Consider the following 57671-nt stretch of genomic DNA (forward strand, 5'->3'; position numbering starts at 1 on the left):
TATCGCGCCCGCCGCGCATTGGACTATCTCGTCGGCTTCACGCTGTCGCCGGTGCTGTGGCGCAAGCTGCCCGGCGCCAAGTCGGCGGGCCGCGTCCAGTCCGTCGCGCTGCGGCTGATCGTCGGCCGCGAGCGCGAGATCGAGGCGTTCAAGGCACAGGAATATTGGTCGGTCACCGCGCAGATGGAGCAGGACGGCACGCCCTTCGTCGCGCGCCTCGTCCAGTGGGACGGCAGGAAGCTCGACCGCCTGTCGATCGGCACCGAGGGCGACGCGCTCAAGGCCAAGACCGCGGTCGAGGAGGGCCGCTTCTCGGTCCAGACCGTCGAGACCAAGCCGGCGACGCGCAACCCGCCGCCGCCCTTCACCACCTCGACGCTCCAGCAGGAGGCGGCGCGCAAGCTCGGCTTCTCCGCCGACCATACGATGCGGATCGCGCAGGGTCTCTACGAGGATGGCGCGATCACCTATATGCGCACCGACGGCGTGCAGATGGACGGCAGCGCCATCTCCGCTGCGCGCCTCGCCATCGCCAACCGCTATGACGCGAGCTACGTCCCCGATTCGCCACGCCAGTATCAGACCAAGGCGAAGAACGCGCAGGAAGCGCACGAAGCGATCCGCCCGACCGACTTCACCAAGGACCGCGCCGGATCGGGCGACCACAACCGCCTGTACGAGCTTATCTGGAAGCGCGCGCTCGCCAGCCAGATGGCCTCGGCCCGGATGGAGCGCACCACCGTCGAGATGGCGGACGGCACCGGCCGCAACGTACTGCGCGCGACCGGCCAGGTCGTGCTCTTCCCCGGCTTCCTCGCGCTCTACGAAGAGGGGTCGGACGATACGCAGGACGAGGAGGCGCGCCGCCTGCCCCGCCTGCGCGAGGGCGACGCGCCGGCGAAGAAGGCCGTCGACGCCGAACAGCATTTCACCCAGCCGCCGCCGCGCTTCTCCGAGGCGAGCCTCGTCAAGCGGATGGAGGAACTCGGCATCGGCCGCCCGTCGACCTATGCCTCGATCATCAAGACGCTGAAGGACCGCGCCTATGTGCGCGTCGAGAAGAACCGCTTCTTCGCCGAGGAGAGCGGCCGTCTCGTCACCGCCTTCCTCGAGCGCTTCTTCGAGAAATACGTCGGCTTCGACTATACCGCGGAGCTGGAGGAGGAGCTCGACGACGTCTCGGGCGGTCGCGCGCAATGGCAGGCGGTGCTCGAAGCCTTCTGGCGCGACTTCAAGCCGCGCACCAACGAGGTGATGGAGCAGCAGCCCAGCGCGATCACCGCCGAGCTCGACGTCTTCCTCGCGCCCTATCTGTTCCCCGACAAGGCGGACGGATCGGACCCGCGGCTGTGCCCCAAATGCGAGGAGGGCAAGCTGGCGCTGCGCGGCGGCAAGTTCGGCGCGTTCATCGCCTGCTCCAATTATCCCGAGTGCAAATACACCCGCCGCTTCGCCCAGCCCGGCGGCGAGGAGGGCGACAGCGGCCCCGAGGGGCTCGGCAAGGACCCAGCGACGGGGCTGGAGGTCGAGCGCAAATCGGGGCGGTTCGGCCCGTATATCCAGCTCGGCGAGGGCAAGGAGGCCAGGCGCGCCTCGATCCCCAAGGACCTGCCCGGCGAGCTCGACCTCGAATGGGCACTCAAGCTGCTCAGCCTGCCGCGGACGATCGGCAACCACCCGGAGACGGGCGAGCCGATCACCGCGTCGATCGGCCGCTACGGGCCGTATCTGGCGCACAGCGGCAAATATGCGCGGCTGCAATCGACCGTCGACGTGTTCGAGACCGGCATGAACGCCGCGGTGGTCAAGCTCGCCGAGGCGGCGGCGGGCGGCGGCCGTCCGGCACGCGGCGCCGCGCGCGCGCCGCTCAAGGAGCTCGGCAAGCACCCGCGCACCGAGGCGGAGATCAAGCTGATGGAGGGGCGCTATGGCCCCTATGTCACCGACGGCGAGACCAACGCGACCCTGCCCAAGTCGATCACCCCCGAGGCGCTGACGCTGGAAGAGGCGGCGCAGCTGATCGACGACCGCGCGGCGGCGGCACCGGCGAAGAAGAAGAAGGCGCCCGCCAAGAAGCCCGCGGCGAAGAAGCCGGCGGCCAAGGCGGCGGGGACGAAGACGACGGCGAAGCCCGCGGCGGCCAAGAAGGCGCCGGCGAAGAAGCCCGCGGCGAAGAAAGCCGCGGCGGAGTGATGCGCGGGGGATCGGGGGGCTGCCCCGATCCCGTCACGCCTAGAGCTTGACGCTGGCGTTCAACCTGACCGTCCGGGGCTCACCCACGAAAACATAGCCCGACCCGAGATAGCCCCAATGGTGGAGGTTCGCGACGTTGTCGACTTCGGCCCGAAGCGTCACGGCATGGGCGGCGGAGCCGATGTCATAACCGGCGCGCAGATTGATCAACGTCGTCGAGGGAACGCGGAAACTGTTGACCGCATTGCCCCACAATCTGGCGGTATAGGATAGTTCGGTGGTGGCGCTGAAACCGGGCAGACCGGTTGGCCGCTCGGTGACCTGCACGGTGTCCTTGAATCGCGGAACGCCCTCGACCTGTCGCCCTTGCAGATCCCGTTCCGACTTCAGATAGGTTGCCTCCTCGATCGCGACACTGTTGGCGACGAACAGATCGAGCGGTAGCCCGACGCGTCCATTGGCCTCGACGCCCTCATAGCGTTGCGTGCCGTCGGACACGTAGACGTTGGCGGCATTGGCATATTGGGCGCCCCGATCGATGCGATACAATGCCGTCGAAAGGAACCACGTCGGTCGTTCGACCTTGGCGCCGACCTCGATCTGGTCGGACATCACCGGTGGCAGCGTCTCGCGGGCATTCGCGAAGCTATCGGGGACCGTTATCCCGCTTTCGAGCGCCTGAACGTAGCTGACGTAGACGGTGGCGCCCTGCAAGGGATGGTACAGGATCGCGGCGACGGGCGTCACCGGCGTCTTGGCATAGGTCTTGGCGACGCCGAGTTTGCTGTATTGATGCTCGACGTAGCGCGTGACACGCAGACCGCCGATCACCGACACGTCGCCGAGGCTGATCGTGTCGCTGGCGAACGCGCCTTCCTGTATCGAATGATAGCTGCGGTAGATCGCATCGTTGAATGCGCTGGGATAGTTCACCGGCGTCACCGGTCGATACAGGTTCTGCGACCCGATGACCGTGTTCAGTCGATCGCGCGGCAGATAGCGCTTGAGGTCCTGCCACGTCGCGCCGAGCGTCAGCTGATGGGCCAGCGGTCCGGTGGTGAAATATCCGTCGAGCGTGACCTGTGCCTGATTGTAGCGCGACCATGACCGGGGATTGGTGTTCAATTTCACCCCATAGTCGCCATCGCGGTTGATCAGCGGCATCCATTCCGCCTTGTAGGTCCGCCAGTCCAGGCTGTTGCTATAGTCGGCCTTGACCGTCCAGTGCGGGTCGGCGGTCCAGTGCAGGCCGGTGGCGCCGTAGAAGACGTGGCTGTTGAAGAACAGGTCGGGATAGGCGGCGAGATTGGTGGTGCCGCTGATCGGTCGCGGCAAGGCGTTCGCGCCATAAGCGACGGGATCGTCGATGAAGAAATCCTGCGTTCCACCCTTGATGCGGCGATCCTGATAGATCAGGTCGCCGGTCCACAGCAGCGTGTCGGTGAGATGCGCATCGAGACCGAGCGACCCCGAATAGCGCAGGACGTGCGACACGCTGTAGGTGCCGCCCTGTTCGTGCGTCAGGTTGAGACGATAGCCGAGGCCTGCGGCGATGGGGCCGCCGGTGTCGATATGCTGCAGGAAGACCGTGTTCGACGAATATCCCAGATCCGCGGCGACGAAAGCGTCCGGCGTGGGTCGCTTCGTCTGATAGTTGACCAGTCCTCCCGGCGCGTTGAAGCCATAGAGGAAGCCGGAGGCGCCCTTCAGCAACTGCACCGCCTGAAACGATTCGAGGGGCAGCTCCACCGTCGTCATGTAAAACGGGTCGCCGTTGATCCGGTAGCCGTAAAGGTCGTCGAGCGGGATGCCGCGGACCGTCTGCGAATAGCTGTTGAACGTATAGGTGTCGCCGTTGGCGACGACCGACGCATCCTGGCTGAATACCCGTGCCAGCGACCGGACCTGACGTTCCTCGATCTCGTCCGCGGTCACCACGCGTGCGGAGAACGGCGTATCGAGGTCGGACCGCACGCCCAAGGCTCCCCCCGTCACGGCATCGTGATGTGCCGTCCCGGTAACGACGATGGTCTGTGACGCGGCATTGTCCTCGCTCGTCGCCGCCGCGGTGCGGGATGCCTTGGCCTCCGCATTTGCCCCCACCTTCGATTTGCGATCGGGTGTCTTTTTCTCGACCTGCTCCGCGCCGGCCGGCGAAGCCATTGCAATCGAAACAGAAAGTACAAATGCCCATTTTGCAATTATCACGGCTACATACACCAGTTGACTAGGATTTAACCCGCCTACCTATTCTGCACACGATCTATGCCATTACTTTTTATGGGCTGATCTAAACATTAGATTATATTAGCGGTAACAGGGATAAAAAAGCCTTTAGCTGCCATTACTTACCCGCGTGCCGTCGCGGTTAAAGGCCGAATTGCCGTGTGCGGGAGCGTGCGAATGTGTCCGACGGGCGCGCCAGCAGGGGCCGTGTTCCTCCGCCCATGACTGCCGACACCCTGACCCCACAAAAACGTCAGCCTTCCCCACCAATTGCCCGCCCCCTCTTGCACCGCACGCCCGACCCTGCGACGGAAGCTCCAAAGCCGACCAAAGCGGCACGAAGGAGCGAGGATGCGTACCATCGATCATCTCATCGTCGGATCGGCCGGCGGTGATGCCACGCGCTACGGCGACGTGTTCGATCCCAACAGCGGCGAGATCCAGGCGCGCGTGCCGCTCGGCACCGCGGCCGATCTCGACCGCGCCGTCGCCGCGGCGCAGGCCGCGCAGCCCGGCTGGGCCGCCACCAATCCACAGCGCCGCGCCCGCGTCATGTTCCGCTTCAAGGAACTGGTCGAGGCGAACATGGACGCGCTCGCGCATCTGCTCTCCTCCGAACACGGCAAGGTGATCGCCGATTCGAAGGGCGACATCCAGCGCGGGCTGGAGGTGATCGAATTCTGCTGCGGCATCCCGCACATCCTGAAGGGCGAATATACGCAGGGCGCCGGCCCCGGCATCGACGTCTATTCGATGCGCCAGCCGCTTGGGATCGGCGCGGGGATCACCCCGTTCAACTTCCCGGCGATGATCCCGATGTGGATGTTCGGCGTCGCCATCGCCACCGGCAACGCCTTCCTGCTCAAGCCCTCCGAGCGCGATCCGTCGGTGCCGGTGCGGCTCGCCGAGCTGATGCGGGAGGCGGGCGCGCCCGAGGGCATTTTGCAGGTCGTCCATGGCGACAAGGCGATGGTCGACGCGATCCTCGATCATCCCGCGATCAGCGCGGTCAGCTTCGTCGGGTCGAGCGACATCGCGCATTACGTCTACCGCCGCGGCGTCGAGGCGGGCAAGCGCGTGCAGGCGATGGGCGGCGCCAAGAACCACGGCATCGTCATGCCCGACGCCGATCTCGACCAGGTCGTCGCCGATCTGTCGGGCGCGGCCTTCGGCTCGGCGGGCGAGCGCTGCATGGCGCTGCCCGTGGTGGTGCCGGTCGGCGACAAGACCGCCGATGCGCTGCGCGAGAAACTGATCCCGGCGATCGCGGCGCTGCGCGTCGGCGTGTCGACCGATGCGCAGGCGCATTACGGCCCGGTGGTCAACGCCGCGCACAAGCAGCGCGTCGAAAACTGGATCCAGACCGGCGTCGACGAGGGCGCCGAGCTGGTCGTCGACGGCCGCGGCTTCACGCTGCAGGGGCATGAGAAGGGCTTCTTCGTCGGCCCGACCTTGTTCGACCGCGTCACGCCCGACATGTCGGCATACAAGGAGGAGATCTTCGGCCCCGTCCTCCAGATCGTCCGCGCGCCCGATTTCGAGACCGCGGTGCGGCTGCCGAGCGAGCATCAGTACGGCAACGGCGTCGCGATCTTCACCCGCAACGGCCATGCCGCGCGCGAGTTCGCGGCGCGGGTCAATGTCGGGATGGTCGGGATCAACGTGCCGATCCCGGTGCCGGTCGCCTATCACAGCTTCGGCGGCTGGAAGCGCAGCGCGTTCGGCGACACCAACCAGCACGGCATGGAAGGCGTCAAATTCTGGACCAAGGTCAAGACGGTGACGCAGCGCTGGCCCGACGGCTCGGCGCTCCCCGGCGGCAGCGAGGACGGCGGCCCGAGCCGCATCCAGGATGCCTTCGTCATCCCGACGATGGGCTGACCGGCATGCGCAGCACGATCCTCCTCGCCGCCGCGCTCGGCCTCGCCGCCTGTTCGGGCGGCGAATCGGCCAACAACGAATCGTCGGGCGGCAGCGCCGCGGTCGAGCCGACGCCAAACGACCTCACCGTCGATCCGCAGAACAGCGTCGTACCGATCCCCGCGGTCAGCCCCTCGCCGATCGCCGCGATCCCCGGCGGCTTCCAGGGCCATTGGGGCATGGTGTCGGGCGATTGCGACCCGGCGAGCGGCGCCGACAAGGGCACGCTGACCATCGCCGGCAACCGCCTGTCCTTCTTCGAATCGCGCGGCACCGCCGCCACGATCCGCCAGACCCGCCCGGACCAGATCGCCTTCGACCTGCCGATGAGCGGCGAGGGCATGACCTGGTCCGAACCGACCACGCTCACCCTGCTCGACGACGGCAAGACGCTGGTGCGCGAGGCCAAAGGCGACGCCAATCGCGCCGGCTCGTTCCGCTACAGCCGCTGCCCGGCCTGAGGATATCATGGAAAACCAGTTCGACCTGACCCCCCAATTTGATCTCACGGGCGACCAGCGCGAGATCCAGGAGCTCGCGCGCCGCTTCACCGCCGACCGGATCACGCCCCATGCGGCGGAATGGGACGAGAAGCACATCTTCCCGCGCGACACGATCAAGGCGGCGGCCGAACTCGGCTTCGCCGCGATCTACGTGTCGGAGGAGAGCGGCGGCATTGCGCTCGGCCGGCTCGAGGCGGCGCTCATCATGGAGGCGATGGCCTATGGCTGCCCGTCGACCAGCGCGTTCATCTCGATCCACAATATGGCGAGCTGGATGATCGACCGCTTCGGGTCGCAGACGGTGAAGGACAAATATCTCCCCAGCCTCGTCACCATGGACCGGCTCGGCAGCTATTGCCTCACCGAACCCGGCTCGGGCAGCGACGCCGCCGCGCTGAAGACCAAGGCGGTCCGCGACGGCGATCATTATGTCGTCACCGGCTCGAAACAGTTCATCTCCGGCGCCGGCGAGAACGAGGTCTACGTGACGATGGTCCGCACCGGCGAGGAGGGGCCCAAGGGCATCTCGGCGCTGGTGATCGAGAAGGACATGGCCGGCGTGTCGTTCGGCGCCAACGAGCGCAAGCTCGGCTGGCATTCGCAGCCGACGCGGCAGGTGACGTTCGACAACGTCCGCGTGCCGGTGGAAAATCGCGTCGGCGCCGAGGGCGAGGGCTTCCGCATCGCGATGATGGGGCTCGACGGCGGCCGGCTCAACATCGGCGCGTGCAGCCTCGGCGGCGCGCAGCGCTGCCTCGACGAGGCGATCCGCTATACCAAGGACCGCAAGCAGTTCGGTACGGCGATCGCCGACTTCCAGAACACCCAATTCACCCTCGCCGACATGGCGACCGAACTGGAGGCGGCGCGTGCGCTGCTCTACATGGCGGCGGCGAAGGTGACCGCCAATGCCCCCGACAAGACGCGCTTCGCGGCGATGGCCAAGCGGCTCGCCACCGATACCGGCAGCAGCGTCGTCGACCGCGCGCTGCAATTGCACGGCGGCTACGGCTATCTGATGGATTACCCGATCGAGCGTTTCTGGCGCGACCTGCGCGTCCATTCGATCCTCGAGGGCACCAACCAGGTGATGCGGATGATCGTCGGCCGCGACCTGATCCGGCAGTAGGAGAGAGAGACATGGCACGCGTCGCCTTCATCGGCCTCGGCAACATGGGCGGCGGCATGGCCGCCAACCTCGCGAAGCACGGCCATGACGTCCGCGCCTTCGACCTCAGCGCCGCGGCGCTCGACAAGGCGCAGGCGGCCGGCTGCCTGCCCGTCGCCGGCGCCGCCGAGGCGGTCGCGGGTGCCGAGGCGATCGTCACCATGCTGCCCGCCGGCGCGCATGTCGAAAGCGTCTATGCCGATGCGGTATTCGGCCACGCCGAGCCGTCCGCGATCCTGATCGACTGTTCGACGATCGACGTCGCCACCGCGCGCCGCGTCGCCGAGGCCGCGGCGGCCAAGGGCCTCGCCGCGGTCGACGCGCCGGTGTCGGGCGGGATCGGCGCCGCCAATGCCGGCACGCTCACCTTCATGGTCGGCGGTCCCGAGGATGCGTTCGAGCGCGCGCGCCCGTTCCTCGCCGACATGGGCAAGGCGGTGATCCACGCCGGCGCGAGCGGCGCCGGGCAAGCCGCCAAGATGGCCAACAACATGCTGCTCGGCGCGACGATGATCGCGACCTGCGAGGCGTTCCGGCTCGCCGAACGGCTGGGGCTCGATGCGCAGACCTTCTACGACATCTCGTCGGTCAGCTCGGGCCAGAGCTGGTCGATGACGAGCTATTGCCCCCTGCCCGGCGTCGGCCCGGAGACGCCCGCCGACCACGACTATCAGGGCGGATTCGCCGCCGCGCTGATGCTCAAGGACCTGCGGCTGGCGATGCAGGCGGCCGAAGGCGCGGGCGCGACGACCCCGCTCGGCGCGCATGCGACCGCCTTGTACGAGGCGTTCGTCGCCGCCGGGAACGGCGGAACGGATTTCTCGGGGATCATCCGGACGCTGTGATGCGCGGAGAGGCGGCGCCGCCCGCCAAACACCCCCTCACTGTCATCCCCGCGAAGGCGGGGATCCATACACGCTGCCGTCGCGGCTCAAGCGAAGACCCGCGCGTCTGGATCCCCGCCTCCGCGGGGATGACGGTGGAGGGGCGCGCACCCCCGCACCCCCCATCGTCATCCCGGCGAAAGCCGGGACCCATGGACACGCGCGGCGGATGGCAGCACGCACCACTGGCCGCACCGTAACCATGGGTCCCGGCCTGCGCCGGGATGACGAAGGGGGCTACCCCCCAAACCTCAACCCTCGCCTCGCCCACGCCGCCCGCGCCGTACCGCGCCCACCGCGGCGGACCACAGCAAGGTCTCGCCGCCCGCATAGCCCAGCCCGAGGTGCGCCGGCCGCGCCGCCAGCACGTCGCGCAGCCGCACCGCGCCCGAGCGCAGCCCCGCCCGCCCGATCCGCGCCCAGCGCCGCGCCGTCTCCCAGCGGATCAGCTTGCGGCTCTCCGCATCGGGCCGCTCCTGCGCGAGGAACGCCGCCTGCAACGTCGCGATTCCCGCGCCCAGCCGCTGCAGCGTCGCGCGGTCGGGCACCGGCACGCCGCCCATATTGTGCAGCACCAGCAGCCGCGCCATCGCCGCCGCCTCATCGACGCCGAGCACCCCCGCATGCCGCTCGGCCAGCACCCGCATCGCCGAATCGCGCATCGTGTCGGTGAACCGTTTCGAGGCGCCGCCGGCATGCTGGCGATAGCGCAGCAGCGGCACGTCGATCCGCGCGATCCGTCCGAATGCGCCGACGCGGTGATACAGGTCGAAATCCTCGGCATAGAGGATCTCGGGCCGGGTGAACGGATCGAGCGTCCGCGCCACCTCGGCACGCACCATCACCGTCGACCAGACCAGCGGATTCTCGATCCAGCTCAGCCACGCGATCAGCTCGGGCGTGGTATGCGGCGCATAGTGCATCGCCGAGACCTTGCCGTCGCGCAATTGCTCCGCCTGCGTGCCGACCAGCACCACGTCGGGATGCGCGTCGAGATAGGCGACCTGCCGCGCCAGCCGCTCGGGCAAACAGAGGTCGTCCTGGTCGAGCCCGGCGATGAACCGCCCGCGCGCCGCGGCGACGCCGCGGTTGCGGGTGCGCACCGGCCCGCCGTTGACCTCGTTCTCGATCAGCCGCACGCGCGGATCGGGCCAGCCGCGTACCAATTCGCGGGTGCCGTCGCTCGAGCAATCGTCGACGACGATCGCCTCCCACGCCGCCAGCGTCTGCGCGGCGAGCGACTCCAGCGTCGCGCCGATGAACGCCTCGCCGTTATAGCCGGGGATGACGACCGAGACGACCGGCGTGGTCATGCCGCCTCTTGCGCCTCCCGATCGAGCAGCTGGTCGACGATCATCTGGCCGACGTCGTTCTGCCAAAGCCACAGGCCGTTGGCCTGGCCGCGGAAGCTCGCCTCGCCGCCCAGCCGGCCCCATGGCACGAAGCCCGCCGACAGGCCGATGCCATAGGCGCCCGGCACCGGCCGGTCCTGCGCGTCGAGGATGCGGCAATGGCGATCGACCATCGGCCGGCCGGCATGATGCGCCAGCGCCAGCGGCGCGCCGTCGACGCCGAGCAGCGGCACCGCGCGCGGCCGGTAGCCGAGCGCGCCGATCACCAGATCCGCCTCCGCGATGACCGCCCGCGCCGCCGCATCCTCGTCGCCGGCGATACGGTGCGAGGCGACGCGCGGATCGGGCGTGCGCCCGCCGAGCGACAGCATGCGCAGCACCAGTTCGCGCGATTCGAGCCGCAGCCCGGCGAGCCGCAGCACGAAGCCGCTGACCGGGCAGATGTCGTTGTCGTCGAAATCGTGGAAGCCGTCGGCATGCGCCGCGGCGACGTTGGGATAGAAGGGCTTGAGCGGCTGGCGATGCAGCAGCGTCACCGCCCCCGCCCCGAAGGCGAAGCCCGGCTGGCTCTTGAGCAGCAGCACCGCCGCGGCAATCGCGCTGGTCGAGGCGCCGATGATCGCGACCCGCGGCGACGGGATGTCGCGCAGCCGCTCGTGCACCTGCTCGACCCCGCCGAGCCGCAGCACCGTATCGGAGCGGATCAGCCGTTCGCCCGCCAGCGCGCCGAGCGCGACGCCGGCGACGCGCTTGGCGGCGACCTGTTCGTCGGTCTGCACCCCGCCGGTCGCGACCACGACGTTGCGCGACACCAGCGCGCGCGTGACGCCCGCACCGTCGCTGACCGTCGTCTGCCAGCGACCATCGGCAGTGCGCTGCACGCGCTGCGCCGCATGGCCGGTCAGCACCGCGCCGCCGTGCCGCACGACGATGTCGCGCAGCCGGTCCGCGGTCGCCGACAGCAGCGGCGCGGTATCGACCAATGGCGCGCCGAGTTCGGCGACGTAGCGGCCCATCAATTGCCCGGCGGGGTGATGCTCCAGCTCGGCGAGTTCGGGATGCGGATTGTTCTTCACCGCCGATAGGAAGGTCTCGGCGGTGGTGTCCGAGCGGATCGCATAGGAGCCGAGCTCGCCGGCACCCATCCGCGCCCTCTGCTCGACGATCGCGAACCCCGCCTCGACCAGCGGCGCCAATTTGCCCAGTTTGCTCGCCGAGGTCAGCATCGCGGTGCCGGCGGGGCCGCCGCCGATCACCACCGTCGTCAAATCCTGCATCGCCGTCCCCATCTGCCGCGTCGCGCCGGCCGCGGTCACCCGCGCGACCGCGCCCGCCAGCCGCGCGGCGATCACCGGCGCGTCGGCGGGGGTCATCGCATCGGTGATCGGCAGGCTCAGCATACGCCCGCCGATCGCGTCGGCGACCGGCGTCGGCTCGATCAGCGCGGTGTCGCGGAACAGCGGCTGTTCGCCGAGATGCGGGCTGAAATACTGGCCGACGCCGACGCCGTCCGCGGCGAGCGCCGCGACGATCGCGTCGCGCTCTCCCGCCAGCTCAGGCGGCAGCAGCACCGGCATGAACTGCGTCGCCTGCCGCCGCCCCGACGGCCGCTGCATCGCGAAGCCGGGCAGCGCGGCGCGATAGGCGGCGTCGATCGCGGCGCGATGGTCGCACACCGCATCGATCTCGGCCAGCTTGGCGCGCGCCATCAGCGCGATCACCTCGGGCAATTTGGCGTTGATGCCGGGCAGCGTCGCGCTGCGCCCCCGTTCGAAACCGAAATTGATCATGCCGCGCAACTGGTCGATCCGGGCGACGTCGCCGCTGTGGATCAGCCCTCCCTCCGCGACCGAGAAGGTCTTGGTGGCATGCATCGAATAGACGAGCGTGAACGGCGCGCCGCTGCCGAACCCGCGCCCGTCGCCGTCGCGCGTGCCGAGCGACGCCGCCGCATCGATCACCACGCCGACGCCGTGACGGTCGGCGAGCCAGGCATAGCGGTCGAGGTCGATCGCGGTGCCGAACGTCGCATAGGGTACGATGACGCCGATCCGCGCGCCGTACCGCGCGAGCAGCGCCTCTTCCTGCCGCGGATCGGCGGTCCAGCCGTCGGCCTCGATGTCGCAGATCAGCGGCGTCAGTCCCGCCCAGAGCGCCGCCTGCGCGGTCGCCGCGAAGGTCAGCGCCGGCATCAACGCCAGCGTCCCCGGTCGCAGCTGCATCCCCGCGGCCTGCCGCAACGCGACGATCAGCCCCAGCGTGGCATTGCCGACCGCGAGGCAGGCGCCGGTGCCGCCGAACAGCCGCTCGGTCGCCTCCGCCTCGAACGCGCGCACCTCGGGCCCGTTGTTGCTGAACACGCCCGACGCCTCGATGCGGCGCAGGCCCTCGGTAAGCTCGCTCAGCCGCGGCGGCCGCGGCGCGATCAACGGAAATTCCATGAGATGCCGTCCTGACAATCGAACCGCGGAGGTACCCCACCCCCCCTAAGAACCGGTTAGCGCGCGTCATTCTCTACGCAGGACGCAGTCGCGACCGACGATGGAATATCGTTCGGAGAAACACTTCGCAACATTCGATTGACTGCCGAAGCAACCATTGCCATGGCAACGACATGGACTATTATTCCGAGTCGAACTTCACTCCGGAAAACTCGATCGGCTATCTCCTGCGCCGTTCGGAGCAGCTCGGCGCGGCCGTGCTCGAACCGATCTTCGTCGCCGCCGGCATCACCAAGACGCAGTGGAGCGCGCTCGCCGCCCTCCACTTCAACCGCGCGTCGACCTGCGCCGAGATCGCGCGCGACCTCTGTCACGACAAGGGTGCCACCACCCGGCTGGTCGACACGCTGGAGGAGCGCGGCTGGGTGATGCGCGACCGCGACGGCGGCGAGGATCGCCGCGTCGTCCGGCTTACCCTGACGCCTGCCGGCGAACACATCGCCGGCACCGTCCGCGATGCCGTCATCCGCGTCTGGAACCACTGGCTAAGTGATTGGGAGGAAAGGGATATTACGGACCTGATCCGCCTCCTCCAGCGGCTCCGCGACACCGTCCAACAGACCCCCGACGAAGGCGTCTTTGCGTGAAGATAGCGAATTTATCCCCCGCCGCGCTGCTGCTGCTCGGCGCCTGCGCCATCCCGGCCAGCCCCCCCGCGGTCGCGCCCGTCGCGCCCCCGACGCTCGGCCTCACCGGCGCCGCGACCCCGGCGATCGCCGACGATTGGTGGACCGGCTTCGGCGATCCGCAGCTCGACCGGCTCGTCGCCGATGCGACCGCGGGCAATCCGACGCTCGACGCCGCGCTCGCCCGCATCGCCCAGGCGCAGGCGGTGCTCTCCAGCCGCCGCGCCGACACCGGCCCCGACGTGACGCTGGATGCCAACGAGCAGCTCCAGCGCCTGTCCGGCCGCTACATCATCCCGCCGCCCTACGGCGGCTCGGTCCGCTTCGTCGGGCAGGTGCAGGCCAATCTCACCTGGAACCTCGACCTGTTCGGGCGGCAGAAGGCGGCGATCACCGGCGCCCGCGCCTCGGCCCGCGCCGCCGCGCTCGACCTCGCCGCCGCGCGCCTCGCGATCGCCGGCTCGGTCGCGCAGACCTATATCGACCTCGCCCGCGCCGAGGCGGAGGCGACGATCGCCCGCCGCACGATCGCGACGCGGCAGGACTCGCTGCGCCTCGTCAACATCCGCATCCGCAACCGCCTCGCCAGCAATCTGCAGGCGACCGCAGCGCAGACGCTGCTGGCGCAGGCGCAGACCGCTTTGGTCCGCGCCGACGGCGCCCGCGCGCTCGCGACCAATGCGCTCGCCGCGCTCGCCGGGCGTGGCCCCGATTATGCCGCGGCGATCCGCCCGGCGACGCTGCGCCTCGACGCGGCGCTGCCGCTGCCCGCGCAGGTCCCCGCCGACCTGCTCGCCCGCCGCCCGGACATCGCCGCGGCGCAGGCGCGGATCGAGGCCGCCGCCGCCGGCCGCCAGGTCGCCCGCCGCGCCTTCTATCCCAACGTCAACCTCACCGCGCTCGCCGGCTTCCAGGCGATCGGGCTCGGCAATCTGGTCAGCCTCGATGCCGGCACCGCCGGCGCCGGGCCTGCCATCCACCTGCCCTTGTTCGACAATGGCCGGTTGAAGGCCGACCTCGCCGGCGCAACCGCGGTGCTCGATCTCGCCACCGCCGACTATAACGACCGCGTCATCGGCGCGGTGCGCGACGCGGCGGACGCGATCGCGCTCGTTGCCAATCTCGGCGAGCAGCGCGCCCGCACCGCAGAGGTCGTCCGCGGCTTCGGCGAGACCAACCGCCTTAACGCGATCCGCGTCTCGAGCGGGCTCGATAGCAAGCTCGACCTCGTCGACAACGACGTCCGCCTGCTCGATGCCGAACTGACGCAAGCCAATCTCGTCGCCGATGCGGCCCGCCAGCGCGTCGCGCTGGTGCTGGCGCTCGGCGGCGGCTTCTCCTCCTCCCAGGAACCCCGCCGATGACCGACACGCAAGCCCCAACGCCCCAACCCGCGAGCGCCGGCGGCAAGCCACGCACGCGTCGCCGCGGCTTCCTGATCCTCGCCGTGATCGTCGTGATCGCGCTGATCGTCTGGGCGGTCTTCCACTTCCTGCTCGCCAAGCCCGAACAGGAGACCGACGACGCCTATGTCGCCGGCGACGTCGTCGCGATCACCGCGCGCGATCCCGGCCAGATCACCGCGATCCATGCCGACAATACGCAGACGGTGAAGGCCGGCGCGCCGCTGCTCGACCTCGATCCCGCCACCGCCGACGTCGCGCTCGCGTCTGCCGAGGCGGAACTCGCCCGCGCCGTCCGCTCGACTCGCGCCGACATCAGCAAGGTCAGCGAGAGCGGCGCCGCCGTCGTTCAGGCGCAGGCCCAGCTCTCCGCCGCCACCGCCGATTACGCCCGCCGACAGGGCGCCGCGGCGCAGGGCGCGATCTCGGGCGAGGAACTCGCGCATGCCGCCGACGCGGTGAAGGTCGCGCGCGCCAACCTCAATCTCGCGCGCAGCCAGCAGGCGCAGTCGCGCTCGACGGTACAGGGCACCGACACCACCACCAACCCGGCGGTGCTCGCCGCCGCCGCCGCCTATCGCCGCGCCGCGATCACGCGCAGCCACATGCATATCGTCGCGCCGATCGACGGCGTCGTCGCGCAGCGCACCGTGCAGATCGGCCAGCAGGTCGCCGCCGGCACGCCGCTGATGGCGGTGGTGCCGCTCGCCAAGGTGTGGGTCGACGCCAATTTCCGCGAGACGCAGCTCAAGGACCTCCGCATCGGCCAGCCGGCGACGGTGACCGCCGACATGTACGGCGACGACGTGGTCTTCCACGGTCATGTCATCGGCGTCGGCGCCGGGTCGGGCAACGCCTTCGCGCTGCTGCCGCCGCAGAACGCCAGCGGCAACTGGATCAAGATCGTCCAGCGCGTGCCGGTGCGCATCGGCCTCGACCCGCGCGAGCTGACCCGCAATCCGCTGCGCGTCGGCCTGTCGGTCAACACGACGGTGGACACCGCCAACCGCTCGGGCGCGCTGCTCGGCAAGCCCGCGGCGCAGGCCTATGCCGGCGGCGGCGGCGATGGCCGCGACCCCGCGGTCGAGGCGCGCATCCGCCAGATCATCGCCGCCAATCGTTGACGCCCGCGTCGTCCTCACCCCTCGCCGCCTGCGGCGGAGGGTGAGGGCGAACCGATATCCCGGAAGATACGCTGATGGCCGCCCCCACCCAAGCCCAAGGCCCCGCCCCGCTCGTCGGCGGCCAGCGCGCGCTGATCGCCTTCGCGCTCGCGCTCGGCACGTTCATGATGGTGCTCGACAGCACGATCGCCAACGTGTCGCTGCCGACGATCGCGGGCAATCTCGGCGTCTCGTCCGACAATTCGACCTGGGTGATCACCGCCTTCGCGGTCGCCAACGGCGTCGCGGTGCCGCTGACCGGCTGGCTGATGGGCCGGTTCGGCGTCGTGCGCACCTTCTGCACCGCGGTGGCGGCGTTCACCGTCGCCTCCTTCCTGTGCGGGATCGCCTGGGACCTGCCCTCGCTGATCGTCTTCCGCATCCTGCAAGGCGCCTGTTCGGGGCCGATGATGCCGGGCAGCCAGGCGCTGCTCATCTCGATCTTCCCGCCCGACAAGCGCTCCACCGCGCTCGGCGTGTGGTCGATGACGACGCTGGTCGGGCCGGTGATGGGGCCGATCCTCGGCGGCTATATCAGCGACAATTACCATTGGAGCTGGATCTTCCTGATCAACATCCCCTTCGGCATCTTCACGACGCTGATCTGCTGGAACGGATTGAAGAGCCGCGAGACGCCGACGCGCAAGCTGCCGATCGACACCGTCGGGCTGCTGCTGCTCGTCGTCTGGGTCGGCTCGCTGCAGATCATGCTCGATCTCGGCAAGAACGCCGACTGGTTCAACGACCCGGCGATCTGCGTGCTCGCCGTCGTGGCGGCGGTCGGCTTCGTCGCGTGGATCATCTGGGAATTGACCGACGCCAATCCGGCGGTCGACCTGTCGCTGTTCGCCAACCGCAATTTCGCGATCGGCACGCTCGCCTTCTGCCTCGGCTATGCGGTGTTCTTCGCCAACACGCTGATCCTGCCGCTCTGGCTGCAGACGCAGCTCGGCTATACCGCGACCTGGGCGGGGCTGATCGCGGCGCCGAGCGGGGTGGTGGCGGTGCTCATCTCGCCGCTTGCCGCGCGCCTGTCGGGCAAGGTCGATGCGCGCATCCTCGCGACGATCTCCTTCCTCGCCTTCGCCGTCTCCTATTGGATGCGCTCCAACCTCGTCACCGGCGCGACGGTGTTCGACTTCATGGCGCCGCTGCTGGTGCAGGGGATCGCGATGAGCATCTTCTTCCTCGCGATGGTGACGATCCTGCTCGACGGCATCGCGCCGCCGCGCATCCCCTCGGCGACCGGCATCTCGAACTTCGCGCGGATCGTCGCCGGCTCGTTCGCCGCGTCGATCATCACCACCGCCTGGGACCGGCGCGAGGCGATCCACCAGAGCCGCCTCGCCGAGGCGATCGGGCAGGGCATGCCCTACCAGATGGCGAGCGAGGGCATCCAGAAGCTCGGCGCCACCTCGACGCAGGCGGCGGCGGCGATCACGCGGCAGATGGTGGGGCAGGCGTATCTGCTCGCCTCGACCGACCTGTTCCGCGTCTCGGCGTGGCTGTGCGCGGCGATGGTGGTGATCGTCTGGTTCACGCGGCGTCCCAAGGGCGGCCACGGGCCGGTCGCGGCGGACTGATCGGCCGGGCCGCGGTTGACCGCCCCGGCCGCCTTGCCTACCTCTCGGGCCATGACCGCCCCCACCATCCTCCTGGTCGAGGACGATCCCGCCCTCCGCACCCTGACCACCAGAGCCTTGCAGGAAAACGGTTATCTCGTCCGTCCCGCCTCCGCCGCGCCCGAAATGTGGCTCGCGCTGGAAGCCGGGCCGGTCGATCTGATCCTGCTCGACATCATGCTCCCCGGCACCAGCGGCATCGACCTGTGCCGCGCGCTGCGCCAGAAGAGCGAGGTCCCGATCATCTTCATCAGCGCCAAGGGCAGCGAGACCGACCGCGTCGTTGGGCTCGAGCTCGGCGCCGACGATTATATCGCCAAGCCGTTCGGCAGCCGCGAGCTGATCGCGCGTATCCGCGCGGTGCTGCGCCGCGGCCAGCTCGAACGCCGCCCCGGCGAGCGCGAGGAGGGCGTGCTGACCTTCGACGGCTGGCAGGTGACGCTGCCGCGGCGCGAGCTGACCTCGCCGACCGGCGCGGTGGTCGACCTGACCGGCGCGGAATTCGACCTGCTCGTCAGCCTCGCCGAACATGCCGGCCGCGTTATCGCGCGCGAGCGGCTGATCGAGCTGTCGCGCACCCGGCTCGGCGACAGTTCGGACCGCAGCATCGACGTGCTGATCAGCCGGCTGCGCCGCAAATTGTCGAGCGCCGGCAAGGACGCGCCGATCATCACCGTGCGCGGCGTCGGCTATATGCTCAACACCGAGGTGACGCGCCGGTGACGGCTGGCGCCGCCATCTCCCATCTCTCCCCGTTCGCCCTGAGCCTGTCGAAGGGCTGGTCGCCCCAAACCCGGTCATCGCCTGCGGATCCCCGTGCTTTGACAGGCTCAGCACGAACGGGGAAGAGGGACAGGGCGCCTCGCCCATGAGGCGCTTCGTCCGCCCCTCGATCGGCCTGATCGGCCAGATCGTCGCGATCCTGCTGCTGACGATGGTGATCGAATTCGGCGTCAGCACGATCCTCTACGAGCGTGCCAGCCAGTTCGCGGTGCGCGACGACGAGGCACGCCGCCTGGCGGAACATCTCGTCATCGCGCGCCGCCTCGTCGCCGAGCAGCCGCCCGAGCGGCGCGACGCGATGGCGGAGGATCTCACCACCGAACGCTACGCGCTTCATTGGCAGCGCAACCTGCCGCCGCCGCCGCCGATCGCGCCGGCGCTCGACGGCATGCGCCATCAGGTGATCGAATGGGAACCGTCGCTTGCCGCCAGCGACCTGCGGCTGAAGCTCACTTCGCCGGGGCGCAGCTCGGTGGTCACCGGCGGGCTGCGGCTGCCCGACAATAGCTGGCTCTATTTCCGCACGCTCGAACCGCTGCACAATCTCGAACTCGCCACCGAACGCATCCTGCTCGCGCTGATCCCGGCGCTGGCGCTGATGGTGATCGGCGGGCTGCTGATCCGCCGCGCGCTCAGGCCGATGCGCCAGCTCGCGATCGCCGCCGACACGCTCGGCGACGCCGAACACGATCCGATCCCCGAGGCGGGGCCGGGCGAAGTGCGCCGCGTCGTCGCCGCGTTCAACCGGATGGCGGCGCGCATCCAGCGGCTGATCGTCGACCGCACGCAGGCGCTCGCCGCGGTCGGCCACGATCTGCGCACGCCGCTGCACCGGCTGAAACTGCGCGCGGACGCGGTCGAGGACGAGACGACCCGCGCGGCGATCCAGCGCGATATCGGCGAGATGGAGGCGATGGTGAATTCGCTGCTCGCCTTCCTCGGCGGCGGCAGCGATCCCGAGGCCCCGGTGCTGACCGACGTCGCGGTGCTCTGCGCGACGCTGATCGACGATGTCGAGGACCGCGGCCTGCCCGGCGTCTACGACGGTCCGTCGCATTGCGAGGTCACCGTCCGTCCGGTCGCGCTGAAACGCGCGCTGGGCAATCTGATCGAGAATGCGCTTCATTATGCCGGCAACGTCGTGCTGCGTCTGGAAAGCGAACCCGCCGGCGTGACGATGATCGTCGAGGACGACGGCGCCGGCATTCCGGAAGACCAGCTGCGCCGCGTGCTCGAACCCTTTGTCCGGCTCGATACGTCGCGACCGCGCGACACGGTCGGTTTCGGCCTCGGCCTGCCGATCGTCGGCCGCATCGTCGAGGCGGAGGGCGGCGTGCTGACGCTCGCGAACCGCCCCGAAGGCGGCCTGCACGCCGCGATCTTCCTGCCGCGGTGATCCCAACCGTTTCATCATCCTGACGTGAGCCGGGATGAAGGTTTGCGAAAGTGTTCCCCGGCAACACTTTAAAACACGCGCGCCGCGCCCCGGCAAATTCGTTTCGGTACTGTTTCCGATGGTCCGGCTTCCGCCGCGACCGGGAGGATAGCCCCGTGAATGAGCTGCTCGGACGCGTCGTGAGTTTCGGCAAGACGGTCTTCCACGGCCAGCATGCGCTCTATTCGACGCTGGCGCAGGGGCAGAGCCCCAAGGCGCTGATGATCTCCTGTGCCGATTCACGGATCGTGCCGGAGCATATCATGCAGGCGCAGCCGGGCGACCTGTTCGTCTGCCGCAACGCCGGCAACATCGTTCCGCCGTTCGCGCTGCAGACGGGCGGCGTCTCCGCCACGGTCGAATATGCGGTCGCGGTGCTCGGCGTCCACGACATCATCGTCTGCGGTCATTCCGATTGCGGCGCGATGAAAGGCCTTGCCGGCGATCCCGCCGCGCTCGCCGCGATTCCAACCGTCGCCAACTGGCTCAAACACGGCGCCGCCGCGCGCCAGATCGTCGACCAGACCTATCCCGACCTCACCGATGCCGAGCGCATCCGCGCGCTCAGCCTCGAAAATGTCGTCGCGCAGCTCGCGCATCTGCGCACCCACCCCTCGGTCGCCGCGGGCATCGCACAGGGCAAGATCGCGCTGCACGGCTGGTTCATCGACATTCACGACGGCACGGTGCTGGCGCTCGACGGCATCACCGGCCGCTTCCGACCGCTCGACGAAGGCGGCGATTTCCCCGTTGCCCAGCCCGCCGCGCCGCGCCAGGCCTCCGACGTCGAATTCCTGGCAGCCGCGGAATGAGCAACCTCCGCGCCCTGCTGCCGAGCGGCCCGGTCATCACGCGTGACCTCACCGCCTCGATCGTCGTCTTCCTCGTCGCGATGCCGTTGTGCATGGGAATCGCGGTCGCCTCCGGCGTGCCGGCGGAAAAGGGCCTCATCACCGGCATCATCGGCGGCATCGTCGTCGGTGCGCTCGCCGGTTCGCCGTTGCAGGTCAGCGGCCCCGCCGCCGGCCTCGCCGTCGTCGTGTTCGAGCTGGTCCGCGATCAGGGCCTGTCGGCGCTCGGCCCGATTCTCGTCCTCGCCGGGCTGATCCAGGTCGTCGCCGGCATCGCCCGCCTCGGCGGCTGGTTCCGCGCCATCTCGCCCGCGGTCGTCCACGGCATGCTCGCCGGGATCGGCGTGCTGATCGTCGTCGGCCAGTTCCACGTGCTGTTCGACGCCAAGCCGCTGCCCAGCGGCCTCCAGAACCTCGCTGCCGCACCCGGCCGGCTGTTCGGCCTGTCGCCGAGCAATATCGAAGCGACCGAGATCGCGTTCGCCGTCGGCATGCTGACCATCGCGGCGATGCTGTGCTGGGAGAAATTCCGCCCCGCCTCGCTGCGCCTCGTTCCCGGCGCACTGGTCGGCGTGCTCACCGGCACGTTCGTCGCGCTCGGCTTTGACCTCGACGTCGCACGGGTCAACGTCCCCGAATCGATCGCCGGCGCAGTCAGCTTCCCCGGCGTCGGCATGGTCGCCAAATGGGCCGATCCGTCGATCCTCGCCGCCGCACTCGCCATCGCCTTCATCGCCAGCGCCGAGACGTTGCTGTCCGCCGCCGCGGTCGATCGCATGCACGACGGCGTGCGCACCAACTACAACAAGGAACTGCGCGCGCAGGGCATCGGCAACCTGCTCTGCGGCCTCGCCGGCGCGCTGCCGATGACCGGCGTCATCGTCCGCTCCTCGGCGAACGTCCAGGCCGGCGCGACCACGCGCATGTCGACGATCTTCCACGGCATCTGGATCCTCGGCTTCGTCGCGCTGCTGCCCTGGGTGCTGCGCGAGATCCCGATGGCGGCGCTCGGCGCGATCCTCGTCATCACCGGCTGGCGGCTGGTCAGCCTCGCCCATGCCCGCCACCTCCTCTCGCATTACGGCCCGCTGCCGGCGCTCATCTGGCTGGCGACATTGGTTACCGTCGTGGTCGAGGATCTGCTGACCGGCGTGCTGGTCGGCATCGGCCTCTCGATGCTCGAACTGGTGCCGCATCTCAAGCGGCTCGGCCTCAAGGTGTCGGAAGGGCCGCAGGGCGGCGCGCATGCGATCAACCTGTCGGGCGCGGCGACCTTCGTGTCGCTGCCGAAATTGTCGGACACGCTGGAGCGTGCGCCCGCCGGCATGCCGGTGCGGCTCGACGTCACCGGACTGTCGACCGTCGATCATACCTGCGCGGAGCTGATCAAGGACTGGTTCCAGCGCCGCCGCGCCGCGGGTGACGTCGTCGAGCTGCTCGGCGCACGTGGCAAGACTGCCGCACTCGCCCACTGAACCCCGCCCAGCAATGTTTCGTTACATAAAAGAAGCTTTTTGGCCATAATGCTGCGGTAGCGAATGTGCGTCAGGGAAAGACTGGTGCCCGTCCGCCACCGCGGAGCGAGCGCGCCGGCGGCCCGGACGCAGGAGGGACCCATCCAGTCGAAAGGGGTCCCATGAAATATACTCTGCTCGCGGCCGCGACTCTCGCCGCCGTCACCGCCCTCCCCGCCGTCGCGCAGGAGACCGCACCGCCCAAGCCGGTCACCGTCACCGGCAGCGTCGCGCTCGTCTCCGACTATCGACTGCGCGGCGTCTCGCAAACCGACAAGGAAATGGCGGTCCAGGGCGGCATCACCGTCGCGCATGAAAGCGGCCTCTACGGCGGCGTCTGGGCGTCGAATCTCGCCGGCTGGGGCACGTTCGGCGGCTCGAACATGGAGCTCGACCTGATCGGCGGCTACAAGCATGCGGTCGGCGGCGGCGCGATCGACGTCGGCCTGACCTGGTACATGTATCCGGGCGGCGCGTCGAAGACCGACTTCGCCGAACCCTATGCGAAATTGTCGGGCACGATCGGCCCGGTCAACCTGCTCGCCGGCGTCGCCTATGCGCCCAAGCAGCAGGCGCTCGGCAAATGGTACAACAGCGGTGCCTCAGCGCAGACCGGCATCTACGACAATCCCGGCAAGAAGAACGACAACCTCTATCTGTGGGGCGACTTCGCCAGCGCGATCCCGACCACGCCGCTGACCGCCAAGGCACATATCGGCTATTCGAAGGGCAATTCGGGCCTCGGCCCCAACGGCACCTCCGCGGCACCGACCGGCGAATATTGGGACTGGCTGCTCGGCGCCGATTACGCGATCAAGGGCACGCCGCTGACGCTCGGCGTCGCCTATGTCGATACCGACATCACCAAGCGGCAGGCGGCCTATCTCCAGCCGAACTTCTCCTCGACCAAGAACGGCAGCAGCATCGCGGCGAGCCAGGTCGTGTTCGCGGTAACCGCGGCGTTCTGATTCTATTCGTCATCCCGGCGAAAGCCGGGACCCATGGACGCGCGGTGCTGATGGGTTCGCGCTTCATTGGCCTCATCGCCACCATGGGTCCCGGCCTGCGCCGGGATGACGATCCTTTGGGAACCACTCCCCCATCCCCGCGCTAACGCCATCATGCACGATGCGCTGATCTTCACCCCCGATCATGTCGATCTCACCCGCTCGCCGCTGCGCCGCGGGATCGCCGAGCCGACCTATGTGCTCGGCGCGTTCAACCCGGGCTTCACGCGGCTGCCCAACGGCAATCTGCTGCTGATGGTGCGCATCGCCGAGGCGCTTTCGGAGCCGGTCCGCGACGGCCACGTCCATGCGATCCGCTGGACCCCCGCGGGCTATGTGCTCGACGCCTGGCCACTGGAACAGGTCGACATGACCGATCCGCGCCAGTTCGAGCTCAAGGGCAGCCGCCATCGCATCCTCGCGCTCACCTCGCTGTCGTGGCTCCTCCCCGTCGAGCTCGATCCCGCGGGCGAGCGGATCGTCGCGATCCATTACGACGCGGCGATCGAACCCGCCGCCGGCTACCAATGCTATGGGGTCGAGGACGCGCGCATCACCCGCATCGGCGATATCTGGTACATGACCGCCTGTTCGGTCGGCGCCGAGCGGCATTGCACGACGTTGCACACCTCGCGCGACGGGCTGCACTATCGGCTGGAGGGGATCGTCCTCGACCACCAGAACAAGGACATGATCCTGTTCGAGGGGCTGGTCGGCGACAGGTTCATGGCGCTGACCCGCCCGCTCGGCGAGGTCTATTTCGCCTATCCGCCCGACAGCCCCTGGGTCGGCGGCCCGTCGATCAATTTCGCGCAGAGTCCCGATACGCTGCACTGGAAGCCGCTCGACGCCCCCGGCTTGCGCGCGCGCAAGGGCTCGCGATCGGCGATGAAGATCGGCGGCGGCACCCAGCCGGTGCTGACCCGCGACGGCTGGCTGATGATCTATCACGGCGTCGAGGCGCGCGAGAGCGTCGGCATCTATCGCAGCTTCTGGGCGCTGCTCGATCGCGACGATCCCGCGCACATCCTGCGCCTCGAGGACGAGACGCCGCTGCTCGAGGCGGACCCGGCGCTCACCGCCCCGATCGCGTATCAGATGTACCTGCCCACCCCGGTGGTGTTCTCGACCGGCCTGGTCGATAGCGGCGACGATTATCTGGTCGCCAGCGGCGAGGCCGATCTCGCCTGCCGCATGACCCGGCTGCCCAAGGGGATGTTCGCATGACGTGGTGGCGGACGGGGACGATCTACCAGATCTACCCGCGCTCGTTCCAGGACAGCGACGGCGACGGCGTCGGCGACCTCAAGGGGATCGAGGCGCGGCTCGACCATCTCGTCGCGCTCGGCGTCGATGCGGTGTGGATCTCGCCGATCTTCCCTTCGCCGATGCGCGACTTTGGCTATGACGTCGCCGATTATTGCGCGATCGACCCGCGCTTCGGCACGCTTGCCGATTTCGACAGCCTGCTCGCCGCCGCGCATGCGCGCGGGCTGAAGCTCCTGCTCGACTTCGTCCCAAACCACAGTTCCACCGACCATCCCTGGTTCCAGGAAAGCCGGTCGTCGCGCGACAATCCTAAGCGCGACTGGTACATCTGGCGCGATCCCGCCCCCGACGGCGGCCCGCCCAACAATTGGATCAGCGATTTCGGCGGCTCGGCGTGGGAATATGACGCCGCCACCGGTCAATATTATTACCACGCCTTCCTGAAGGAACAGGCCGACCTCAACTGGCGCAACCCCGATCTGCGGCGTGCGATGATGGATGCGCTGCGCTTCTGGTTCGACCGCGGCGTCGATGGCTTCCGCATCGACGTGCTCTGGCACATGGTAAAACACGCGGACTTTCCCAACAATCCCGCCAACCCCGACTATCGCGCCGGGATGGGCGAGATGCACGCCGTGCTCCAGCTCCATTCGACCGACCAGCCCGAGGTCCATGCCATCGCCGCCGAGATGCGTGCAATCGCGGACTCCTATCCCGGCGACCGCGTGCTGATCGGCGAGATCTATCTGCCGGTCGAGCGGCTGATGCACTATTACGGGCTCGACGCACCCGAAGTGCATCTGCCCTTCAATTTCCAGCTCATCGACGCGCGCTGGGACGCGCGTCATCTCGCCGGGCTGATCGCCGAATATGAAGCGGCGTTGCCGGCGGGGGGCTGGCCGAACTGGGTGCTCGGCAACCACGATCGCCCGCGCATCGCCAGCCGCGTCGGGGCCGCGCAGGCGCGCGTCGCGGCGGTGCTGCTGCTGACGCTGCGCGGTACGCCGACGCTCTATTACGGCGACGAGCTCGGCCTCGCCGACGTCGCCATCCCCGCGGCCCGCGTGCAGGACCCGCGCGAGCTGCGCGAACCCGGCCTCGGTCTCGGCCGCGATCCGGTGCGCACGCCGATGCCGTGGAACGCCAGCGCTTATGCCGGCTTCTCGACCGCCGAGCCGTGGCTGCCGCTCAACCCGGACTGGCCGACGCGTAACGTCGCGGCGCAGAGCGGCGATGCGCAATCTATGCTGGCGCTACACCGCGACCTGCTCAACCTGCGCCGCAAGCATGAGGCGCTCGCGATCGGCGACTTCGCGCTGATCGAGGCGGCCGGCGACGTGCTCGCCTACGAACGCCGCCACGGCGACGAGCGGATCGTCGTCGCGCTCAACCTCGGCGCGACGCCGCAGCCGGTGACACTGCCGGCCGGCGACGTTCTGCTCGGCACCCTGCCGGGGCGCGGCGAGCCCGGCCTGCTGCGCCCCGACGAAGCTATCATCCTGCGCGTAACCCGCTAAGCCGGCGTCATGAAGATCGCGATGCTCGCCCCCATTTCGTGGCGCACCCCGCCGCGCCACTACGGCCCGTGGGAATTGGTCACCAGCCTGCTTACCGAAGCGCTCGTCGCGCGCGGCGTCGACGTCACGCTGTTCGCGACGCAGGACAGCCTGACCGCCGGAACTCTTAGCGCAGTGGTGCCGGCGCCCTATTCGGAAGACCCGAGCGTCGACGCCAAGGTGTGGGAATTCCGCCATCTCGCGCATCTGTTCGACCGCGCCGGCGAGTTCGACCTGATCCACAACCAGGCCGACTTTCCCGCCCACGCCTTTTCGCATCTGGTGGCGACGCCGATGGTCACGACGATCCACGGCTTTTCGTCGGACCGTATCCTGCCGATGTACCAGCCCTATCAGGACCGCGTGCACTATGTCGCGATCAGCGACGCCGACCGGTCGCCGCAGCTCCGCTATGCCGCGACGATCCACCACGGCATCGTCCTCGACGATTTTCCCTTCGACGCCGGGGGTAGCAACGACCTGCTGTTCTTCGGCCGCATGCACCCCGACAAGGGCGCCGCCGAGGCGATCACGGTCGCGCAGGCGACGGGCCGCGACCTCGCCATGTACGGCATCGTGCAGGATGAGGGCTATTACGAGCGGTCGGTGGTCCCGCATCTCGGTGCGCATATTCGCCACCCCGGCGCGGTCGGCGGCGACGACCGCACCGCGGCGCTCGGCAAGGCGGCGGCGCTGCTCCACCTCATCAATTTCGACGAGCCCTTCGGCCTGTCGGTGATCGAGGCGATGGCCTGCGGCACGCCGGTGATCGCGATCAACCGCGGCTCGATGCCCGAGCTGATCGACGACGGCGTCACCGGATTTCTGGTCGACAGCGTCGACGAGGCGATCGCCGCGGTTGCGCGCCTGCCCGAGATCGACCGCGCCGCCTGCCGCGCCGCGGTGGCGGCGCGCTTCACCGTCCAGCGGATGGCCGACGCCTATATCGCGCTCTACCGCGACATTCTGGGTGGCTGAACGACCCGCCGATTGCTTGTCGCCGTCCCGCGTGGCGCAGCCCATCGCCACGAACATCCCGTCACCCCGGATCCGTTCCGGGGCGACGGTGTGGGTGAGGAAGGCACTCCGTGAAAGCGCCCGCCCCTGCGCATTTGCTCCGGTTGAACCGCCCGCCCCGATCGCGCGTATAGGTGGGTCATGATCGCCCGCCTGCGCCGCTTCCTGTCCGAGGAAGACTGGACCTTCGCGCCGCACGAGGTTCCCGTCCTCCCCGGCTCGCCCGGCACGGTCGAGCATCGCACCCGCCACCGCATCGCCTATGGCATCATCTCGGTGCTGCTCGGCCTGACCGGCGGCTTCGGCAACGCGCTGATCTCGGCCAACACCTATACGCTGCAGGGCGCGCTGGGGCTCGACCCGGCGCAGATCGCCTGGCTGCCGACGGTCTATGTGATGACCAACGTCAGCATCAACCTGCTGCTGATCAAGTTCCGCGCGCAGTTCGGGCTCCGGCCGTTCGCGATGATCTTCCTCAGCGTCTATGCGGCGCTGACCTTCGCGCATCTGTTCGTGCGCGGCTTCGACACCGCGATCCTCGTCCGCGCCGCGAGCGGCATGGCCGGCGCCGCGGTGTCCAGCCTGTGCCTTTATTACATGATGCAGGCGCTGCCGACCAAATGGCGGCTGAAGGCGGTGGTGGTCGGTATCGGCATCCCGCAATGCGCGACGCCGCTGGCGCGCCTGTTCTCGCCCGACCTGCTCGCCATGTCGCAATGGCGCACGCTCTACCTGTTCGAGCTCGGCCTCGCCTTGCTCAGCCTCGCCGCGGTCGCCTGGCTGCGGCTGCCGCCGACCACGCGGTCGAAGGCGTTCGAGCGGCTGGATTTCGTCACCTTCGTGCTGTTCGCGGGCGCGATGGCGCTGTTCGCCGCGGTGCTCGGTCAGGGCCGCTACGTCTGGTGGACCAACGCGCCGTGGCTGGGCTGGGCGCTGATCGCGGCGATCTCGATGCTCGCGGCCGCGCTCGCGATCGAGCATCACCGCGTCAATCCGCTGCTCAACACGCGCTGGCTGGGCAGCGCCGATATCGTCCGCTTCACGATCGTCACGATCATGGCGCGCATCGTCCTGTCCGAACAGACCTATGCCTCGGTCGGGCTGCTCACCGTGCTCGGTCAGAACAACGACCAGCTCGTGCCCTTCTTCACGATCATCTTCCTCGCCTCGGTCGCCGGGGTGGTGCTGAGCGCGGTGACGCTGGACGTCAGCCGACCGGCGCATCCGATCATGCTGGCGATCGGCCTCGTCGCGATCGCCGCCTTCGCCGACAGTCACGCGACAAACCTGACCCGCGCGCCGCAGATGTACGCCAGCCAGGCGCTGATCGCCTTCGCTGCGACCTATTTCCTGGGGCCGGCGCTCCTGTTCGGCATGACCCGAGCGCTGCAACAGGGATCGGGCCATATCATCAGCTTCATCGCGCTGTTCGGGATGATCAATTCGATCGGCGGGCTTGCCGGCACCGCTTTGCTCGGCAGCTATCAGCAGATCCGCGAGAAGGCGAACAGCGCCGCGCTGGTGCAGGCGATCGACCCGACCGACCCGATTGTCGCACAGCGGCTGCAGGCGGGCGGCGCGGCGGTGTCGCGCGTCGTCGGCGATCCCGCGCTGCGCAGCGCCGAGGGCGGGGCGATCCTGTCGCAGACGACGACGCGCGAGGCCAACGTGCTGGCGTTCGACGATGTCTTCCGGCTGATCGCGGTGCTCGCCGCGCTCACCTTCTGTTATCTCCTGTTCCTCATGATCCGCCGGACGCGCCGCGAACGCCGTGCCGCGCTCAGCCAGAGTTCCGCATGACCGATAGCCGCAGCCCCGTCGATCCCACCCCCGCGACCGAAGAGGCGCAGGCGGAGGTTGCGCCGCCGTCCGCCGCCCCCGCCGGCTCGGGCTGGCGGCCGCAGCCGCCGAGCCGCACCGCGCTGATCGTCATCCTCGTGCTGATGGTGGGCGGCGTGCTCGCGGTGCTCGCGGCATGGCGGCTGCCACCCTTCGCCAATGCCGATCAGTCGACCGACAATGCCTATGTCCGCGGCCGCACCACGGTGATCGCGCCACAGGTGTCGGGTTACGTCACGCAGGTGTTCGTCCGCGACTTCATGGACGTGCAGCCCGGTCAGGCGCTGGTCCAGATCGACGACCGCATCTACCGCCAGCGCGTCGATCAGGCGCAGGCGCAGGTCGACGCGCAGGCGGCGACGCTCGCCAACGCCCGTCAGACCGAGCGCAGCCGCACCGCCAGCCTCGCCGCGCAGACCGCCGCGGTCGCCAATGCCGAGGCGCAATTGATGCGCGCGCAGGCGGACATGAACCGCGTCAACGATCTCGTCACCGACGGCTCGGTATCCCTGCGCGAACGCGACCAGACGCTCGCCGCACTGCGTCAGGCGCAGGCGGCGGTGCAGCAGGCGCGCGCCGCACGCGAGATCGCGCGACAGGACATCCGCACTGTCCAGGTCGGCCGCGGCGGCCAGCAGGCGGGCGTCTCGGGCGCCGAGGCGGCGCTGCGCCTCGCCCAGATCGATCTCGCCAACACCGTCATCCGCGCTCCCGAACGCGGCCGGCTGAGCGAGGTCGGCGTCCGCGTCGGCCAGTATGTCACCGCCGGGTCGCAGTTGATGTTCCTCGTGCCGCCCGAAACCTGGGTGATCGCCAATTTCAAGGAGGCGCAGACCGCCCGGATGACCGTCGGCCAGCCGGCGAGCTTCACCGTCGACGGCCTCGCCAATGCGCGGCTGACCGGCCATATCGAGCGCATCTCGCCCGCGGCGGGATCGGAGTTCGCGGTGCTCAAGGCGGACAATGCGACCGGCAATTTCACCAAGGTGCCGCAGCGCATCGCGGTGCGCATCCGCATCGATCCCGGCCAGCAGCTCGCGGCACGGCTGCGCCCCGGCATGTCGGTACAAGCGCGCGTCGACACCTCCAGCGGCCCGGTGGTGAAGTGAGGAGGGTTCGCGCAGAGACGCAGAGACGCAGAGAGGGCCCATGCGCGGCGGCGCAGCCGCCCCTCAGACCGTCGGCCCGTGGTGAAACTCTGGAGACGGCCGTAAGCGCAGCATCTCCGCGCCTCTGCGCCTCTGCGCGAATCAATTTCCGGCCTCTCTCCGAAAGCGCCGATGATAATCGCGCGAAGACGCGAAGACGCGAAGATGTCGTGCTGCCGGGACCCGCAGCATGTTCCGTCATCCATAGAGATAACAGGACCACGACCGCCGCAAGCGCATCCCCTTCGCGTCTTCGCGTCTTCGCGTGCATCACCCTGCTCAACCTTACGCTGACCGGCTGCATCGGCCCGCGTCCGCAAGTCCCCGCCGCCAGCGCCGTCGTTCCGCCCCCCGCATGGCGCACCGCGCTCGGCAATGGCGAGCCGATCCGCGCCGACTGGTGGAGCGCGTTCGGCGATCCCGTGCTCACCCGGCTCGTCGGTCAGGCGCTTGCGGACAACGTCGACCTCGCCGCCGCCGCGTCGCGGATCGACGAGGCGCGCGCCGCCGCGCGGCTCGCCCGCGCGCAGCAGACACCGACGCTCGGCGGCAACCTGCCGAGCACCACCGGCCAGACGGTCAGCCCGTTCGGCACCCCCAGCGACGCGATCGGCGCACAGCCCGCGGTCACCGCCAGCTACGATCTCGACCTGTTCGGCCGCCTGCGACAGGCGAGCCGCGCCGCGCAGGCGCAGCTTCTCGCCAGTGAGGGCGCGCGTGACACCGTCCGCCTCGCCATCGCCAGCGGCGTCGCGACCAATTACGTCACGCTGCGCGCGCTCGACCTGCGCCTCGCCGTCGCGCAGCAGACGCTCGCCGCGCGCACCGAGGCGCTGCGCATCGCCCGCCGCCGCGCCGAGGCGGGCTATACCTCCAACCTCGAGCTGCGGCAGGCCGAGGCCGAATATCGCGCGACGCAACAGCTCGTCCCCGCTGCGCAGCTCGCGATCAGCCGGCAGGAGAATGCGCTCAGCCTATTGCTCGGCACCAATCCCGGTCCGATTCCGCGTGGCCTGCCGCTCGACCGGCTGCTCGCCCCCGCGATCCCCGACGGCCTGCCCGCCGACCTGCTGCGCCGCCGCCCCGACCTGTTCCAGGCCGAGCAGACGCTGGTCGCCGCCGACCGCACGCTCGACAGTGCGCGCGCGGCGATGCTGCCCAATCTAGCGCTCACCGGCTCGGCGGGGGTGGTATTGTCGACCGCGCTCGCCAATCCGATCGGCGTCTTCTCGGTCGGCGCCAGCATCCTCTCGCCGATCTTCGACGGCGGTCGCCTGCGCGCGCAGAGCGACGTCGCCACCGCGCGCCGCGATCAGGCCGCCTTCGCCTATCGGCGTACCGCGCTGGTCGCCTTTCAGGAGGTCGACAATGCGCTCGCCGGGGTGCAGCGGTCGGGCGAACAGGCGGTGGCGCTCGGATTGCAGGTCGATGCGCTCGCCGCCGCGCTGCGCAACGCCAGCAACCGCTATCGCGCCGGCTATACCTCCTACATCGAACAGCTCGACGCGCAGCGCGGCCTGCTTACCGCCGAGCTGGCGCTGGTGCAGGCGCGCGCCGACCGGATCACCGCTTATGTCGCGCTGTATCAGGCGATGGGCGGCGGCTGGTCGCGCGACGATGTGGCCGCGACGCAACGCTGACATGCTCCTGCATCGCAATATGTCATGGTGTCGGATCGCTCCCGGTCGCAACGCGTTCTCGCAACCCATGTTACTTTTACGAGCCCTTCGCCGCCGATGGCCGACGACGATTTGAAGACCGCCGGCCAGATCAGCGTCGGCAGTTGGGATTGGGACGTGGTCGCCGACCGCGTCACCGCCGACCCTGAGTTCGCGCGCCTCTACGGTGTCGATCCCGACGAGGCGCAGGCCGGCGCGCGACTGGAACGGTTCTTCACCGCGATGCACCCCGACGATCGGCCGCGGGTGCAGGCGGAGATCGCCGCGGCACTCGCCAGCGGTGATCCGTTCGAGAGCGACTACCGCCTGCAACAGCCCGACGGCCGCGCGCGCTGGGTCGCCGCACGCGGCCGCGTCACCTATGATGACGACGGGCGGCCGCTGCGCTTTCCCGGCATCAGCTTCGACATCGACGCGCGCAAGTCCGCCGAGCTGCGTCTCAAGGCGCTGGTCAAGCTCAACGACCGGCTGCGCGATCCCGGCGACCCCGCCGACCTCGCTTATGCCGCCGCCGAGATCCTCGGCCGCCTGTTCGACGTCAGCCGCTGCGGCTATGGCACGATCGACCGGGCCGCAGAGACGATCGTCACCGAACGCGCGTGGTGCGCAGGCGGCATCGCGCCGCTGCCCGGCATCCTGCATTTCCGCGATTATGGCTCGTATATCGAGGACCTCAAGCGCGGCGAGACGGTGGCGATCGACGACGTCTACGAAGATCCGCGCACCGCCGCCACCGCCGAGGGGCTGAAGAGCCTCGCCGCGCTGTCGTTCATCAACATGCCGGTGACCGAACAGGGCGGCTTCGTCGCGCTGCTCTACCTCAACAACGCACAGCCGCGCCGCTGGCTGCCCGAGGAGGTCGCCTTCGTCCGCGACGTCGCCGAACGGACGCGCGACGCGGTCGAGCGCCGCCGCGTCGAGCACGAACTCGCCGCGCTCACCGCCTCGCTCGAACAGCAGGTCGAGGCGCGTACCCGCGAGCTGATGACCGCCGAGGCGCATCTGCGCCAGGCGCAGAAAATGGAGGCGGTCGGCCAGCTCACCGGTGGGTTGGCCCACGATTTCAACAATATGCTTACCGGCATCTCGGGCGCGATCGAGATGATGCAGGTCCGCATCCGTCAGGGCCGCGTCGACGAGATCGATCGCTACGCCAATGCCGCGCAGGGCGCGGCGCGGCGGGCGGCGGCGCTGACCCACCGGCTGCTCGCCTTTTCGCGGCGTCAGACGCTCGACCCCAAGCCGACCGACGTCAACCGGTTGATCGACGGGCTGCGCGACCTCATCCAGCGTACCGTCGGCCTGGGCGTGACGATCGAGGTGGTCGGTGCCGGCGGATTGTGGCCGGCGATGGTCGATCCCAACCAGCTCGAAAATGCGCTGCTCAATCTGTGCATCAACGCGCGCGACGCGATGCCCGACGGCGGCCGCATCACGATCGAGACCGCCAACCGCTGGCTCGACGAGCGCGCCGCCAAAGAGCGCGATCTGGAACCCGGCCAATATCTCTCCTTGTGCGTCACCGACACCGGCACCGGAATGACGCCCGAGGTCCAGTCGCGCGCCTTCGACCCCTTCTACACCACCAAGCCGATGGGCGAAGGCACCGGCCTCGGCCTGTCGATGATCTACGGATTCGCGCGCCAGTCCGGCGGGCAGGTGCGCATCTATTCGGAGCTCGACCAGGGCACGACGATGTGCATCTATCTGCCGCGCCACTATGGCGATGCCGAGCAGGATGGCGATCCCGCCCCCGCGACGATCCCGGTCCCCGGCGAAGGCCGCCACACCGTTCTGGTCGTCGACGACGAACCGACGATCCGCATGCTGATCGTCGAGATCCTCGAAGAAATGGGCCATAACGTGCTGGAGGCGGGCGACGGCGCCGCCGCGCTGCGGCTGCTGGGTACCGGTGCGCAGGTCGACCTGCTCGTCACCGACGTCGGTCTGCCCGGGCAAATGAACGGCCGTCAGGTCGCCGACGCCGCGCTGGTCCAGTTGCCGGCGCTGAAGGTGCTGTTCATCACCGGCTATGCCGAGAATGCGGTGATCGGCAACGGCCCGCTCGCCGCGAACATGGCACTGGTCACCAAGCCCTTCACGATGGACGCCATCGCCGACCGCATCCGCGCGATGCTGGAGGGTTAAGCCGCCGCGGGGCGGATCACCCCGCCAGCGCCAATATCCGCTCCGCCTCGGCGAGGTGGAGGCGTTCGACCATCGCGCCGTCGAGCCGGATCGCGCCCCTACCGGTCGCGTCGGGGGCGGCGAAGGCGGTGACGACGGCCCGCGCCCAGGCCAGTTGCTCGGCGCTGGGGCCGAAGGCGGCGTTGGCGGCGTCGATCTGGGCGGGATGGATCAGCGTCTTGCCGTCGAAGCCAAGCATCGCGCCCTGCGCGCATTCGGCGGCGAGCCGGTCGGGGTCGCCGATCGCGTTGCAGACGCCGTCGAGCGCGACCAGCCCCGCCGCGCGTGCCGCGATCACCAGCTGCGTCAGCGCCGGCAGCAGCGGCGTGCGGTCGGCGTCGGGGCGGCAGCGCATCTCCTTGGCGAGATCGTTGGTGCCGGCGATCAGCAGCGCGGTGCCCGTCGTCGCTGCCGCCGCCGCGATCTCGGGCAGGCGCAGGATCGCGCCGCACGTCTCGATCATCGCCCAGATCGGCGGCCCGTCGGCACCGAGCGCGGCGCGGATCGCGACCAGATCCGCCGCGCTCGCCACCTTGGGCACGACCACCGCCGCGACGCCGCGCACCGCGACGGCATCGTCCTGCCCCCAAAGCGTGTCGAGCGCGTTGATCCGCACGGCGCACGGCCGCGCCCCGAACCCTGCCGCCGCGGCGACCGCCGCCGCCCGCGCGTCCGCCTTCGCCTCGGGCGCCACCGCATCCTCGAGGTCGAGGATCACCGCGTCGCAGGCGAGCCCCTGCGCCTTGGCGATCGCTCGGGGATTGGAGGCCGGCATGAACAGCACGCTGCGATGGCGGGTGGCGGGATGGTGGTCGCTCATGGCACCCACCCTAACCCGGCGATCAGGCGCTCACCAGCCGCGCGAGATCGATCAGCGCGCGCGGCATCGCCGCTCCGGTGGGCGTGGCGACGTAGCGCGACACCCAGACGGGGCCGAACTTGGCCTTGAACGCGCGCAGCCCGGCGAAGCCGTAGAGCCGCTCGCCATTGGCGAACAATGCATGGCCGAGCCGCGCCCATACCGGCGCCAGCCGTCCGCTCGGCATGCCCGACAGCGGCGCCATGCCGAGGTTGAAGCGGTCATATCCCTCGCTCCGCGCCCATTCGATCAGCCGCACCAGCATCATCTCCATCGTGCCATAAGGCGCGTCGGGATGGTGGCGCATCAGGTCGACCGACGCTTCGTCGCCGTCGCCCGAGACCCAGATGTTGGCGAAGGCGACGATCCGCCCCTCGACCCGCACCAGCGCGATCGGAAAGCGCGTCAGATAGGCGGCATCGAACGCCCCGAGGCTGAACCGTTTCTCGCGCCCCGCCTTGGCGGCGAGCCAAGCCGCGGAGACTTCGCCCAACTCGGCCATCAGCCCCGGCACCGCGCTCGCCGGTTCGACTGAGAACACCCCGCCCGCCGCCTCGGTCCGCCGCACCGCGTGGCGCAACGGCTTGCCGCGCGGACCGGCGGTGGTGAAGTCGGCGAGCACGACATGCGCCTCCTCGCCATATTTGATCGCCTGCAACCCCAGTTCGACGAACAGCGGCAGCATCCGCTCGCTCGCCTGATAGAAGCACAATCGCCCGGCGCGCGCGTCGCAGGCGCGGCGGATGCTCCAGACCAGTTCGCTCCACGCCGCCGCCGGGCCGACCGGGTCGCCCATCACCACCCAGCTGCGCCCCTGCACGCGGTACATCAGGAAGGCGTCGCCGGCGGCGGAGACGATGAAGCTCTTGTCGCCGGTGAAGGCGAGCGCGGCGTCGGTGCGCGGGCAATGCGCCAGCGCCGCCGCCAGCACCGGCTCGGGCGGCAGGGCGTCGGGCATCGTCCGCGTCCGGCTGGCGGTGAGCAATTGCCACGCCGATACCGCGGTGAGCAGCACGCCCGCGGCGAAACTGGCGCGCAGGAAGCGCGGCGCATTGGCGTCGAGCGCGAACCGCCACCACAATTCGTCGCTGTACGGCGTGCGCTTGTAGGCGAAGAAGCCCGCCCAGATGCTGAGCCCCAGCGCCGCGGCGGCGGCGACCAGCCACGGCCAGCGCGGCCTGTCGGTGAGGATGCCGCCCTCGCGATAGAAGCTCGCCTTGCAATATTGCAGCACCCCGGCGACGATCAGCTGGAGCGACGCCTCCTCGTAATCGAGGCCCTTGAGCAGCGAGAAGATCGCGCCACCGACGAGCAGGATGCGCGCCGCCGCCCAGCCCGAACGCAGCCGTGCGGTGAGCGCCGGCGCGACGAGCAGCATCGCGGTGCCGATCAGGCTGCCCGCCATGTGCGACCCCTCGATGAACGGCAGCGGCACCAGATCGGTCAACTCGGTCAGCCGCCCCTTCACCCCCGGCAGCGCGCCCGAGACGAGCAGCACGAAGCCGGCGACGAAGACCAGCACGGTGACCGCGCTCGGCGCCAGCAACTGCCCGGCGCGATCGACATAGGAGAGGCCGCGGCGGATCGGATGGCGCAGCCGCCAGCCCTCGCTGGCGGCGATGCCGATCGCGGCGACGAGCAGCGGCAGCAGATAATAGATCAGCCGGTAGAGCAGCAGCGCGGCGAACAGCGTCGGGCGGTCGCCGGGCACGGTCGCCAGCACCACCGTCTCGAACACCCCCAGGCCGCCGGGGACGTGGAGCAGCAGCGCGACGACCACGGCGACGGCATAAGCGACGACGAAGCCGGGAAAGGCGCCGGGCGCGGTGCCCGGCACCAGCACGAAGAGCGCGGCCGAGGCCATGGTGAGATCGGCGAGCGACAGGCCGGCAAGCGCGCCCATCTGGCGCAGACTGGGCAGCGCGATGCCGAACCGCGCCGGACCGAGCGTCGTCGCACCGCGCAGCCGCAGCACCGGCAGCACCGCGAGCAAGGCGAGCAACAGGACGCCCAGTCCCTGCGCAGCGACCGGCGACAGCGTCACCGGACCGAGGACGATGCCGTCGCCGATGATCAGCCCGATCCCCGCCGCCCCGGCGACGCCCGCCCAGAAGGCGATCGCGCAGATGCCGGCGACCTGCGCGATCTCGCCGAACGCGAGTCCCGCGGCGCCATAGAGGCGTAGCCGCGCCGAGCCGCCGGTGATCAGCGACAGGCCGAGATTGTGGCTGAGCGTATAGGAGGTGAACGATCCCGCCGCGGCGACCCGCCACGGCAGCGGGCGGCCGATCGCGCGCAGCGCCACCCAGTCGAGACCGGTGAGCAGCAGATAGCTGGCGGTGGTGAGCGCGAGGCTGGCGGCGATCCGCACGTCGGGGATCGCAGCCAGCGCCTTGCGCACGTCGCTGAGATGCACCTCGCGCAGTACCAGCCGCAAGGCGGCGAAGCCGATGCCCGCGACGAGCAGCACCGCGGCGACCGTCAGGCTGCGGCGGTGATGCTGCGCGAGCGCCATCACCGCATCCAGACGGCCGGTCGTCACGCCACCCGGTGCCAGGTCTGCGACTTGCACAGGAAGGTGCCGACGACGCAGCCGGTGATGGTCAGCGTCGCGGGCGAGCTCTGGTGGATGCGCGAGGAGAAGGTGCGGCCCATGTCGGGCACGAACACCTTGCCCTCCCAGGCGCCCGATTTGTTGCGGCGATAGCCGCGCAGCAATTGCGTGCCGACGAGGTCGGGCAGGCCGGCGCCGCGCGCCTCGGCGCGCGCCTGCGGGCTGGCCCAGACGATCTGGCCGCACAGCGCGCCGTCGGCGCAGCGCCCGGTCTGCACCGCCAGCGTGCCGCGTGGATTGGCCCAGCGGCCGATCACCGCCGGCGCCCCCGGGCGCAAATTCGCCTGCGCCGCCGACGCCCCCGCCGCGACCGCCAGCATCCCCGCCACGACCGTCGTGATTCGTGCCATCGTCATGATCGTATCCCCCACCATCATACGATCATAGACGGCACGCACGCCCCGGAACCGCAGCACCATTGCGAATCAACGCGCGAATGCGTCGGGCGCGGCGTGGCGGATCGCCGCGAGGATGTGCGCGAACAGGCCGGCGCGGTCGTCGTTGAGGAAATGGCCGCCGGGCATCGCCACCACCGTCGCCTGCCCAGCCCGCCCCGCCCGGCGCCCTGCCAAAAGGTCCGGGCAGGCGCTGTCGACCTCCGCCGCGCCGTAGATGCAGGTGAGATGCGTCCAACCGAGCCGGGCGAGCGTCGCGCGGCTCTCGCTGTCGGGGGTGCCGCGATAGACGAGGCCGGACGGGTCGGCGCGGAAGAACACGGTCTCGCCGGGCACCACCAGCACCACGCCGGCGACGTGGCTGCGCAGCGCCACCGGCAGATCGGCGAGCCCGGTCTGCAAGACGTCGGCGCCATAGGATTGGCCGATCAGCATCAGTCGCGCCGCGCCTGTCCGCGCCAGCGCGGCGCGTACGCCGTCGGCGACGATCCGGTCGACCTCCGCCCGCGTCCGGCGCAGGCCGAACAGGGCCGGCGAACTCAGGGCGACGACCGGGAACCCCTGCCCGGCCAAAGCGCGTACGGTATGCGGATTGGGGCCGTAGCGCAGCCCCATGTCGCCCGACACGTAGAGCACGCCGATCGGCCGCGCGATCCCCTGTGGGCCGAACAGATGCGCGGCATCGCGGTCGAAGAAGCCGGCGCTGGCGGCGATCCCGGCGAGGAGCGCGAGCACGCCGCCGGCGATACCGGCGATCCAGGCGAGCCGCCACCGCAGCGATCGGGAGCGTTGCGATGCCATCCCGCCGTCCTGCACGCGTTCCGCTGTCCCGGCGATGGCGCGATCATGAACTTTTCGTCACCCGACGCGGCAAGAGACTGATAGGCTGATGAAAATCTGGATATCGAGGGTGCTGCCATGTCGCCGATCCTGCTGCCTATGTTGCTCGCCGCGCAGGCGGCCATCGCCCCGCCGGCGACGCTCGGCGCGACCGACCAGCGCGTCGACCGGCCGATCGCCGCCCCCGCGCGCGCACCCGACGTCGCCGACGAATTCGACGGTCCGCGCATCGATCTGACCCTGTGGCGGTTCGACATGGCCCAGAACAAGACGGGCTGGTTCAACCACGAGAAGCAATATTACGGCCCCGCCAACGCCCGCATCCGCGACGGCGCGCTGGTGATCGAGGCGCGCGCCGAGCGGGCGACCGCACCCGACAGCGGCGGCCAGGCCTATACCTCGGCCAAGCTCGTCAGCCGCCGCGCCTTCGGCTACGGATTCTACGAAATCCGCGCGCGCCTGCCGTGCGGCCGGGGGACGTGGCCGGCGATCTGGCTGCTGCCGTCGTCGGGGCGTTGGCCGGCGGTGGGCGAGATCGACGTGATGGAGATGGTCGGCTGGGACCCGAACGTCGTCCATGCGACGGTGCACAGCGCGGCCTACAATCACGTCAAGGGCACGCAGCGCGGCGCGCAGCTGACCGTGCCGACCGCCTGCACCGCTTATCATCGCTACCAGCTCGACTGGCGGCGCGATGCGATCCTGATCGGCGTCGACGGCCGCGCCTATATGCGCGTCGCCAACGATCGCCCCGGCGGTGCGGCGGCATGGCCGTTCACCCGGCCGTATCAGCTGATCCTCAACCTCGCGATCGGCGGCGACTGGGGCGGCGTGAAGGGCGTGGACGATGCCGCGCTGCCGCAGCGGATGGCGGTGGACTATGTGCGTTTCTGGGCGCGGCGATAGCGGCTAGAACGACGGTGATGGAGGCAGTTACCCGATGAAACAGACATGGATCGCGGCGGCATCGTGGTGCGCGCCGCTGCTGCTCGCCGGCTGCGGCAGCGCCGATGGCCGGACCGAACGGGCCGCGGGTGATGGCGTCGCCGCGACGACCGCCCCTGCGTCGCGACCGGCCGCCGCCGCGCCGGTCGCCGCGACGACGCCGCGCCGTACCCGCCCGCTGTCCTGCGCCGCCGAGATCGGCGCCGCCGCGGCCGCCCGCCGCGTCGCGATCTGCCGCAACGTCTCGCCGGCGACGCATCCGCCGTGCAACGCCGTCAACAGCTGCGCGCTGATCGACGACGAGATCGCGCGCAGTTGCGCGCTGTTCGACGGCAAGGGCGCGCCGATGCCGGGCTGTACGCCGCCGCCCAAGAGCGCCGCCGCCGCCGCGGCGGTGGTGCAGCGCTATTACGCCGCGCTCAACGCGGGCGACTATGGCACCGCCTGGCAGCAATGGGGCGACGACGGCCGCCCCGGCCAGACCTACGCCGCCTTCGCGGGCGGCTTCGCGCATACCCGCACGACGCGGGTGACGATCGGCACGCTGCCGCCGGGCGACGCCGGGGCGGGATCGCTCTACCAGCCGGTACCGGTCACCGTCGACGCGACGCTCGACGACGGCCGTCACCAGCGCTTCCGCGGCCGCTATGTCGTGCGCCGCGTCAACGACGTCGACGGCGCCAGCCCCGGCCAGTTGCGCTGGCACATCGATTCGGCGCAGCTCAAGCCGGGCTGAGCCGCGCCGGGCGTCATCACGCTGTCATCATCGCCGCGCAACGCGGAACGATAGCGCGGCGATGCGGGACCTTATCCATGGTTGAGACGAGCAAGACCGCGCCGGTGCTGACCCGGCGTGCGCTGATCGGCGGCTCCGCCGCGCTGCTGACGGTGGCGGCGCGCGGGGCGGAGCGGCTGCCCGCCGGAGTGTTCGCGCTCGGCGTCGCCTCGGGCGATCCCTTGCCCGATTCGGTGATCCTGTGGACGCGGCTGGCGCCGCAGCCGCTCGATGCGGCGGGCGGCATGCCGCCGCTCGCGGTGCCGGTGCGCTGGCAGGTCGCGACCGACGAAGGCTTCACGCGGATCGTGCGCACGGGGGAGGCGCGCGCCGAGCCGCGCTGGGGGCATAGCGTCCACGTCGACGTGCGCGGGCTGCGCCCGGCCAGCCGCTATTTCTACCGCTTCCTCGCCGGCGGCGAGACGAGCCCGGTCGGGCGGACGCGCACCGCACCGGCGGCGGGGGCGCCGGTCGAGCGGCTCCGGCTCGCCTACGGATCGTGCCAGAAATACGAATCGGGCTTCTACGCCGCCTATCGTCATCTGGTCGCCGACGACCCGGATTTCGTGCTGTTCCTCGGCGACTACATCTACGAGGGCGCGCCGACCGCCAAGGATGCGGTGCGCCTGCACCAGAATCCGGAGCCCAAGGATCTCGCCGGCTATCGCGTCCGCTACGCCACCTACAAGAGCGATCCGCTGCTGCAGGCGGCGCATCACGCCGCGCCGTGGGTGCTGACCTGGGACGATCACGAGGTCGCCAACGACTATGCCGCCGCGCTCGACCAGAACAACACCGACCCCGCCGCCTTCCTCCTGCGGCGCGCCGCCGCCTATCAGGCGTGGTACGAGCATCAGCCGGTCCGCGCCGCGCCGCCGCTGGGGCCGGCGATGCGCATCTACCACACGCTCGACTGGGGCCGGCTGGCGCAATTCCAGATCGTCGACGATCGCCAGTATCGCGGCGCCCGCGCCTGCCAGCCGCCGGGGCTGGTCGCGGCGCATGCGCGCTATCGCACGCTGATCGAGCCCTGCCCCGATCTCTATGCCGCCGACCGCACGATGCTCGGCGACGCGCAGGAAGCCTGGCTGATGCAGGCGCTGGGCGACAGCCGCGCGCAATGGAATCTGCTCGCGCAGCAGACGCTGATGCACCAGCAGGGCCGCATCAACGCCGACCATCCCGAGCGCGGCGTGCAATATTCGGCGGACAATTGGTCGGGCTATCCCGCCGCGCGCGATCGCATCTACCGCCGCTGGGTCGAGTCGCGCACTTCCAACCCGGTAGCGCTGGGCGGCGACATCCACGCCTTCGCCGCCGCCGACGTCCACGATCCCGCGCAGCCCGATGCGGCGCCGATCGCGGCGGAGTTCGTCGGCGGATCGATCACCTCGCTGTTCCACGACGCCAGCTTCAAGCAGCAGGCGGCGGCGAACGGTCTCGTCTTCGCCGAAAACGAGGTGCGCGGCTATGGCCTCGTGGACCTGACCGCGAAGGAGGGTCGCGTCACCTTCCGCGGGCTGGACGACGCGCGCGATCCGCAATCGGGTATCCGCGACCTCGTCCGCTTCGCGCTCGAACCCGGGCGCCCCGGCATCCGCGACCAGCGCAGTTGATGTCCGGATTGTAACAGCGACGTAACGGATCGTGGCTAGCCCGGCCGGATAAGATCACGGGGGTTCAGCAATGACGATCGAACGCAAGGCGACGCTTCGTCGCCGGATGACGCTTGCCTGGCTGGCGAGCTCGGCGCTGTTGGCCGCCGTGCCGGCGCTCGCGCAGACCGCGACGGCCGACAATCCCGGCACCCCCGACGCCGCCGCTGGGGAGGAAGGCGAGGATCGCGAGATCACCGTCGTCGCGCGCAAGACCAGCGAAAATGCGCAGCGCGTGCCGATCCCGATCACCGTCATCGGCGCCGCCACGCTGACGCGGCAGAACCTCACCAATTTCACCAATTTCCAGTTCAAGCTGCCCGCCTTCTCGGTCTATCTGACCAATCCAAAGCAGCTCAACCTCGGCATCCGCGGCATCGGCAACAACGGCTTCAACACCGATGGCATCGACGGGTCGGTCGGCGTGTTCGTCGACGGCGTCTACACCGGCCGCCAAGGCATGGTGTCGAACGATTTCAACGACCTCGCCGACGTCGAGGTGCTGCGCGGGCCGCAGGGAACGCTGTTCGGCAAGAACACCACCGCCGGCGCGGTGCTGATCAACACGCTGAAACCCAGCTTCACGTCCGGCGGCACCGCCGAGGCGAGCACCGGCAATTTCGGCTTCACCGAGGTGAAGGGCAGCGTCACCGGCCCGTTGATCGCCGACAAGCTCGCGATCCGCCTGTCGAGCTTCTACAGCAACCGCGACGGCACTTATAAGAACCTTTTCAACAACCAATATCAGAACGCGCGCCAGGGTATCGGCGTGCGCGGCCAGTTGCTCGCGACGCCGACCGACGTTCTCGCCATCCGGCTGATCGGCACGCATGCGCGCCAGTTCTTCCCGACGATCTCGCCGGTGATCCTGTCGGTCTACAATCCGGCGGGGTTGCAGGCGCGGATGGCGGCGGCTGGCTATCCGCTGCTGACCAGCAACGCGCGCGACCGCTACGTCAATATCGACGGCCGGCTCGATGCCCGCACCAGCCTCGACAGCGCGAGCGGCCAGATCGACTGGTCGCCCGCCGATCTCGGCACCTTCACGTCGATCACCGGCTGGCAACGCTGGAGCTGCTTCACCAACAACGACAATGATTACACGCAACTCGACGCGATCAGCGACTATGGCTCGTGCAACGTCGAGAAGCAGGTGTCGCAGGAGCTGCGCTGGGCGACGCCGCGCGACCGACCGATCGAGGCGACCTTCGGCGGCTTCCTCAGCCGCCAGCGGCTGCAGGTCGATTCGCGGGTCCGCTTCGGCCGCCAGTACAATATCTGGGCGGCCAATCCCTCGGCCAGCGCCTTCCCCACGGTCGTCGGGCGCAACTGGGCACAGGGCGCCTATGCCGCGCGCGTCGCCGGCTTCGGCATCCGCAGCCAGGCGATCTTCCACACCGATACCGACGCGCTGTTCGGCAACGTCACCTGGCATCCCGAGGCATCGCGCCGGCTGGCGATCGATGCCGGCCTGCGCCAGACGTGGGAACGACGCAGCCAGTTGTACGACGGTGTCGTCGCGTCCAATCCCGGCGCGCTCAACGCCGCGCAGATCGCCGTCCTGTCCGCCGCGGGTGCCAATGCGCAGCTCGGCCATGTCGACACCAGCCTGAAGGACAGCGCGCTGTCGGGCGAGATCGGCGCCAATTACCGCGTGACCCCCGACGTGTTCGTCTACGGCAAATATGCGCGCGGCAACAAATCGGCCGGCTTCAACCTGTTGCCATTCAACGCCGGTCCCGACCTGCCGCCCGGTACAGGCCAGACGGTGAAGGGCGAGACCGCCGACAATTTCGAGGCGGGGATCAAGTCGACCTTCCTCGACCACCGCATCCTGTTCAACCTCACCGCCTTCCATACCAAGGTGCGCAACTATCAGGCGAACCAGTCGGTCGGCGTCGGCAATACCGCGCTCAAATTCCTCGCCAACGTCGGCTCGCTGACCTCGCGCGGCATCGAGCTGGAGAATGAGACGTGGCTGGTGCCGGGCCTGCATACCAAGGGGTTCATCGCCTATGACAAGGCGACCTATTCCTCCTTCCCCAATTCGGTCTGTCCGGGGCAGGTGACCGACCGGGTGACCTGTGACCTTACCGGGCGGCAGGTGGCATGGGCGCCGGCATGGACCAGCGATCTCACCGTCGACTATACGCAGCGGCTCGACGCCACGACCAAGGCCTATGGGCTGATCGACGTCAACTGGCGCTCGAAGCAGAATACGACGATCACGCTCGATCCCTCGGCGGAGATCCCCGCCTATGCGCTCGCCAGCGCGCGCGCCGGCGTGCTGCTCGACAACGAGCGGCTCGAGATGCAGCTCTGGGTCGAGAATCTGTTCGACAAGGCCTATTTCATCAATCTGCTCGGCTACACCAAGTCGACCGGCATCGTTCAGGGCTATCCCGGCAATCCGCGCACCTATGGCGGCACGGTGCGCGTGCGCTTCTGACGGGGCGGGCTCGGCGATCGAATAAGGTTGCGGCCGCGAGGCGCACACGGCTTCTCATCGGATTCGTCAGTCCCAATTCGTTAGAGACCTCTGCGAAAGTCGCCCAGTGCTCCTGCGAAAGCAGGAGCCCAGAAGTCCCGAAGGCCATAAGACGTTTCTGTGCTTGGCTCTGGGCTCCTGCGTTCGCAGGAGCACTGCGTTGATTTAGGCGATGGGACTTTCGCAGAGGTTTTGACTCATTCCGGGGTGCACCGGGCTGCGAAGGTACGGCGTCCTCGCACGCCGCACCCCCCGCCGCCTCAGTCGTTGCCCGTCGCGGTCGCCGTGCGCGCCTTGTCCGGGGTCGTCCCCTCGCCGGTGAAGGGCGCGAGGCGGAAGGCGACGCGGGTCGGCGCCACCGGCACGCGATAGTGCGGCAGCGGCTTGCCGAACTCGCTCCATTGCGTGTCGCCGCCGACCCCCCATTGCGCCGCATCGACCAGCAAGGTCACCTGGCCGTGCGGCACGACGTCGGTCGACTTCCACGTGCCCGGTTCATGCCGGTCGAGATCGGCATAAGGAAAGGCGAGCGCGTTCATCATCAGCGGCGTCGCGCCCTGCACGCGCAGCCCGCGCCCCGCCCCCGACAGCTCCATCCAGCGCACGTCGACCTTGTTGCCGGTTTCCTGCGGGCGGATGTAATCGTGGTTCTGCGCGGCGATCGCACCACGCCACAGGCCGATCGGCGCCGAGGTCTTGCGGTCGACATAGCTTTCATGCGGCCCGCGGCCATACCATTCGACCGTGGCGATATCGGTCGGCAGCGCGAAGGCGAGCCCGACGCGGAACGGCGACGGCAATTTGGTCTTCAGCGGGGTCAGCGCGCCCTGCACCTCGACCGTACCGTCACCCGCCATCGTATAGACGGTGGCAAAGGTCGCATCGCCATCGCCGAGCGCATAGTCGACGGTGACGCTCGCGCCCGCGTCGGTCCTCGCCTGACGCACCGCGGTGACGCGGCGCGTGTCGCTCATCGTCTTCCAGACCTTGAGCTGTTCGGCGGTGCCGATGCCGAGATCGTTGTCGGTGACCGCCCGCCAGAAGTGCGGCGCGCCGCCCGCGGCAAGCTCGCGCCCGTCCGCGGCGTAGCGGCGCACCAGACCGGTCGCGCGATCGATCTCGAGGCTCGCCCCGCCCGCCGCCAGCGTGATCGCGCCGCCCGACTGGCGCAGGTCGACCTTGCCCGCAACCGGCGGCGTGCCGACCGACGCGGCGCCGCCGAGCGCGAATTGCTCGAAGCCGAGCGTCGTGCCGCCCGCCACCGCGGGGATCGCATTGGCCTTGGCGCGGACCCGCACGGTCACGAAATATTCGGCATCCGGCTTGCGCGGCCAGCTCGCCACCGGCAGCGTCAGCGAACCGGCGGCACGCGGCCCGACGCTTTGCGGCGGCAGCGCACCCTGCGCGACGACGACGCCGTTCTCGGCCAGCTCCCAGTCGAAATCGAAGCCCGACAGGTCGCGGAAGTCGTGACGGTTGCGCACGGTGACGCGCCCGCTCGCCGGGTCGAAGCCGTCGAACTGCACCGGCGCATAGACCTTGCGCAGCTCGAACAATTGCGGATTGGGCGTCCGGTCCGACTGCAACAGGCCGTCGCCGAACTCGATATCGCCGCCCGGATTGGGGCCATATTCGCCGCCGTCACCCCAATAGCGCCGCCCGTCCTTGGTGTAGCGGTACATCGACTGGTCGACCCAGTCCCAGGCGAAGCCACCCTGCAACTTGTCGGGATGGGCGTAGATCGTGTCCCAATATTCCTTCAGGTTACCGCCCGAATTGCCCATCATATGCGCATATTCGCACTGGATCATCGGCTGTTTGAAATTCCAGTTGGCGGCGTAATCGGCCATTCGCACCGCCGGGTCGTACATCGGCGCATAGATGTCGGCGAAGTCATTGGGGCGGTGATCGTGGATGCCGCCGAAGGTCCCCCAGCCGAGATAGGAGATCAGCCGGCCCGGATCGCGCGCCCGCGCCGCCTCGGCGGCGGCACGGAAATTGGGGCCGATCCCCGCCTCGTTGCCGAGCGACCAGAAGATCACGGAGGCATGGTTCTTGTCGCGCTCGACCATATTGGCGACGCGACTGACATGCGCGTCCTTCCACGCCGGATCGAAGCCGATCTGATATTTCGCCCGCTCGTCGGGGACGCGGTTGGCGTAATCCATATACGCGTGGCTCTCGATATTCGCCTCGTCCATGACGTACAGGCCGTAGCGGTCGGCGAGATCGTAGAGATACGGGTCGTTGGGATAATGCGAGGTGCGGATCGCATTGACGTTGTTCCGCTTCATCAGCTGGATATCGCGTTCCATCGAGGCGCGGCTGACGACGTGGAAGGTCTCGGGATCGTGTTCGTGGCGGTTGACGCCGCGGATCGTGATCGGCTTGCCGTTGACGGTGACCTGCCCGTTCAGCATCGCGACGGTGCGGAAGCCGATCGCGCGCGCGGTCGATTGCAGCACCGTGCCGCGTGCGTCGACCAGTTCGGTGACGAGCGTGTAGAGATCGGGCGTCTCCGCGGTCCATGGCTTCACCGCCGGCACGTCCGCGGTCAGCGTCAGCTTGCGCTCCGCCGCGGCGGCCGCGACGGGCTGCGTCCGGGTGAGCACCTGCCGCGCGCCGTCGAGCAGCACCAGCCGCACGCTCGCCGCGCTGCCCGGCGTCACCGCGACGTCGACCGCGAGCCGGCCGTCGCGATAGGCTTCGTCGAGCCCGGCATGGACGAAGACGTCGCGCACCCGCACCTTGGACGCCGCCATCAGATAGACCGAGCGCTCGATCCCCGACACGCGCCAGAAATCCTGATCCTCCAGATAGCTGCCGTCCGACCAGCGGAAGATCTGGATCGCGACGGTGTTCCTGCCCGGCTTGACCCATTTGGTCACGTCGAACTCGCTCGGCAGCTTGCTGTCCTCGGAATAGCCGACCTTCTCGCCGTTGACCCAGACGTAATAGGCCGAGCCCGCCGCGCCGATATAGAGGATGACGTCCTGCCCGCTCCAGTTCGCCGGGACGGTGACGTCGCGGCGATAGGAGCCGACCGGATTGGTCGCATGCGGGATCAGCGGCCGGTTGGCGGGGAAGGGATAAGTGATGTTGTTATAGCGCGGCTGGTCGAAGCCCTGCGTCTGCCAGTCGGCGGGCACCTTGATCTGCTTCCACGCCGACACGTCATAGTCGGGCCGCTCGAACCCGGCCGGCAGCCGGTCGGCATCGGGGGAGAAAGCGAAGCTCCAGGTGCCGTCGAGCGAGACATGGCGCGCGGACGCCGCCTCGTCGCCGGCGAGCGCCTTCGCCCGGCTCTCGAACGGGAAGCCGGTGGCGCTGGCGGGCAGCTTGCCGCGGGCGAACACCGCGGGATTCTCCCAATCGGGGCGGGACGGGTCGACCTGTACCGGCTGCACCTGCGGCGCGCCGTCCTGTGCCAGCGCGGCGCTCGCCACGACACTGCCGATGATTCCCGCCCACAACCATGCGTGTCGCATGTTTCCGCTCCCTGTATTTGTCTTCTTGTTGTCAGACATATCGGCTTATTCGGGCGGCGCAAGGCCCACGTATACGGTGGCGCGCCGTCCTGCCGGGCGCTTCGGGTGCAGCCGCGTTGACGCACAAAATCACCATCTCTAGTCTGACAAATCATAGACCGGACAAGGACGGCGGCAGCGATGCGCTTGGGAGGAACGATGACGGGATCGGCAGAAGCAGACACGCCGCAGCATGGCTGCGCATCCCCGGGCGTCACCCGCCGTACCTTGCTCGGCGGCGCGAGCGCGCTGGTCTTCGCCGGACCGGCGTTCGCCGCGGCGTTGCCCGCCGACAAGGCGACCAGGGTCGAGCCGGTGCCGATGCGCCACGTCCGGCTCAAGCCGTCGCATTTCGCCGACGCCTTCGCCGCCAACCGCCGCTATCTGCTGTCGCTCGATCCCGAGCGGTTGCTGCACAATTTCTACGTGTCGGCGAAACTGCCCGCGCCCAAGCCGGTCTATGCCGGCTGGGAGGCGCAGGGTATCGCCGGCCATTCGCTCGGCCACTGGCTGTCGGCCTGTGCGCTGGTCGTCGCCAACACTGGTGACCGGGAGGTCGCCGCGACGCTCGATCATGCGCTCGCCGAGATGGCGCGCATCCAGGCGGCGCATGGCGACGGCTATTGCGGCGGCACCACGGTGGAGCGCGACGGCAAGACGATCGACGGCAAGGTCGTGTTCGAGGAGGTGCGCCGCGGCGACATCCGCACCGGCGGCTTCGACCTCAACGGCGGCTGGGTGCCGCTCTACACCTGGCACAAGGTCCATGCCGGGCTGCTCGACGCGCATACGCTCGCCGGCAACCCGCGGGCGCTGGGAATCGCGGTCGCGCTTGCCGGCTATCTGGCGGGCGTGTTCGAACCCTTGAGCGACGCGCAGATGCAGCAGGTGTTGCGCGCCGAACATGGCGGGCTGAACGAGACCTATGCGGAAACCTATGCGCTGACCGGCGATCCGCGCTGGCTGCGCATGGCGCAGAAGATCCGCCACAAGGCGGTGCTCGACCCGCTCACCGCCGGCCGCGACCAGCTCGCCGGGCTGCACGCCAATACGCAGATCCCCAAGCTGATCGGCCTCGCCCGCCTGTACGAGCTGACCGGCGATCCCGCGCATGCCAGCGCCGCGCGCTTCTTCCACGACCGCGTCACCCATCACCACAGCTATGTCATCGGCGGCAATTCGGAGCGCGAGCATTTCGGCCAGCCCGATCAATTGTCGAAGCGGATCACCGAAGCGACGTGCGAGGCGTGCAACAGCTACAATATGCTGAAACTCACCCGGCACCTCTATGCCTGGGAGCCGAAGGCGCAGTGGTTCGACTATTACGAACGCGTTCAGCTCAACCATATCCTCGCGCACCAGCGGCCCGACACCGGCCAGTTCGTCTATTTCATGCCGCTGTCGGCGGGCGCGCGACGCAGCTATTCGACCGCGGAGGAGAGCTTCTGGTGCTGCGTCGGCTCGGGGATGGAGAGCCACGCCAAGCACGCGGATTCGATCTACTGGCATGACGCGGGCAAGGCGGGGACGCTCTACGTCAATCTCTACATCCCGAGCAGCCTCGACTGGCAGGGGCTCGCGCTCGATCTCGACACGCGCATGCCGACCGAGGGCGAGGCGACGCTCACCGTCCGCCGTGCCGGCCGCGCAGTGCAGCCGATCGCGCTGCGCATTCCCGGCTGGGCGCAGGGTGCGACCGTCGAACTCAACGGCAAGCCGGCGCCGGCGACGATGCGCGACGGCTATGCCGTCATCGACCGGCGCTGGCAGGCGGGCGACCGGATCCGCCTGATGCTGCCGATGCACTTGCAGGCCGAGCCGACGCCGGACGATCCGACGATGATCGCCTTCACACATGGTCCGCTGGTGCTCGCCGCCGACATGGGCGCCGCAGCGGAGGCGTTCGACGGTCTCGGTCCGGCGCTCACCGTCGACGGCCCGGCGACCGCCGCACTGCGCACCGCGGGTGGCGCCCACCGCTTCACCGCGCGCTCGGCCCTCGGCGAACCGCTCCAGCTCAGCCCCTTCTACGCGCAATATGAGCGACGCACCGCGGTCTATTTCCCGACCTTCACCGCCGCGGCCTGGGCGGCGGCCAAGCCCGATTATCTGCGCGCGCAGCAGGAACGGCAGGCGCTCGCGCGGCGCACCGCCGACGTCGCCTATCTCGGCGAGATGCAGCCCGAGCGCGACCACGCCTTCACCGCCAGCAAGCCCGAGACGGTGCAGCTCCACGGCCGGTCGGCACGCAAGCTGCGGGCGGGCGAGACGATCGCACTGACGCTGCAACGCCGCCCGGGGCCGGCGGTGCTGCGCGTCGTCTATTGGGGCGGCGACGTCGGCAATCGCGAGCTGGCGATCAGCGTCGACGGCACGCCGCTCGCCACCGATGCGCGCGAGGCGAAGCCGCAGGAGGGCTTCGTCGCGATCGACTATCCGCTGCGGAGCGCCGGCGAACAGGGCAAGGCAGAGGCGAAGGTCGTCTTCACCGGCAAGCGCGGCGAGGTCGATATCTACGAGGTGCGGATGCTGTCGGCACCGACCGCGGCGCCGGGGTCGGTGGCGTGAAGCGGATCGGCGCGCTGCTCGCCGCGCTGCTGCTCGGCACCGCGGCGGCACCGGCGCCGTCGGTGACGCGGCCGGTGACCGTCGTGCTGCGCGCCGCCGTCGACCGGCCGTCGACGGTGTTCGAGGGCTGGGGGACCGCGCTCGCCTGGTTCGCCAACGTCACCGGCGGCTGGCCGGAGGCGGAGCGGACGCGGCTCGCCGATATGTTCTATACCGGGCGGGGGCTCGGCTGGACGATCGCGCGCTACAATATCGGCGGCGGCGATGCCGCGGACACCAAACCCTATCTGCGCACCGGCGCGGCGGTGCCGGGCTTCTGGCGGCTGCCGCCCGGCACGCAGGCGCAGGACTGGCGCGCCGACGATCCGCGGATGTGGGACTGGTCGCAGGACGCCAACCAGCGCTGGTGGCTCGATGCGATTCACGCGCGCGTGCCGGGCGCGATCTTCGAGGCCTTCTCCAACTCGCCGCCGTGGTTCATGACCGTCTCGGGCAAGGTCTCGGGTGCGGAGAAGCGGACCGACGACAATCTGCGCCCCGGTCAGGAAGGCGCCTTCGCCGCCTATCTGGCGCGCAGCGTCGAGGAATTGCAGCGGCGGCATCACATCACCTTCCGCACGCTGTCGCCGGTCAACGAGCCCAACACCGATTATTGGTATGCCGCCAACACGCAGGAGGGCGCCCACTGGAGCCCGGTGCGGCAGGCGGCGATGATCGACGCCGGCGACGCCGCGCTCAAGGCGCGCGGGCTGGCGACGGTCGTCTCGGCACCGGACGAGACCAACTCCCGGCTGTTCCTCGCCGATGTCGCGGCCTATCCACCGGCGACGCTGGCGCGGGTCGGCCAGCTCAACGTCCACAGCTACGGCACCTTGTACCAGACGGGTGCGCGCGATGCCGCCCGCGCGGCGGGCATCCGGCTGTGGATGAGCGAGAACGATACGCCGCTCGACGGCGATCGGGAGAATTTCGACGGCATGCCCTCGGCGCTCGCCTTCGCCGACCACGTCGTCGCCGATCTCAAGAGGCTCGAGCCGGCGGCCTGGGTATTCTGGCAGGCGGTGGAGAACCTCTCGGGCGGCAACGGCAAGCCGACCTCGAACTGGGGGCTGATCAAGGCCGATCTGGCGGCGCCGGCGGCGGGGCCGCATGCGATCCACGTCACGCGCAAATATTGGGCGATGGCGCAGTTCAGCCGCTATATCCGCCCCGGCTATCGACTGGTGCCGGTCGACGATCTCGACACCGCGGGGGCGTTGTCGCCGGATGGCGCGACGCTGGTGCTGGTCCACGTCAACGGCGGGGTGGCGCCGCGGACGCTGGTGGTGCCACAGGGCTGGCGCGCGCAGGCGGTGCTGACCGATGCAACGCACGATGCGCGCTGCGTCGCGGGGGTGACCGCGCCGGCGCAGTCGGTGGTGACTTTGGTGCTGACGCGCGGGCGGGGGAAGCCAGTGGCGTGTCAAGCCGGGTGATAGTGGTGGCCCGGACGGGTTGCGGTCCCGGCTGACAGGCGCAACGCGCAAAGCTAGACTGCCAAGCGGGCGACCAGTTTGGATGTGATATGACCGCTTTGACCGACGACGCTCCCCGGACACGATGGGCCACCCGGCAGGATATCCCGGCACTCAAGGCGCTCATGGAACGGGCGATCGATGCGCTTCAAACCGGCTTGCTGTCCCCGGAACAGGTCGCAGCCAGTCACGCGATCATGGGATTGGACACGCAGCTGATCGAGGACGGCACCTACCTGATCGCAGAGCGTGACGGGGTCATCATGGGTTGCGGCGGTTGGAGCAAGCGGGCGACCCTCTACGGGGGCGATCATAGCAGCGCATTGCGCGCGCCCGAGCTTCTCGATCCGGCGCAGCATCCCGCAAGGATCAGGGCGATGTACACGGATCCCGATTTCGTCCGGCAGGGTGTAGGCCGGCTTATCCTGAAGGGATGCGAGGACGCCGCTGCTTCGCATGGTTTCACCAGCGTCGAATTGATGGCGACGTTGAGCGGAGAGCGCCTCTATGCGGTGAACGGCTACCAGCCGGTGGAGACCGTCGAGGCTGTTGCGAACGGCATAGCGATCCCACTGATCCGGATGCAGAAACCGCTTTGACCGTTTCCGAACCGGCGCGACCCGACTCGCTGGCGCAAAAGAGACGTGCGACCGTAATACGTCAGTCGATCGTCCACTCCCAATAACCGTCCTTGCCGCTGCCCGTCGTCAGCCGCAGGTAGCGCGTGCGCAGCGTGTGCGACAGCGCGATCGGCGAGCCCGAGCGTGCCGCCGTCGGCACCACCGTGCGCCAAGCCCGGCCGTCGTCCGAAGCCTCGATGCCGACCGTATAGGTCCGCGTCGCATATTCCGGCCGCAGCCTGCTGCCCGTCACCGCGCGTACCGCGCCGAGATCGGCCACCAGCGTCGCCGCCGCCTCACCGCCACCTCGCCACAAGGTCGCGTAATTGTCGTCCGCCGCACGCGCCGCGCCATAGGCCCCCTCGCCGCTCCCCGACGCCTGCCAGCGCAAGCCCCGCGCCCGCGCCGGCGCGAAGCCCTTCACCGCGCCGCCATGCGACGGCGCCACCCGCGCCAGCGTGCCGTCGGTGCCTATGCGCAGCGGATCGACCGCGATCTGGCGCAACACCTCCTCGCCGCCGCGCGGCCACGGCAAGGCCTGCCGGTGATAGAGGATATAGGCCTGACCGCCGCTGCGGAATATCGCGTGATGGCCGGGGCTGATGATGTCGCGGCTGGCATCGGTGGTCAGGATCGGGCTGTCGGCGGCCTCCCTGAACGGGCCGAACGGCGTGTCGCTGATCGCATAGCGGACCTTGTACGTGTCCTTGGTCGTGTTGCCGTCGCTATAGGTCAGCGCGTAGCGTTTCCCCGCCTTCACCATGAACGGCCCCTCGAAATAGTTCGCGGGGGTGACGTCGCGCGGAACGCCGTCGAAGGTCACCATGTCGGGCTTCAGTTTGACGACGAAGCAATGGCCGTTGGTCCAGTTGAGCCCCGACCCCCAATAGAGATAGGCCTGCCCGTCGCTATCGATGAACGCCTCGGCGTCGATCATATGATAGGCGGGCGCGAAGTCGCGCGCGACCAGCGGCTTGCCGCCATTGGCGTCGTCCCATGGCCCTGCCGGCGAAGGCGCGCTGCCGACCCAGATCTCGCTGCCGACCGAGACGTACATATACCAGCGGCCGTTCGCCGCCTTGACCACTGACGGCGCCCAGACCTTGGAATCACCCGAGGTCGGGCTGGTCGCCGCCTGTTTGGTCGGCCAGTTCGGCTGCGAGAAGGTCCAGTCGCGGCCATTGTCCGAGGTCCAGAGCCCGAGCGTATCGCCGCCCCACGGATCGATCGTCGCGAAGACGTACCAGCGGCCGCCGTCGCGGACGATCGACGGATCGGCGAAATAGCCCGGCAGCAGCGGATTGCCCGCACCCGTCGCGTCCCAGCGTGCCGGCGCAACCGCCGCACTGACCAGCAGCGCCGCGGCGGGCAGCAGCGCGCGGGCGACTAGGGATCGGATCGTCATCGCGTCAGCCTCCATGGGTGGGGTGAGTCTCGCCGTCGAGCTCGCTCGCCTCGCGCACCACCGCGACGCTGTCGCCGGTGTCACGCATCTCGTACAATTTGCCGCGCGCATTGTGGAACGGGCGGTGCAGCACCATCATCAACCCGCCGTCGAAGCGGCGGAAGATCATGCCATGGCCGCTGTCGGCGCGGACCAGCGGCGGCAATTGCTCCCACGGGCCGGCGAGCTCGCCGCTGCGCGAGCGCGCCACGCCCTGCACGTAGGAACCGCGATCGTCATAGCTCGACCAGAGCATCAACAGCCGGCCGGTGCGGGTGCGGAACAGCTCCGGCCCGTCGGTGACGTAGATCTTGTCGCCCTCCTTCTGTGGCCGGCCCGACGCCCAGGGCGCCTCCGAAGCGCGGAACAGCAAGCGGGGCGCGCCCGCCGCCTTGAGCGTCGCATCGAGCGGCAGCGCTTCGATCGTGCCGTCGCGCGCCTGCACCCATTCGTGCGCATAGACCAGCCACGGCTTGCCGGCGCGATCGACGTGGAGCGTGCCGTCGAGCGTCATCAGTTCCTTCGGGGCGATCGGGTCGCCGTCGCGCAACAGCGTGAACGGCCCGCCGAGCCGGTCCGCCACCGCCAGCACGGTGCCGCGGCGATGCGTTCCCGGCTTGGCGAGCCTGGCGGTTTCGTTGTGGAAGGTCGTGAACAGATACCAGCGACCGCGCCAGCGATGCACCTCGGGCGCCCAGGCACCGTCGTTCGCCCAGGTCCCGTCCGGCAGCGTGAAGACGACGGTCGGGCGCGTCCAATGCTTCAGGTCGCGGCTGGTATAGGCCATGATGCCGAGCCGCTTGTCGCCGGTCATCTCCGCCTGATTGGTGGTGAACAGCCAATAGGTGCGCGTCGCGGCATCGGCGACGATCCACGGATCATGAAGCGGCATCGCTGGCATCGTCAGCGGTGCGGGGGTCGGCGCCGGCGCGGCGGCAATCGGCAGCGCGAGCATCAGTGCGAAAGCGGCACGCCACATCATCGATTCTCCTGCACGGTAACCATCAGCGTCTTGCCTTCCGGCGGCAGGATCAGTCCGAACGCGGTCTCGTCGCCGTTGAGCAGCCGCTCGCGCACCCAGCGCCCTGCCTCGAAATGTCCCTCCTCGACCGTGACGAGCTGGACGCTGCCGTGCGCGCCAAGCCGCGGCGCGAACTTGAGGTTCGTCCTTGCCCCGGTGAGCAGGAAGCGATCGGGCGCGGCGCGCGCGACGATCACCCGCCCCGACAGGTCCTTGTTGCCCTGCCCGCGCGGCCCGCCATAGCCGTCGCGCACCTCGCCGAAGCGCGCGACGAGATCCACGTCGCCGAAGACGAGCGGCACGTTCGCCATACCGTCTTCCTCGACCGCGACGCGCACCTGCCCCGCATCGCGCAGCGGCAGCAGGAACGGCGCCGCCTCGCGCAGCAGGCGATAGTCGAGCGCAATCGGCTCCTCCGCCTCCTCCCCGTCCTTGAGGCCGAAGCCTGCACCGATGCCGAACTTGCCGATGCCGACGGCATGCGGCTGCGCCAGCGTCCAGAAGGCGTGGCGGGCATGCGCCATGCTGCCGCCCGTCTCGGGCACGAACAGCGGATTGCCGGGCACGTCATAGGCGCGCGCGATCTCGGTATAAGGCGCGACATTGGTGTCGTAATTGTCCACGCCGACGACGTCGATCGCGGGTGCCAGCGCGCGCCATTGCGGCAGCAGCCACGATACCGCGCCGCCCGAGGGCGAACTGTCCCCCGGCCGCAATAGACCCGGCTGCTCGCGCGGCCAGACGTTGACGTAGAGCGGCAGATCATAGGCGCGCTTCCCCGCCGCCGCGACCGCGCCGATATAGCGTGCGGTGTGATAGGCCATGAATGCCTCGGGCGCGCGCTCGGCGTAATTGGCGGTCCAGTCGCCGGGTTTCGCGCCGCGCATGTCGGCGGGCACCGCGGCGCGGAACAGCGCCTCGGCGGCGGGCGCATGATCGCGATCGGCGCCGAGCGTCCCCGCCTCATTCTCCACCTGCACCATGACGACGGTCTTCTGCCTCCCGTCGACAGCTTTCAGATGCGCCATCAACGCGGCGAAGGCGCGCGCATCGGCGTCGCGGCTGGCGGTGGCGATCGGCGACAGCACCTCGATCGGCTTGCCCTGCGCGTCGACGACCCGCGGGAAGCGCGCGGTGTCGCGCTTCACCCAGGCGGGCGTGTAGCTCATGTTGGCGTTCTTCCACGTCCCGAACCACAGCAGCACCAGCCGCTCCTGCTGCGCGCGCGCCTCGGCGATCAGCCCGTCGACCACCGTCCAGTCGAACCGCCCCTCGACCGGCTCGACCGATTCCCAGCCGATCGGCGCCATCACCGTATTGGCATGGCTCCGCCGGATCGCGGGCGCGAGGCGGCGCAGTTCGGCGGGGAAGCCGCTGGAATTGTTGAGCTGGATACCGAGCAGCAGGAACGGCTGGCCATCGACGTGCAGCGCCAGCTTGCCCGCGTCGGTGGCGACGAAGCGGCTGTCCTGCGCCGCCAGCGGCGCCGCCACGACGCCGCAGGCGAGCAGCAGCGCGGCAGCGGCACGCCCGATGCCGGACGTCCAGGCACATCGCGTCACCGACCGTCGCTCCATCGCCCGCTCCTGCCCTATTTTATATGTAGGACATGACTTCCGCTGCGAAGACGGTCAAGACGCAACTTGGATCAAGCGATCCGCATCGCCTGTTCGGTATCGCGCTGCGCCTGTTCGATCAGCGCGGTCGCCGCGGCATGCGCCGCCGCCGGGTCGGCACGCGCGATCGTCTCGAACAAGGCCTGATGCTGCGGGATCGAATCGATGTAATCGGCGACGACGCGATATTTGAAGAACGTCGTCCAGCGCACCGCCGACGAGATGCTGCTCGACAGGCTGCCGAGCAATTCGTTGGCGGTCGCCTCGAGCAGCACCGCATGGAATTGCTCGTCCGCCGCCTGACCCGCGACGCTCTCCAGACCGTGGTGCGTCATCAGTTCGAGCGCATGGCCGAGTCGCGATAATTGCCGCGCGGTGCGATGCGTCGCGGCGAGCGCGGCGGCGGCCGGTTCGACGATCAGCCGTAGTTCGAACAGGCTTTTGACGAAGCCGACCGGCGGTTCGCCCTCGAACATCCAGCCGAGCATCTCGGTATCGAGCAGATTCCAGTCGACCCGTTCGCGCACCCGCGTTCCCGTCTTGCGGCGGCTTTCGATCAAGCCCTTGGCGGTCAGCATACGCAGCGCCTCGCGGATGACGTTGCGCGCCACGCCGAACCGGTCGGCAAGATCGAACTCGCCGGGAATCGTCTCGCCCGGCGTATAGTCGCCGGTGACAATCGCGACGCCGAGCGTCCGCGCGATCGTCACGTGCGCTGGCCTGATCCGTTCGCGTTTCGCCAATTTTTTATGAACCTTCCCAAGGGCATGGCGAGGGATCGCCGTCCCATCGATAGGCCGCAACCGATCCACCTGCAAATTTCATTTGTCCGGCATAATCCGACTCGTTATATGTAGGACATTACACGGCACTCATGTCGGTATTATTGGGGAGAGGGACCATGAAGGGCACTTACGTGCGTCTGTTCGCGGGCGCATCGTTCG

At 69.3% G+C, this 57671-nt stretch carries 41 protein-coding genes (2 of these 41 running past the window's edge); 29 read left to right on the top strand and 12 right to left on the bottom strand.

The features are described from left to right. A protein-coding gene (topA, locus tag MC45_RS12845) for a type I DNA topoisomerase (RefSeq protein WP_038663823.1) crosses the window boundary here: on the top strand, positions 1-2193 show its 3' portion. It extends 408 nt beyond the left edge of the window; 2193 of the gene's 2601 nt are visible here — the last part of the coding sequence; its start codon lies beyond the left edge, outside the window; its stop codon occupies positions 2191-2193. A 39-nt stretch (positions 2194-2232) separates the two neighbouring features. Here the strand turns inward: topA and MC45_RS12850 are convergent, their stop codons facing one another. Continuing rightward, positions 2233-4356: a TonB-dependent siderophore receptor gene (locus MC45_RS12850; RefSeq protein ID WP_038663825.1), complete on the bottom strand. Its 2124-nt coding sequence runs from the start codon at positions 4354-4356 to the stop codon at positions 2233-2235. 414 nt (positions 4357-4770) lie between these two features. Here MC45_RS12850 and MC45_RS12855 point away from each other — a divergent pair, with 414 nt between their 5' ends. From MC45_RS12855 to mmsB, 4 genes are read left to right on the top strand one after another with little or no spacing between them, the layout of a single operon-like run. Next, a complete protein-coding gene (locus MC45_RS12855) occupies positions 4771-6300 on the top strand; it encodes a CoA-acylating methylmalonate-semialdehyde dehydrogenase (protein WP_038663828.1) in 1530 nt (509 codons plus the stop codon). Between the two features lie 5 nt (positions 6301-6305). Next, positions 6306-6800: a hypothetical protein gene (locus tag MC45_RS12860; RefSeq protein WP_038663831.1), complete on the top strand. Its 495-nt coding sequence runs from the start codon at positions 6306-6308 to the stop codon at positions 6798-6800. 7 nt (positions 6801-6807) lie between these two features. Then, on the top strand, positions 6808-7971 hold the full coding sequence (locus tag MC45_RS12865) for an acyl-CoA dehydrogenase family protein (protein ID WP_179944539.1): 1164 nt from the start codon (positions 6808-6810) through the stop codon (positions 7969-7971). A gap of 11 nt (positions 7972-7982) precedes the next feature. Continuing rightward, positions 7983-8855: a 3-hydroxyisobutyrate dehydrogenase gene (mmsB, locus tag MC45_RS12870; RefSeq protein ID WP_038663834.1), complete on the top strand. Its 873-nt coding sequence runs from the start codon at positions 7983-7985 to the stop codon at positions 8853-8855. Positions 8856-9145: 290 nt separating this feature from the next. Here the strand turns inward: mmsB and MC45_RS12875 are convergent, their stop codons facing one another. Together MC45_RS12875 and MC45_RS12880 are read right to left on the bottom strand one after the other, a co-directional pair. Further along, complete coding sequence (locus MC45_RS12875; RefSeq protein ID WP_038663837.1) at positions 9146-10207, bottom strand: glycosyltransferase family 2 protein; 1062 nt, start codon at positions 10205-10207, stop codon at positions 9146-9148. Next, entirely contained in the window at positions 10204-12687 is a 2484-nt protein-coding gene (locus tag MC45_RS12880) for a DegT/DnrJ/EryC1/StrS family aminotransferase (RefSeq protein WP_038663840.1), read from the bottom strand. Before MC45_RS12880 ends, MC45_RS12875 begins: the two co-directional genes overlap by 4 nt. Positions 12688-12860: 173 nt before the next feature. On the opposite strand from MC45_RS12880, the gene MC45_RS12885 reads away from it, so the two are divergent. The 16 genes from MC45_RS12885 to MC45_RS12960 all read left to right on the top strand — a co-directional run bounded on the left by MC45_RS12885 (position 12861) and on the right by MC45_RS12960 (position 33807). Then, positions 12861-13334 (top strand): MarR family winged helix-turn-helix transcriptional regulator, encoded by a 474-nt coding sequence (locus MC45_RS12885; RefSeq protein WP_038663843.1) that lies wholly within the window; start codon positions 12861-12863, stop codon positions 13332-13334. 2 nt (positions 13335-13336) lie between these two features. Further along, the gene (locus MC45_RS12890) at positions 13337-14737 is read left to right on the top strand and encodes an efflux transporter outer membrane subunit (RefSeq protein WP_179944588.1); all 1401 of its coding nucleotides are present in this window, start codon (positions 13337-13339) and stop codon (positions 14735-14737) included. Continuing rightward, entirely contained in the window at positions 14734-15900 is a 1167-nt protein-coding gene (locus MC45_RS12895) for an HlyD/EmrA/EmrK family protein (protein WP_038663849.1), read from the top strand. The genes MC45_RS12890 and MC45_RS12895 overlap by 4 nt, the downstream gene beginning before the upstream one ends. 74 nt (positions 15901-15974) lie before the next feature. Continuing rightward, positions 15975-17522 carry a DHA2 family efflux MFS transporter permease subunit gene (locus tag MC45_RS12900; protein ID WP_038663852.1) on the top strand — a complete coding sequence of 516 codons (1548 nt, stop codon included), beginning with the start codon at positions 15975-15977 and terminating at the stop codon, positions 17520-17522. Positions 17523-17573: 51 nt separating this feature from the next. Beyond that, positions 17574-18284, top strand: coding sequence for a response regulator (locus MC45_RS12905; RefSeq protein ID WP_038663855.1), 711 nt, complete (start codon positions 17574-17576; stop codon positions 18282-18284). 145 nt (positions 18285-18429) lie between these two features. Beyond that, entirely contained in the window at positions 18430-19740 is a 1311-nt protein-coding gene (locus MC45_RS12910; RefSeq protein WP_038663858.1) for an ATP-binding protein, read from the top strand. Positions 19741-19895: 155 nt separating this feature from the next. Continuing rightward, positions 19896-20591, top strand: coding sequence for a carbonic anhydrase (locus MC45_RS12915; protein WP_038663861.1), 696 nt, complete (start codon positions 19896-19898; stop codon positions 20589-20591). Then, positions 20588-22105, top strand: coding sequence for a SulP family inorganic anion transporter (locus MC45_RS12920; RefSeq protein WP_038663865.1), 1518 nt, complete (start codon positions 20588-20590; stop codon positions 22103-22105). Before MC45_RS12915 ends, MC45_RS12920 begins: the two co-directional genes overlap by 4 nt. Positions 22106-22266: 161 nt before the next feature. Beyond that, the gene (locus MC45_RS12925; RefSeq protein WP_038663868.1) at positions 22267-23112 is read left to right on the top strand and encodes a TorF family putative porin; all 846 of its coding nucleotides are present in this window, start codon (positions 22267-22269) and stop codon (positions 23110-23112) included. A gap of 153 nt (positions 23113-23265) precedes the next feature. Then, the gene (locus MC45_RS12930) at positions 23266-24378 is read left to right on the top strand and encodes a glycoside hydrolase family 130 protein (protein WP_038663871.1); all 1113 of its coding nucleotides are present in this window, start codon (positions 23266-23268) and stop codon (positions 24376-24378) included. Further along, the gene (locus tag MC45_RS12935) at positions 24375-25937 is read left to right on the top strand and encodes an alpha-amylase family glycosyl hydrolase (protein WP_038663873.1); all 1563 of its coding nucleotides are present in this window, start codon (positions 24375-24377) and stop codon (positions 25935-25937) included. The genes MC45_RS12930 and MC45_RS12935 overlap by 4 nt, the downstream gene beginning before the upstream one ends. Positions 25938-25946: 9 nt before the next feature. After that, positions 25947-26954, top strand: coding sequence for a glycosyltransferase family 4 protein (locus MC45_RS12940; protein ID WP_038663875.1), 1008 nt, complete (start codon positions 25947-25949; stop codon positions 26952-26954). A 180-nt stretch (positions 26955-27134) separates the two neighbouring features. After that, positions 27135-28793 carry an MFS transporter gene (locus MC45_RS12945; RefSeq protein WP_038663877.1) on the top strand — a complete coding sequence of 553 codons (1659 nt, stop codon included), beginning with the start codon at positions 27135-27137 and terminating at the stop codon, positions 28791-28793. Then, positions 28790-29941: an HlyD family secretion protein gene (locus MC45_RS12950; protein WP_038663880.1), complete on the top strand. Its 1152-nt coding sequence runs from the start codon at positions 28790-28792 to the stop codon at positions 29939-29941. The genes MC45_RS12945 and MC45_RS12950 overlap by 4 nt, the downstream gene beginning before the upstream one ends. Before the next feature lie 308 nt (positions 29942-30249). Further along, the gene (locus tag MC45_RS12955; RefSeq protein ID WP_038667360.1) at positions 30250-31620 is read left to right on the top strand and encodes an efflux transporter outer membrane subunit; all 1371 of its coding nucleotides are present in this window, start codon (positions 30250-30252) and stop codon (positions 31618-31620) included. Between the two features lie 96 nt (positions 31621-31716). Then, the gene (locus tag MC45_RS12960; RefSeq protein WP_038663883.1) at positions 31717-33807 is read left to right on the top strand and encodes a PAS domain-containing protein; all 2091 of its coding nucleotides are present in this window, start codon (positions 31717-31719) and stop codon (positions 33805-33807) included. A 16-nt stretch (positions 33808-33823) separates the two neighbouring features. Here the strand turns inward: MC45_RS12960 and MC45_RS12965 are convergent, their stop codons facing one another. The 4 genes from MC45_RS12965 to MC45_RS12980 form a co-directional block, all read right to left on the bottom strand. Beyond that, positions 33824-34666 (bottom strand): HpcH/HpaI aldolase/citrate lyase family protein, encoded by an 843-nt coding sequence (locus MC45_RS12965; RefSeq protein ID WP_038663886.1) that lies wholly within the window; start codon positions 34664-34666, stop codon positions 33824-33826. A 22-nt stretch (positions 34667-34688) separates the two neighbouring features. Beyond that, on the bottom strand, positions 34689-37277 hold the full coding sequence (mprF, locus tag MC45_RS12970) for a bifunctional lysylphosphatidylglycerol flippase/synthetase MprF (RefSeq protein WP_052075666.1): 2589 nt from the start codon (positions 37275-37277) through the stop codon (positions 34689-34691). Next, positions 37244-37675: a DUF2147 domain-containing protein gene (locus MC45_RS12975; protein WP_052075819.1), complete on the bottom strand. Its 432-nt coding sequence runs from the start codon at positions 37673-37675 to the stop codon at positions 37244-37246. The genes mprF and MC45_RS12975 overlap by 34 nt, the downstream gene beginning before the upstream one ends. A 69-nt stretch (positions 37676-37744) precedes the next feature. Next, on the bottom strand, positions 37745-38515 hold the full coding sequence (locus tag MC45_RS12980; protein ID WP_038663889.1) for an AcvB/VirJ family lysyl-phosphatidylglycerol hydrolase: 771 nt from the start codon (positions 38513-38515) through the stop codon (positions 37745-37747). Positions 38516-38632: 117 nt separating this feature from the next. On the opposite strand from MC45_RS12980, the gene MC45_RS12985 reads away from it, so the two are divergent. The 4 genes from MC45_RS12985 to MC45_RS13000 all read left to right on the top strand — a co-directional run bounded on the left by MC45_RS12985 (position 38633) and on the right by MC45_RS13000 (position 44378). Continuing rightward, on the top strand, positions 38633-39460 hold the full coding sequence (locus MC45_RS12985) for a glycoside hydrolase family 16 protein (RefSeq protein WP_081974436.1): 828 nt from the start codon (positions 38633-38635) through the stop codon (positions 39458-39460). 34 nt (positions 39461-39494) lie between these two features. Beyond that, complete coding sequence (locus MC45_RS12990; protein WP_156143836.1) at positions 39495-40235, top strand: hypothetical protein; 741 nt, start codon at positions 39495-39497, stop codon at positions 40233-40235. A gap of 77 nt (positions 40236-40312) precedes the next feature. Then, the gene (locus MC45_RS12995; RefSeq protein WP_038663892.1) at positions 40313-41890 is read left to right on the top strand and encodes an alkaline phosphatase D family protein; all 1578 of its coding nucleotides are present in this window, start codon (positions 40313-40315) and stop codon (positions 41888-41890) included. A 70-nt stretch (positions 41891-41960) separates the two neighbouring features. After that, positions 41961-44378 (top strand): TonB-dependent receptor, encoded by a 2418-nt coding sequence (locus MC45_RS13000; RefSeq protein ID WP_081974437.1) that lies wholly within the window; start codon positions 41961-41963, stop codon positions 44376-44378. Between the two features lie 299 nt (positions 44379-44677). Here MC45_RS13000 and MC45_RS13005 read toward each other — a convergent pair whose 3' ends face one another. After that, positions 44678-47905, bottom strand: a complete 3228-nt coding sequence (locus tag MC45_RS13005) for a glycoside hydrolase family 2 TIM barrel-domain containing protein (protein ID WP_038663894.1) — start codon at positions 47903-47905, stop codon at positions 44678-44680. A gap of 198 nt (positions 47906-48103) precedes the next feature. Between MC45_RS13005 and MC45_RS13010 the strand changes: the two genes are divergently transcribed. The 3 genes from MC45_RS13010 (at position 48104) to MC45_RS13020 (ending at position 52625) form a co-directional block, all read left to right on the top strand. Continuing rightward, complete coding sequence (locus MC45_RS13010; protein ID WP_052075667.1) at positions 48104-50512, top strand: glycoside hydrolase family 127 protein; 2409 nt, start codon at positions 48104-48106, stop codon at positions 50510-50512. Beyond that, positions 50509-51987: a glycoside hydrolase gene (locus MC45_RS13015; protein WP_156143837.1), complete on the top strand. Its 1479-nt coding sequence runs from the start codon at positions 50509-50511 to the stop codon at positions 51985-51987. The genes MC45_RS13010 and MC45_RS13015 overlap by 4 nt, the downstream gene beginning before the upstream one ends. 89 nt (positions 51988-52076) lie before the next feature. Next, complete coding sequence (locus tag MC45_RS13020; protein ID WP_038663897.1) at positions 52077-52625, top strand: GNAT family N-acetyltransferase; 549 nt, start codon at positions 52077-52079, stop codon at positions 52623-52625. 61 nt (positions 52626-52686) lie between these two features. Here the strand turns inward: MC45_RS13020 and MC45_RS13025 are convergent, their stop codons facing one another. The 4 genes from MC45_RS13025 to MC45_RS13040 all read right to left on the bottom strand — a co-directional run bounded on the left by MC45_RS13025 (position 52687) and on the right by MC45_RS13040 (position 57437). Continuing rightward, positions 52687-54051, bottom strand: a complete 1365-nt coding sequence (locus MC45_RS13025; RefSeq protein WP_052075668.1) for a family 43 glycosylhydrolase — start codon at positions 54049-54051, stop codon at positions 52687-52689. A 4-nt stretch (positions 54052-54055) separates the two neighbouring features. Next, a complete protein-coding gene (locus MC45_RS13030) occupies positions 54056-55072 on the bottom strand; it encodes a glycoside hydrolase family 43 protein (protein WP_038663900.1) in 1017 nt (338 codons plus the stop codon). After that, the gene (locus tag MC45_RS13035; protein WP_156143838.1) at positions 55069-56688 is read right to left on the bottom strand and encodes a DUF5597 domain-containing protein; all 1620 of its coding nucleotides are present in this window, start codon (positions 56686-56688) and stop codon (positions 55069-55071) included. The genes MC45_RS13030 and MC45_RS13035 overlap by 4 nt, the downstream gene beginning before the upstream one ends. A gap of 71 nt (positions 56689-56759) precedes the next feature. Next, a complete protein-coding gene (locus tag MC45_RS13040; protein ID WP_245640722.1) occupies positions 56760-57437 on the bottom strand; it encodes a FadR/GntR family transcriptional regulator in 678 nt (225 codons plus the stop codon). A gap of 191 nt (positions 57438-57628) precedes the next feature. Between MC45_RS13040 and MC45_RS13045 the strand changes: the two genes are divergently transcribed. Beyond that, positions 57629-57671, top strand: partial view of a TonB-dependent receptor gene (locus MC45_RS13045; RefSeq protein WP_038663906.1) — the 5' end (the start) only. 2747 nt of this gene lie beyond the right edge of the window; the window shows 43 of its 2790 coding nt (coding positions 1-43); it begins with the start codon at positions 57629-57631; its stop codon lies off the right edge, out of view.

Source organism: Sphingomonas taxi, from assembly GCF_000764535.1.
Taxonomy (GTDB): Bacteria; Pseudomonadota; Alphaproteobacteria; order Sphingomonadales; family Sphingomonadaceae; genus Sphingomonas; species Sphingomonas taxi.

Bases quoted from the DNA above. Each gene is read 5' to 3' on its own strand.
- MC45_RS13005 (WP_038663894.1), bottom strand. From the start codon at position 47,905: ATGCGACACGCATGGTTGTGGGCGGGAATCATCGGCAGTGTCGTGGCG.
- MC45_RS12885 (WP_038663843.1), top strand. From the start codon at position 12,861: ATGGACTATTATTCCGAGTCGAACTTCACTCCGGAAAACTCGATCGGC.
- MC45_RS12965 (WP_038663886.1), bottom strand. From the start codon at position 34,666: ATGAGCGACCACCATCCCGCCACCCGCCATCGCAGCGTGCTGTTCATG.
- MC45_RS13035 (WP_156143838.1), bottom strand. From the start codon at position 56,688: ATGGAGCGACGGTCGGTGACGCGATGTGCCTGGACGTCCGGCATCGGG.
- MC45_RS12930 (WP_038663871.1), top strand. From the start codon at position 23,266: ATGCACGATGCGCTGATCTTCACCCCCGATCATGTCGATCTCACCCGC.
- MC45_RS12855 (WP_038663828.1), top strand. From the start codon at position 4,771: ATGCGTACCATCGATCATCTCATCGTCGGATCGGCCGGCGGTGATGCC.
- MC45_RS13025 (WP_052075668.1), bottom strand. From the start codon at position 54,051: ATGACGATCCGATCCCTAGTCGCCCGCGCGCTGCTGCCCGCCGCGGCG.
- MC45_RS12940 (WP_038663875.1), top strand. From the start codon at position 25,947: ATGAAGATCGCGATGCTCGCCCCCATTTCGTGGCGCACCCCGCCGCGC.
- MC45_RS12865 (WP_179944539.1), top strand. From the start codon at position 6,808: ATGGAAAACCAGTTCGACCTGACCCCCCAATTTGATCTCACGGGCGAC.
- MC45_RS12995 (WP_038663892.1), top strand. From the start codon at position 40,313: ATGGTTGAGACGAGCAAGACCGCGCCGGTGCTGACCCGGCGTGCGCTG.
- MC45_RS12875 (WP_038663837.1), bottom strand. From the start codon at position 10,207: ATGACCACGCCGGTCGTCTCGGTCGTCATCCCCGGCTATAACGGCGAG.
- MC45_RS12925 (WP_038663868.1), top strand. From the start codon at position 22,267: ATGAAATATACTCTGCTCGCGGCCGCGACTCTCGCCGCCGTCACCGCC.
- MC45_RS12920 (WP_038663865.1), top strand. From the start codon at position 20,588: ATGAGCAACCTCCGCGCCCTGCTGCCGAGCGGCCCGGTCATCACGCGT.
- MC45_RS12950 (WP_038663880.1), top strand. From the start codon at position 28,790: ATGACCGATAGCCGCAGCCCCGTCGATCCCACCCCCGCGACCGAAGAG.
- MC45_RS12990 (WP_156143836.1), top strand. From the start codon at position 39,495: ATGAAACAGACATGGATCGCGGCGGCATCGTGGTGCGCGCCGCTGCTG.
- MC45_RS12900 (WP_038663852.1), top strand. From the start codon at position 15,975: ATGGCCGCCCCCACCCAAGCCCAAGGCCCCGCCCCGCTCGTCGGCGGC.
- MC45_RS13020 (WP_038663897.1), top strand. From the start codon at position 52,077: ATGACCGCTTTGACCGACGACGCTCCCCGGACACGATGGGCCACCCGG.
- MC45_RS13030 (WP_038663900.1), bottom strand. From the start codon at position 55,072: ATGATGTGGCGTGCCGCTTTCGCACTGATGCTCGCGCTGCCGATTGCC.
- MC45_RS12945 (WP_038663877.1), top strand. From the start codon at position 27,135: ATGATCGCCCGCCTGCGCCGCTTCCTGTCCGAGGAAGACTGGACCTTC.
- MC45_RS12980 (WP_038663889.1), bottom strand. From the start codon at position 38,515: ATGGCATCGCAACGCTCCCGATCGCTGCGGTGGCGGCTCGCCTGGATC.
- MC45_RS12985 (WP_081974436.1), top strand. From the start codon at position 38,633: ATGTCGCCGATCCTGCTGCCTATGTTGCTCGCCGCGCAGGCGGCCATC.
- MC45_RS13000 (WP_081974437.1), top strand. From the start codon at position 41,961: ATGACGATCGAACGCAAGGCGACGCTTCGTCGCCGGATGACGCTTGCC.
- MC45_RS12850 (WP_038663825.1), bottom strand. From the start codon at position 4,356: ATGGCTTCGCCGGCCGGCGCGGAGCAGGTCGAGAAAAAGACACCCGAT.
- MC45_RS12935 (WP_038663873.1), top strand. From the start codon at position 24,375: ATGACGTGGTGGCGGACGGGGACGATCTACCAGATCTACCCGCGCTCG.
- MC45_RS12860 (WP_038663831.1), top strand. From the start codon at position 6,306: ATGCGCAGCACGATCCTCCTCGCCGCCGCGCTCGGCCTCGCCGCCTGT.
- MC45_RS12895 (WP_038663849.1), top strand. From the start codon at position 14,734: ATGACCGACACGCAAGCCCCAACGCCCCAACCCGCGAGCGCCGGCGGC.
- MC45_RS12910 (WP_038663858.1), top strand. From the start codon at position 18,430: ATGAGGCGCTTCGTCCGCCCCTCGATCGGCCTGATCGGCCAGATCGTC.
- MC45_RS12905 (WP_038663855.1), top strand. From the start codon at position 17,574: ATGACCGCCCCCACCATCCTCCTGGTCGAGGACGATCCCGCCCTCCGC.
- MC45_RS12880 (WP_038663840.1), bottom strand. From the start codon at position 12,687: ATGGAATTTCCGTTGATCGCGCCGCGGCCGCCGCGGCTGAGCGAGCTT.
- MC45_RS12975 (WP_052075819.1), bottom strand. From the start codon at position 37,675: ATGACGATGGCACGAATCACGACGGTCGTGGCGGGGATGCTGGCGGTC.
- MC45_RS13010 (WP_052075667.1), top strand. From the start codon at position 48,104: ATGACGGGATCGGCAGAAGCAGACACGCCGCAGCATGGCTGCGCATCC.
- MC45_RS12960 (WP_038663883.1), top strand. From the start codon at position 31,717: ATGGCCGACGACGATTTGAAGACCGCCGGCCAGATCAGCGTCGGCAGT.
- mmsB (WP_038663834.1), top strand. From the start codon at position 7,983: ATGGCACGCGTCGCCTTCATCGGCCTCGGCAACATGGGCGGCGGCATG.